Source organism: Thalassospira sp. UBA848 (assembly GCF_002295455.1).
GTDB lineage: Bacteria > Pseudomonadota > Alphaproteobacteria > Rhodospirillales > Thalassospiraceae > Thalassospira.
The window spans coordinates 1-57,671 of record NZ_DBGS01000059.1 but is presented as its reverse complement, the minus strand read 5'-3'; the positions used below and the strand labels follow the sequence as shown (position 1 = coordinate 57,671).

Below are 57,671 nucleotides of genomic sequence, written 5' to 3'. Positions count from 1 at the left end.
CCGAAGGTGTCGATGTCAGCCGCGGTCTTCGATTTAACTCCGGCGACATGGTCATTCAGGCTGCTCTGATGGGGCAAGGGATTGCCATGGCGCGCACAAGCCTGGCCGCGCTTGATCTGGCGGCGGGCAATCTCGTGCGGCCTTTTGCGCAAAGTGTTGCATCAAGCGGGGCATATTATCTGGTTTACCCGGAAGAGCACCTTCGACGTCCGCGCGTAAAGGCATTTGTCAGCTGGTTAAAAAATGAAGTGGCTGAGACCTTGCGCGAAATTGATCCGGATGAGGCGGACGCCCCTGTGGAGGGCTGACCTCAGATTAACCCAAGGTCACGCAATTCATCGGCCATATCATCTGGCAGGGCATCGGTGCCGCCACCCTGTTTTTCATCGGGCGGGCATTTGTCATCGGGGAAATAACGCCATCCCTGAAACGCACGATGCGGGTAGGGGCGCGTGGCAATCAGTTCATCATCCAGCACGATGCGGCAATATTTCGTGCCTTCCTCATTGACGAATTCTTCAAGATCAATCACCCGCTGGCGGCAGCGCACAGCACCCTTGATGACCCAGTAAATTGATCCACCATCAAGAATCTCGGTCTTGCGCTTGGGTGTCATGCGTGTGGTGTGAAAGATCCGTCCATGCATGGCCTGAAAATAGGTCTGCCATTCTTTCAGGCTTTCGCGGCTATCCGTGCCGACACTCAGTTTGATGATGTTCAAAGGCATATCAGGAAGGTTTCTTGTGCTTTGGTGTTCGATGACTGATGAGGTAGAACCCGTACGTCAAACGGTCAATAGCGGATTATTAAAACACTTAATTAAGTGTAGTATATGTTATTTCACAAAAAAACTTGACCAATAAGGGGTAATCAGCCAAATTCTGGTGCAGAAAAGGTCCGTGCCAGGACCAAACCCGAGAGATTTACAGGCTGAGAGAACCGAATGTCCCTGCAAGTTGTCACGGCAAACCGTCTGGAAGACGGGTTGGTGGTGTTCCTGACCAGTGATGGTAGCTGGAGCGAAAACATCAACGATGCCCGCACCGCCGAAGACAAGGAAGCCGCAAATGCGCTTCTGGCCGAGGCAAGTGCGCCCGAACTCGACACAGTGATTGTCGGGCCGTATCTGATTGATGTCGAACAGCAGGGCGCGGATCTCGTGCCGACAAAATACCGCGAAGTTCTGCGCACCAAAGGCCCGAGTGTCCGCGAGGACCTTGGCTATCAGGCGGTATAAGGAGAGACCCCATGTATCGTTATGACGATTTTGACCGCCAGCTTGTTCATGAACGCACTGAACAGTTCCGCGAACAGGTAAAACGCCGTCTTGCCGGTGACATTACCGAGGAACAGTTCCGTCCGCTCCGTCTGATGAACGGTGTGTATCTGCAGCTTCATGCCTATATGCTGCGCGTTGCCGTTCCCTATGGCACGCTGCGCGCCGACCAGCTTCGCCAGCTTGGCATGATTGCGCGCAAATATGACAAGGGCTATGGCCATTTCACCACGCGCCAGAACATCCAGTATAACTGGCCGAAACTTGATGAAATCCCCGACGCGTTGCTGGATCTTGCCAAGGTCGAAATGCACGCCATCCAGACATCGGGCAACTGCATTCGTAATACGACGACTGACCAGTATGCCGGTGCCGCGGCCGATGAAATCGAAGATCCGCGCCCTTATTGCGAACTGATCCGTCAGTGGTCGACCTTCCACCCGGAATTCACTTACCTTCCGCGTAAGTTCAAGATCGCTGTTACCGGATCGCCAAATGACCGTGCGGCCGTGAAAGTGCACGATATCGGTCTTCGCATGCATCAGAATGATGCGGGCGAGACCGGCTTTGAAGTTATCGTCGGTGGTGGCCTTGGTCGTACGCCGTTTGTTGGCAAGACCATTCGCGACTTCATCGGCAAGAATGATCTGTTCTCGTATCTCGAAGCCATCCTGCGCGTTTATAACCGCTTTGGCCGTCGCGATAACAAGTACAAGGCACGTATCAAGATCCTCGTTCACGAGGAAGGCATTGATAAAATCCGCGAGCTTGTCGAAGAGGAATGGACCCAGATCAAGGACGGGTCGCTGCGCGTTGATGATGCGGAAATCGCCCATTACATCGAACAGTTCGCACCGCCGGCGTTTGAAGCCATGTCTGACGACGACACCGACTTCGAACGCCACAAAGCGGAAAACCGTCGTTTCGCCAACTGGGTGCGTTCGAATGTGATCGAACATAAACAGCCGGGCTATGCGATTGCAAACGTCTCGCTGAAACCGATTGGCGGCATTCCCGGGGACGCGACCGATACACAGATGGAACTGGTTGCCGATCTTTCGGAAAAATACAGCTTTGCCGATGTTCGCGTGACCCATGAACAGAACCTTGTTCTGCCGCATGTCAAAAAGGCCGACCTGTTCGCACTTTGGAGCGAACTGGACGCCGCAGAACTTGGCACGGCAAACCTTGGTTATGTGACCGATATCATCTCCTGCCCGGGACTTGATTATTGCGCACTTGCCACTGCGCGTTCTATCCCGCTTTCACAGCGGATTTCCGAACGCTTTGGTGATCTTGATCGCCAACATGATATTGGCGAACTCAAGATCAAGATTTCCGGCTGTATCAATGCTTGCGGACATCACCACGTTGGCCACATTGGTATTCTTGGCCTCGATAAACGCGGCAAGGAATTCTATCAGATCACCCTCGGCGGCGATGCCAGCCAGGATGCCTCGATTGGCAAGATTGCCGGTGCCGGTTTCTCTGAGGCCGAGGTGGTCGATGCCATCGAAAGCCTCGTGACCAAGTATATTGATATCCGCGAAAGCGGTGAGCGCTTCATCGACACCTATCGGCGTGTTGGCATGGATCCGTTCAAGGAGGTTCTTTATGGCGATCGTTAAAAATGACAGCCTGATCGAACAGGAGTGGATCACGGTTGACGCCGAAGGCGATCTGCCATCAAGCGATGAAAACCTGATCGTGCCGCTTGCACGTTTCAAGGAAGAACGTGACAGCCTATTGGGGCGTAACGGAGGTCTTGGTGTTCAGCTGAACCCGGGGGATGCGCCGGAAGATCTGGCAGATGATCTTGATCGTCTGTCGATCATCACGGTCAATTTCCCGGCCTACACGGATGGTCGTGGATATTCCTATGCCCGGGTGCTGCGCGAACGTATGGGCTTCACGGGCGAGCTTCGGGCAGTTGGTGACGTCCTGCGCGACCAAATCCTTTATATGCACCGTTGCGGCTTTGATTCCTATGACCTTAACGTTGAAGGTGACGTCGCCCTGAACAAGGTGCGCGCCGCGCTCAAGGAAATGTCGGTTTATTATCAGCCGACCGGTGATGGTCGGGTAACGGCACAATCCCTGCGCGAACGTCGTCGCGCCGCGTTGCAGTCCTAGGATCGTAATACCATACTTAATACCATGGTCGAACAGGCCGTGGAATTGCGATCAAGGGGCGCCTGCAAAGGTGCCCCTTTTTTTGTGTTGTGGCGAACATATAGCAGTGATCTTGGTTTCGAAAAATATTACAAAACAATTACTTCGAAGTTTTTCTATAGTCACTAAAACCTATATGTCATGGTATGCATATGTGAATTTCCTGCACGTATATGACGCCCCGTAAGGGTAGGATTACAGTCAATAAAGAATAGTGAGATAGTCCCCAGTATATCGCGCGATGATTGTGAAAATATAATATGACTAATGAGGAGAGATAAATTGCTTAGGGGCCTCATTTATGTCGATGTTCAATCGTCTCAAGATTTCCACAAAGGTATATGGCGGCTTTGGCGTCATCCTCGTTTTGCTCGTAATCGCTTCAATCTGGTCGGAGCTTTCTGTGAGCAGCGTCGGAGATGACTTCGTGCGCTATCGTCATATCGCCTTGCAGTCCAATCAGGCTGGACGTGTGCAGGCCAACCTGTTGGAGGCGCGTGTTTCGGTAAAGCAGTTTCTGCTGACCGGCGAAAGTGCGGCAGCGAAAAATGTCGATGACCGGCTTGCAAGCGCGATAACGTTGAATGACGAACTCGTTGAGTTGCTTGATACCGATGAAATGATCGAAGTCGCCCAAGTTGCTGGCGAAAGCCTGAAAGCCTATCGCGCGGCCTTTGCCAAGGTTGCCACAATGTCTGCCGGGGATCCGGCCCGTGATCAGATAGTGACCGATACACTCGACACAATCGGTCCGATGGTGGCTGAGAACCTTGAAGACCTGAAGCTGACCGTCAAGCACGAACAGGATGAAATCGGTCCGCGTGCGGCCAAGGCTGCTTCGCAGGCTGTGATTATTACGGCCATTGTTGCCGGTGTGGCGTTGATCCTTGGCATTTTTGCCGCCTGGAAGATCGGATCGGGTATTTCCCGCCCGATCCAGCAAATTACCGACGCCATGAAGGAACTGGCTGGCGGCAACAAGCAGACCGACATTCCCGGACAGGATCGTTTCGATGAAATCGGTGATATGTCCAAGGCGGTTCTGGTCTTTAAGGAAAATATGATCCGTGCCGAGGAGCTTGCCGCCCAGGAAGCAGAGGCCGTCAAGCGCCGGGAAAGACGTGCAGAGAAAATCAATGAACTGACAGCGGACTTTGATCAGGACATGTCGGTTATCCTCAAGGCACTTGCTTCTGCGGCGACCGAGATGCAGTCAACCGCCACGGGCATGAGCAGCACCGCCGAAGAAACCAGTCGCCAGTCCAGTATCGTCGCAGCCGCTGCCGAACAGGCATCAACCAACGTGCAAACCGTTGCCAGCGCAACGGAACAACTCAGTGCCTCGATCTCCGAGATCACCCAGCAGGTCAGTCAGTCCTCGTCTGTTGCCAATCGCGCGGTCGAGGATGCCGAAAAAACCAACACCCAGATCCGCGGCCTTGCCGAAGCAGCCCAAAAGATCGGTGATGTGGTCGGACTGATCAGCGATATTGCCGAGCAAACCAACCTTTTGGCCCTGAACGCCACCATCGAGGCGGCGCGTGCCGGCGATGCGGGCAAGGGCTTTGCCGTTGTCGCGGCAGAGGTCAAAAATCTTGCAACGGCAACTTCGCGCGCGACCGAAGACATCACCAATCAGATCACCGGCATCCAGAATGAAACCGATGGGGCAGTAACCGCCATTGGCACCATTTCATCGACGATTGCCGAGATCAGCGAGATTTCAGCAACCATCGCAAGTGCGGTCGAGGAACAGGGAGCAGCCACCCTTGAAATCACCCGCAATGTTCAGGAAGCCTCTGTTGGTACAACAGAAGTGACGTCAAACATTGTCAGCGTGAACGAAGCGGCGGGCTCCACCGGGGCTGCTGCCGAGCAGGTGCTGAGTGCGGCATCAGAATTGTCGCGGGAATCTGAAGGCCTGCGTCACAAGGTCGAGGATTTCCTGGCCGCTGTGCGGGCAGTCTGATTGCCGTCATGATGATCTTTTGTCGGGCGGGGAAAGTGTCATCAAAAGGCACGGGCCCTTGGCGGTTTCATATTCCCGCCCGGCAACAAAACCAATCGCCTCATAGCAGCGAATGGCGCGTTCGTTTTCAGGATCGGGGTCAATCCCGATCATGGGCGCTCCACGCTCGAACAGCTGGGCGGTCAGCATTTTCAGAAACATCTGACCATGCCCGCAGCCCATCATATCGGGCACACCGATAAATGCATCCAGACAGCGTGTATTTTCAGGTAACGGATCAAAATGTGCCTGTGGCCATTGGTGGGCGTCGTAATGCTGGGCAAAGGCAAACGGCCGATTGCGGTACGAGACAATCAGTGTCGCCATTTCGGCCAGTTCGACATCTTCGGAAATCAGTTCAATCTGCTCATCCGGATCGCCCCACCAGCGGACAACTTCAGGCACATGCAGCCAGCGGCCAATCATTGGCAGATCGTTTGGGGTGGCCCGTCTGAAGCTGTATTTTGACGGGCCCATTCTTTAGTCCCCGGTCGTTGATCTTTTTGCTGCCAAGGCCAGATTGACCTTCGATGCACTTGATTTTCCTATCAAATCACAAATCCAGCTTCCTGTCGCGGCAAGCTTTTCAGTGGACAGATATTTGCCTTGTGACTTTGATCACAATGCTTCCGACGTGATCGTGTCACCAAACCCATATGACAAAAATAAGAAATATATATGTGGGAGACTTACATGACCGCCTTTTTAAATAACCTCAAAATTTCTACGAAGGTTTTTGGCGGGTTCGGCCTGGTTCTGGTGCTTCTGGCAGCCATGTCTTTGTATGCGGTAATTTCGATTGGTATTGTCGGCGATGACTTTGCCCGGTATCGCGTCATTGCCTCGCAAACCAATCAGGCCGCCCGTGTGCAGGCCAATCTTCTCGAAGCGCGTGTTAACATCAATGAGTTCATTGAAACGAATGCCCCGGCATCGGCGGAAACGGTCAAGGAGCGAATTGCGACGGCAATTGATTACAATACTGGCCTGGTCGACATGCTGGTGAAGCCTGACCGGTTGCAGGTCGCGACCACCGCCGCAGAAGAGCTGGCGGAATTTCAGTCCGTGTTTGACCAGATTGCGGCCATGCAACCATCCGATCCCAATCGGCAAAGTCTTGTAAGCGGACGTTTGGCAGAACTTGGCGGTCTTGTTTCCAAAGACCTTGAAAAACTGAAACTTGAAGTCAAGAAAGAGCAGGAAACTCTCGGACAGCATGCTGAGGAGGCTGTGAGCTCTGCAACGATCATAACAGAGGTCTTTGCAGGCATTGCCATTGTCATCGGGATTGCGGCGGCATGGGTCATTGGTACCGGGATTTCGCGTCCAGTCGGGGCCATTACCGATGCCATGAAATCACTGGCGGGCGGAGACAAACAGTCAGATATCCCGGGACAGGGTCGCAGGGATGAAATTGGCGACATGTCCAACGCGGTTCTGGTGTTCAAGGAAAACATGATCCGTGCCGATGAACTGGCCGCACAGGAAGTTGAGGCGCAAAAACGTCGTGAGTTGCGGGCTCAGAAGATTTCCGATCTGACATCGGGCTTTGACACCGACGTTTCAGTTGTTCTCAAGACCCTGGCATCGGCATCAACCGAAATGCAGGCAACTGCAACTGGCATGACCAGCACGGCCGAGGAAACCAGCCGGCAATCAAGCATCGTTGCCGCTGCAGCCGAGCAGGCTTCAAATAACGTACAGACCGTTGCCAGTGCCACCGAAGAGCTTAGCGCTTCGATCTCTGAAATCACCCAACAGGTGGCGCAATCCTCGCAGGTGGCCAATCGTGCGGTTGCCGATGCAGAGCGTACCAATGAACAGGTGCGCGGTCTTGCCGAGGCTGCCCAGAAGATCGGGGATGTCGTTGGTTTGATCAGTGACATTGCCGAACAAACCAACCTTCTTGCGCTCAATGCCACGATTGAGGCGGCGCGCGCCGGTGACGCTGGCAAGGGCTTTGCTGTGGTTGCCGCAGAGGTCAAAAACCTTGCGACGGCGACCTCAAAGGCGACCGAACAAATCACCAGTCAGATCACTGGTATTCAACAGGAAACCAAGGGGGCGGTCGATGCGATTGCCTCTATCACGACGACCATTTCAGAAATCAGTGAAATTGCCGCGACCATCGCAAGTGCTGTCGAAGAACAAGGGGCTGCGACCGGTGAAATCACGCGCAATGTGCAGGAAGCCTCGACCGGCACGACCGAGGTTTCGGCAAATATTGCTGGTGTGAATGAAGCAGCTGGTTCGACCGGTGCCGCAGCCGAGCAGGTGCTTGCAGCGTCAAGTGAACTGTCCGAGCAATCTGAAATGCTGCGTCAAAAGGTTGGAACGTTCCTTGATGCGGTTCGATCTGCCTGATCTGATGCGTCTGAAGTTGGTGGGCCCAGTGTCATTGAAACGGCACGGGCCCATCCTTTAGTCCCCGGGCGTTGATCTTTTTGCTGCCAAGGCCAGATTGACCTTCGATGCGCTTGATTTTCCTATCTGATCACAAATCCAGCTTCCGGTATCGGCAAGCTTTTCAAGATCGATACCGGTTTTGATGCCAAGGCCGTTCAGCATATAGACAACATCCTCGGTCGCGACATTGCCACTGGCCCCCTTGGCATAGGGGCAGCCACCCAGGCCGGCGACGGAGCTGTCGATTGTGGCGACACCCATCTGAAGCACGGCCAAAAGATTGGCAAGCGCCTGACCATAGGTGTCGTGGAAGTGCGCGGCGAGCTTTTCGGTGGGGACATGCCTGGCAACAGCGGCAATCATCGCCTGTGCCTTTGCCGGCGTCCCGGTACCAATCGTGTCGCCCAGACTGATTTCATAACAGCCCATGTCATATAGCGCCTTGGCGACTTCTGCGACCTTTTCAGGCGCGATGTCGCCTTCATAGGGGCAACCCAGCACGCACGACACATAACCGCGTACCGCAAGGCCGGCCTCGCGTGCGGCATGCGCGACCGGGCGGAAGCGATCAAGGCTTTCAGTGATTGAGCAATTGATGTTCTTCTGCGAGAAACTTTCCGATGCCGCGCCAAAAACCGCAACCTCGGTTGCGCCTGCTGCAATCGCGGCCTCAAGACCCTTCATGTTCGGGGCCAGAACAGGGTATGTCACACCGGGTTTTCGGGTGATCTGGGCCATGACATCGGGTGCATCGGCCATTTGCGGCACCCATTTTGGACTGACAAAGGCGGTGGCTTCGATCACCGATAATCCGGCATCATTCAGACGATGGATCAACTCGACCTTTGTTTGGGTCGGGACCATTGCCTTTTCGTTCTGAAGGCCATCACGCGGACCGACTTCAACGATTTTGACATGGCTTGGCAGATCGGAAATCAGGGCCATTATTCGGCCTCCTCGATCGCAATCAGTTCTGCGCCATCATCAACCTGATCCCCCACACCAAAGAACACTTCCTTGACCGTGCCGGTGACGGGGGCTGAAATGGTGTGTTCCATTTTCATGGCTTCCATCACGACCAGCTTGTCACCCGCCGTGACCGATTGACCGGCCTCTGCCATAACAGCGATGATCTTGCCAGGCATCGGAGCGGTCAGACCACCACCCGTACCCTCATTGCCACCGGCTGCAGCCAGCGGATCAAAGATGTCCAGGCGGTCGGAACGGCCATCGCGGAAAATCATCAGACGATTGCCGTCGCGCAGGACTGACGCGCGTTTGCGCACGTTATCAAGCCGGGCAACGATGGCACCATTATCGTCATATTCGGCACTCGCCATGATAGCGCTACCATCAGGCATATCGATGACGTAGCCCTGATCGCGGTAATGCACCTTTACCAGCATGTCCGATCCATCATGACGCAGGATCAGGTCATGGTGGTTATCGTCATTCAGCCGAAAGCCTGCTGTGCTGTGCCAGGGCGAATAGGGATCTTTGCTTTGCGCGGCATAGCGGGCGGCCTCGGTATCGCGGGTCAACAGGATATCAAGGGCGGCGAAAGCCATGGCTTCGTTATCCGGTGTGCCGGGGGCCGGGATCAGGTCATCCTGATAATTCGGGATAAAGCCGGTTTCGACATCACCACGCTCAAAGGCCGGATGACGGGCGATATTGCCAAGGAAGCCGGTATTTGTGGTGACACCAACAATCTGCACATCATTAAGTGCGGACGCCATGCGACGGAGCGCGGATGGGCGGTCCACATCCCAGGTGATCAATTTGGCGATCATCGGGTCATAATGGATCGATACTTCGCCGCCCTCATAAACGCCGGTATCAACGCGCACATGATCGGTTTCGTGTGGCATACGCATATGAACAAGTTTGCCGGTTGCCGGCAGGAAGTCATTCTGCGGGTCTTCGGCATAGATCCGGACTTCAAAGGCATGACCGTTGATCGACAGGTCTTCCTGCGCCTTTGGCAGTTTTTCGCCATCGGCCACCCGCAATTGCCATTCCACAAGGTCTTCGCCGGTGATTTTTTCCGTCACCGGATGTTCGACCTGAAGGCGGGTGTTCATTTCCATGAAATAGAACGCACCCGACGCGTCCAGCAGAAATTCGACTGTTCCTGCGCCCTGATAGCCAATTGCCTTGGCGGCATCGACAGCGGCCTTGCCCATCTGGGCGCGGAGCTCTTCGCTCATACCGGGTGCCGGGGCCTCTTCAATCACCTTTTGATGGCGGCGCTGCAAGGAGCAGTCACGTTCAAACAGGTAAACCGCATTGCCATGGCTGTCGGCAAAGACCTGAATTTCGACATGGCGCGGTTTGACGATCAGTTTTTCAATCAGGCAATGGTCATCACCAAAGCTGCTTGCGGCTTCGCGTTTGCAGCTGATCAGGGCGTCCTTGAATTCAGATGCCTTTTCAACGGCACGCATGCCTTTGCCGCCACCCCCGGCGGATGCCTTGATCAATACCGGATAGCCGATCTTGTCGGCCTCGGCCGCCAGAAGGTCAGGGTCCTGATCTTCGCCGTGATAGCCCGGCACCAGCGGGACACCGGCCTTGCCCATGATTTTCTTGGCTTCGGATTTCGACCCCATGGCGCGGATCGCACTTGCCGGCGGGCCGACAAAAACACAGCCTGCCTTTTCAAGCGCATCGGCAAAACCGGCATTTTCCGACAGGAACCCATAGCCCGGATGGACGGCATCGGCACCCGATTGTGTGATGACTTCAAGCAACCGGTCGGTCCGCAGATAGCTGTCCTTGGGGGCGGGCGCGCCGATATGGTACGCCTCGTCAGCGTGTTTGACATGCAGGGCATTGGCGTCGGCATCGGAATAAACAGCAACCGTGGCAATTCCCATGCGACGGGCGGTCTTTATCACGCGGCAGGCGATCTCACCGCGGTTGGCGATCAGAAGTTTGCGCGGCATGTTATTTCTTGCTCCAGTTCGCGGGACGTTTTTCCAGAAAGGCACCGACACCTTCGCGGCCCTCGTCGCTTGCGCGTTGATCGGCAATGCGCTGTGCTGTGTCATCAATCACGGCATCTGAAATCGGTTTATTGGCGACGGCATAAATCAGGTTCTTGGCGGCATGCATTGCGTCTGGCCCATTGGCCAGCAGGATATTTGCCATTTCCTGTCCACGGGCAGTCAGTTCATCGGTTGTGGTGAGTTCATGTACCAGCCCAATCTGCTGGGCGGTCTTGGCATCAAATCGCTCGGCGGTCAGGAAATAGCGCCGCGCGTGATTAACTCCGATGGCCTCAACAACATAAGGTGAAATCACCGCCGGGATCAGGCCCAGCTTGACTTCCGACAGACAGAAACTGGCACGATCGGACGCGATCACGATGTCACAGCACGCAGCCAGACCAACCCCGCCGCCAAAGGCAGCCCCGTTGACCAGTGCGATGGTCGGTTTTGATGCAAAATTCAAAACCTTCATCAGTTTCGCCAACGCGCGGGAATCGGCAAGGTTTTCAGCATGGCTATAGCCCGCCATGCGCTTCATCCAGTTAAGATCCGCACCGGCCGAGAAGCTTTTGCCAGCCCCGGTCATGATGATCACACGGACCGCAGGATCGGCTTCAAGCGCCTCAACCTTGGCCGTTAGATCGGCGATCAGGGCATCATCAAAGGCATTGTGAATTTCCGGGCGGTTCAGCGTGATGGTCGCAATTCCGGCATCGGTGATTTCACAGATCGCCGCATCGGATATGTTATCGGTGTTTACATTGCTCATGGCGGCCTCACATTCTAAAGACGCCAAACCGGGTTTCCTCGACCGGTTTGTTAAGCGCAGCTGACAGGCCAAGACCCAGAACCATTCGGGTATCGGCCGGATCAATCACACCATCATCCCAAAGCCGCGCGGAGGCGTAATAGGGATGGCCTTGTTCTTCGTATTGATCGCGGATCGGGCCCTTGAACTCTTCCTGCTCGGCCTCTGGCCAGGTTTCGCCGCGTTTTTCCATGGCATCGGCACGAATTTGTGTCAGCACATTGGCCGCCTGTTCGCCGCCCATGACGGAAATGCGGGCATTTGGCCACATCCACAGGAAGCGTGGATTGTACGCACGGCCACACATGCCATAGTTGCCCGCGCCAAATGAACCACCGATCAGGACGGTGAATTTCGGGACATTGGCGGTGGCAACAGCGGTGACAAGTTTTGCGCCATCCTTGGCGATGCCACCACTTTCATATTTGCGGCCAATCATAAAGCCGGTGATGTTTTGCAGGAAAACCAGCGGAATGCCGCGCTGCGCGCAAAGTTCGATGAAATGCGCACCCTTAAGCGCACTTTCGGAAAACAGGATGCCGTTATTGGCAATGATGCCGACCGGATAGCCAAAGATGCGGGCAAAGCCGGTCACAAGCGTCGTGCCGTATTGTGCCTTGAACTCATCAAACTCCGACCCGTCAACAATGCGCGCAATGATTTCGCGGACGTCATAAGGCTTTTTGGTGTCGGTCGGCACCACGCCATAAATCTCGCGCGGGTCATAGGCCGGTGCGCGCGGTTCGGTCAATGTCAGGCCCGGATTTTTGGTCCAGTTCAGGTTTTTGACAACATCGCGTGCAATCGACAGCGCGTGGCTGTCATCCTGTGCATAGTGATCGGTCACACCGGATGTTTTGCAATGAACATCAGCCCCGCCAAGGTCTTCGGCCGAGACGACTTCGCCTGTCGCGGCCTTTACCAGCGGCGGACCGCCCAGAAAGATCGTGCCCTGTTTGCGGACAATGATGCTTTCATCGGACATCGCCGGAACATAAGCACCACCCGCAGTACAGGACCCCATGACAACCGCGATTTGCGGGATGCCTTTGGACGACATGGTTGCCTGATTAAAGAAGATGCGCCCGAAATGGTCGCGATCCGGAAATACATCGTCCTGACGGGGCAGGTTGGCACCGCCACTATCGACCAGATAGATACAAGGCAGGTTGTTTTCGAGTGCGATTTCCTGTGCGCGAAGATGCTTCTTCACCGTCATCGGATAGTAGGAACCACCCTTGACCGTGGCATCATTGGCAACAATCACGCATTCGACGCCTGAAACGCGGCCGATGCCGGTAATGATGCCCGCCGCCGGAACGTCTTCGTCGCCATACATGCCATGTGCGGCAAGCTGCGAGAGTTCGAGAAACGGGGAGCCGACATCAAGAAGCTGGCGAATACGTTCACGCGGCAGGAGCTTGCCGCGTCCGGTATGACGGTCTCGGGCACGTTCACCGCCCCCCAGTTTTACCGCCGCGATCTGATCGCGCAGATCGGAAACCAGCTGTTCCATATGGTCGGCATTGTTGCGGAATTCTTCTGAACGGGCATTAACCGCAGATTTCAGTACCGTCATCGTCCGTTTTCACCGTTTATTGTTGTGGGCAATTCGGCCCGCTTACAGGGTGTTTATGGCTGTTGTTATGGGTGAAGTTTACGTAAACGTCAATATTAAATCGGTATTTTAGTACCGAAATTATCTATATAGGATTTGACGTTCTTGTAACGGATTGAATTGACGTGTTTGTTGCGTCCGCGAAGGGTGCGCGCACGGCGATGCGCAGGTGCAAAAGGTCTGGTCAGATCCGGTCTTGGTAGTTGTCGGGGGTGCTAGTCGATCAGACTGCCTGCCGCGTTCTTGCGCAGTGAAATCCACTGCGCCAACTGATCAATGCGGTCATTCCCAAAGAAGGGTTCGTCTTCATAGAAGAAGAACGGTGAACCAAAGGCACCCATGGCAATGGCTTCCTCGGTGACAGTGCGCACATGATCTTTCCATTTCTGGGATTCGACAGCTGCGCGCATTTCGCTGGCATTGATAGAATGGCGGGTCGCGGCGGCAAAAACATTTTCCGGGTTGGACATATCAAGTCCGTCGGCGAAATAGCCGCGATAGATATCCTTGGCAAACTTGCGCGCCAGCGTCGGAGATCGTGATTCAAGCCAGTAATAGGCACGGGTCGGAACCAGTGCCGCATAGGGGAAGTTGTCGGGAATTTGGAATGGCACGTTTTGCAGGCGTGCGCAGCGTTCCATGTCGTGTCGGAAATAGGTGCCGCGGATCGGTTGATCAAGAAGCGGGCTTTGGCCTGTTTGTTTAAATGCAGCGCCAATCATGAAAGGGCGCCAGACGACTGTGACGCCATTGCGCTTTTCGAAGTCTTCCATCCGTTCGGCGGCAAGGTAGCCATAAGGTGACGAGAAATCAAAATAGAAGCTGACTTCAGACATGTTCCTGCACCTGTTTTCCGTTCTGTTTTCACCAACAACTTTTCCGACAGATCTGACGCCTGCTTGGGTGGAGACGATTTTGATCTATTAAGTTGTTGCGAATCAACAAAAAAAATATAGGACCAGGCCATGGTCACGGGATCACGATGCCCGGTCGGACTTTTACTTCTTCCATGACGACATATGTATGAGTCTGACCGACACCCTGAACAGAAGACAGGCGTTCAAGGAACTCGCGGTAAGCATACATGTCCTCGACGCGCAGTTTCGCAAGATAGTCAAAGCCACCCGCGACCATGTGGCATTCTTCGATCTCGGGGAGCTTTTTGATCGCTGCGGCAAAGACGTCAAAGACGTCTGGTGTGGTGCGATCAAGGGTGATTTCAACGAAGACCACCAGCGCCTGGTTGAGTTTGCGCGGGTCGAGAGTTGCCATATACCCGGTTATGAAGCCGTTCTGTTCGAGGCGACGAACGCGCTCAAGGCATGGGGTCGGGCTGAGGTGGACCCTGCGCGACAGCTCAACATTGGACATGCGACCATCATTTTGCAGTTCGCGGAGGATCTGTTTGTCAATCTTGTCCAGGCTTTTGTGGTTCTTCTGCATTAAGGACACCCATCCAGTGTATGTGACTGCATTAATGTGAAAACAATGGATGATATATCGTATTTTTTGGAAAATTGGCAGCACATTTTTCGGGTGAAATAATATTGTCGGTAACCATAGAGGTGTAACAGGCCCTGAAGCGCTTGGAATTACGTGCGTTCTTCGGGGGTGGCAAAAGTCAAACATCAGGGAGAGGCTTTAGAAGATGTTCCGTACCGAACTGCCCAAGCCAAACGAAATCCGTCAGAAAATTCGCGATTCCTATCGCGCCGATGAAGAGACCGTTGTTGAAAGCCTGATCGAAACCGCGCGTCTTTCCCCGGAACAAACTGCGCGTGTTCAGGGTCGCGCCTATCAGCTTGTCGCGCGTGTCCGCGACGCTGATAACGGCAAAAGCGGCATTGATGCCCTGCTGCATGAATACGAGCTTTCGAGCAAGGAAGGCGTCATCCTGATGTGTCTGGCCGAAGCTTTGCTGCGCGTGCCTGATGCGGTGACTGCAGACAAACTTATTCAGGACAAGCTGTTTGATGCCGACTGGCAAAGCCATCTGGGCCATTCCGACAGTTTCTTTGTCAATGCCTCTACCTGGGGATTGATGCTGACCGGGCGCGTGATCAAGTTCGGCAAGGCGGAAAAAGCCGATCCGGGCCGCCTGATCAAACGCATGATCGGCCGGTCTGGCGAGCCGGTTATTCGCAAGGCGTTTAACCATGCGATGCGAATCATGGGACGCCAGTTCGTGATGGGCCGCACCATTGATGAGGCATCCGAGCGCGCCAAGGCGAACGAAGAAAAAGGCTATCGCTATTCCTATGACATGCTGGGCGAGGCCGCCCGCACGATGGAAGACGCCGATCGCTATTACAAGGCCTATGAAACTGCGATTCACGATATCGGACGTGTTGCCAATGGCCGCGGCCCGATTGACAGCCCGGGTATATCGGTCAAGCTGTCAGCGATTCATCCGCGCTATGACTTTGCCAACTATGAACGGGTGATGACCGAACTGACCCCGCGGCTTAAGGAACTGGCCTTGTTGGCCAAGAAATACGACATCGGCTTTACCGTCGATGCCGAAGAAGCCAACCGGCTTGACCTGTCGCTTGATGTCATCGGCACTGTCTTTGCCGACCCGGATCTTGATGGTTGGGAAGGCTATGGTCTGGCGGTTCAGGCCTATCAGAAGCGCGCCTATCATGTTCTGGAATGGCTGGCAGATCTGTCGACCAAGGTCGGGCGCAAGATGATGGTCCGCCTTGTCAAAGGCGCCTATTGGGATACCGAAGTCAAATTCAGTCAGGAAAACGGCTTTGACGGCTATCCGGTCTTTACCCGCAAGGCATCGACCGATGTGTCGTATCTGGCGTGCGCGAAATACATGCTGTCGCGCCGCGATGCGTTTTATTGCCAGTTCGCAAGCCACAATGCCCATACCGTGGCATCAGTTCTTGAAATGGCGGGCAATGATCGCACCTTTGAATTCCAGCGCCTGCATGGCATGGGCGAAGCCCTGTATGAGCAGATCGTCGACAAGAACGGCGAAAACGTTCCGTGCCGTGTTTACGCGCCGGTTGGCACCCATGAAGACCTGCTGGCTTATCTGGTGCGTCGTTTGCTGGAAAACGGTGCGAACACCAGCTTTGTGAACCGTATTCAGGACGAACAACTGCCAATCGAGGAAATGATCGCCGATCCGATCGAAAAGATGGCAGCCCTTCCGCGCAAGGGGCATCCGAAGATCCCGGCACCGATTGATCTTTACGGTGCGACGCGTGTGAACTCGCGCGGGATTGATCTGACGGACACGGAAAAGCTTTTGCCGCTCAGTGCCAAGCTTGCCGGGATCAAGGACAAGACCTGGAACGCAGCCCCGCTTATTGACGGCAAACTTGTTTCCGGAACACCGGTGGATGTCATCAACCCGGCAAAACTGAATGAAAAGGTTGGTGACCTTGTTCAGGCGACCGAGGCCGACGTCGACGCCGCCGTGGTGGCGGCCGTCAAGGGCTATGAGACCTGGAACAAGACGCCGGCAAGTGATCGTGCAGCAGCACTGCGCCGTCTGGGTGATCTGCTTGAAGAAAACATGGACGAGTTCATCGCCCTGTGTCAACGCGAAGCAGGTAAGCTTTACCTTGATGGCGTTGCCGAAGTACGTGAAGCGGTCGATTTTTGCCGCTACTACGCCAACCGGGCAGAGGAAACCTTCCGCGAAGGCAGCCCGCTTGAAGGCCGTGGCGTTATTGTTTGCATCAGCCCATGGAACTTCCCGCTGGCGATCTTCCTTGGGCAGGTGACCGCGGCGCTGGCAGCAGGAAATGCTGTTATTGCCAAACCGGCAGAGCAGACTTCACTGGTTGCAGCCCGTGCTGCAGAACTGATCCTTGAATCCGGTGTGCCCGGCTCGGCATTCCATCTGGTGCCGGGGCCTGGGCGTGTGATTGGTAATCAACTGATCAATGATCCGCGCATTGCCGGGGTGGCCTTTACCGGGTCAACCGAAACTGCGCAGCTTATCAACCAGGCGCTGGCAAAGCGTCCGGGTGTGCCGTTGCCGCTGATTGCCGAAACAGGTGGTCAGAATGCGATGATTGTTGATTCGACCGCACTCCCCGAACAGGTCGTGCAAGACGCGATCATTTCCGGCTTCCAGTCGGCTGGTCAGCGTTGCTCGGCCCTTCGTGTCCTGTTTGTACAGGAAGACATTGCTGACAAGCTGTGTGACATGCTGGTCGGTGCGATGAAGGAACTTCGCGTCGGTGATCCGAAGTTCCTTGATATTGATGTCGGTCCGGTGATTGACGAAAAATCGCGCAAGGTTCTTGAAGCCCATGCGGAACGCATGAAGAAGGAAGCCAAGCTTTTGCATGCTTGTGACACGCTTCCGGAGTGCGAGGGCGGCAATTTCTTTGCGCCGCATTGCTTCGAAATTCCATCAATCAATGTGCTGGAACGCGAAGTGTTCGGCCCGGTCGTGCATGTGGTGCGTTACAAGGCACGTGACATTGACAAGATCCTCGATCAGATCAATGCATCGGGCTATGGCCTGACCCTTGGTATCCATTCGCGTATTGACACGACTGTACGGGAAATTTCCCAAAAGCTGCGCGTCGGGAACTGCTACGTAAACCGCAACCAGATCGGTGCGGTGGTCGGTGTGCAGCCGTTTGGCGGGCAGGGTAAATCCGGTACCGGCCCAAAGGCGGGTGGTCCGCACTATGTCGAGCGCTTTGCCAAGCCGATCGCCCATGAAAATACCATCTCCAACGACGAGGCATCAGACGATCGCGCGCCGATCATCGTCAAGGATGTCATTGCAAGCAACGAATATGCCGCGATGTTGGCAGCCCAGGAAGAATGGCAGGCCACCGATGGCAATGCACGGGTGACCATTCTTGAAAAGCTGTCAGCCAAGATGGAGGCATCTGGCAACGATGCCCTGATCGCCGGGGCGGATCATGTTGCGAACTTTGCTGCCCTTTCGGAGAACGGCTTTGTCGCGCCGACCCGCATGCCCGGTCCGACCGGTGAAACCAACGATCTGTATTGTCAGGGGCGTGGTGTTTATCTGGTACAGGCAGACAAGGATGCCGATGCGGCAAAAGTCATCCGTCATTTGGGGGCGGCACTTGCCGCCGGTAATGCGGTGATCCTTGCTGGCGATCAGAAATGGCTTGCTGATATTCCGGCACTGGCACAGCAGGCGGGCCTTCCGGCCAAGCTTGTTAAGGCTGTCGGTGCCAATACCGGCCTTGGTGCGATGTATGATGGCGACATCGCGGGCGTATCGTGCGTGGCGTCGCTTGATCGGGTGACGTCGTTCAAGCAGCTTCTCGCCAAGCGCGATGGCGCAATCCTGTCGCTGATTTCCGATAGCGGGGCAGAGGATGACGGTGCATTGCCTGATGAGGCCTTCCTGCATCGCTTTGCGACGGAAAAGACGATCACGATCAACACCACGGCAGCCGGGGGCAACGCATCCCTGATGTCGATGGAAGAAGATTGATCTGCGAATTGGACCGGGAAGAAATTCCCGGTCCATTTTTCTTTCATTCATGATCTCTGAAATAGGATGCGTTTGCCCGGTTTGATGTTGGGCTTTTTTTTGTCAAAATTGGCTGCGATAGGTATTGGCCGGAACAGTTGACGTCCTGCGGCGTTGGAACTGACGCAAGAAAATCGACCCATGTCGTGCAGGCATGAACAAGGAGAACAGGAATGATCAAGGTGACCCGCGGTTTCGGCCGTGTCCTGAAAACGGTATCGGTATGTGCACTGCTGGCAGTGCCGCTTGCGGCTTGTGGGCCGCTGCAAATGCCGTTGGAAGACCGCACAGGCAATGACCAGTGGCTCGATACCCAGATCAAGTCCGGCATCCTTGGGGAGTTCTCCAAGGTCGATCACACCTATCTGATGGATGTGAATATCGATATCTGGGAACAGAATGTCATGGTCACCGGCATGGTGGATTCCAAGGGCAAATATTACGACGTCATGTCGATGGTCAAGCAGGACAACCGGATCAAAACCGTCCACGACCATCTGGTGATCGCCGATCAGGAAACGATTGATGCCTATCATCAGGCCGAGGACGAATATGGCAAGAATGCCGTTCCGACGGATTCGGCCACCCAGTCGGTGTCCGATGTCTGGATCGAAAGTCAGATCAAGGCATTGTTATTGGCCGAAAAAGGTGTGACGTCAGTCAACTATCGCTGGCAGTCGGTCAAGAATGTTGTCTACATCATGGGCGAAGCGCAAAGCGATGCAGAGCTTGAAAAGGTGCTTTCCATCGTGCGCCGGATCAAGGGTGTGACCAAGGTAGTGAGCCACATCACAACCGCCTGATTCAGGTTAACGTCTTGTGATATATAAATATTATTGAAATTCCCTGCAGGCATTCGGTCTTGCGGGGAATTTTTTTGTTCGGATTGGATGCGAAAGTGTTTGAAAACCATTCGCATTTGTCATAGAGGTGAGAGCACGTAATTAATAACTGATTGCAATCGCACCATGTATGTCTGCATTTGTAATGCGCTCAAGGAAAAAGACGTCCGCCATGCCGCCGAGCAGGGCGGGGCGACACGTCCGGCGGAAGTCTTCCGTTTCCATGGCTGTGCGCCGCAATGTGGCAAATGCGCCTGCCATATGCGCGCAGAACTGCTGCAGGCAAAGACCTGTGGCAATTGCGATTGTGATGATGCAGCCGCTGTAACGGCCAATATCGAACCGATTGCCGCCGAGTAGGGCGCTTCCAGATATTCAAGCGATACGAAAAAGGCGAAGCCATACGGCCTCGCCTTTGTTGTTTGTGCCTAATGCTGATGCTGTTGATCGGCGCTGTTATTTCTTCAGGCCAAAGCGTTCCTCGGCCAGGCGGTCGGCGACAAAGCCGGTCGACAGGTTCTGGTCCTTGGCGCGTTTGAAAATCTCGCGCACGGTTTCACCGATGCCTTCGATGTGCATGTTGGTTTCAGCGACTGATTTACCTTCACGGCAGAAATAGACTTCCACAACCCCGCCCGCGTTGATCACATAATCCGGTGCGTACAGAATACCTGCTTCATGCAGCATTTCACCGTGTCGATCATGTTCCAGCTGGTTATTGGCCGCCCCGGCGATCACGCTGACCTTTAGGCTTTCAATGGTGCGATCAGTGATCACGCTGCCAAGGGCGCAAGGTGCCAGAATATCGGCGTCGACCGCCAGAATTTCATCGACCGAAACAACGGTTGCATCAAATTCGATTTCTGCTGCCTTGGCATTGGCTTCATGAAGGTCAGCGACAATCAGTTTTGCACCGTTGGCATGAAGCATCCGGCACAGATGATATCCGACATGCCCCAGCCCCTGAACAGCAACGCGCATGCCTTTAACGTCTTCTGTACCATGCTTGAAGCGCACCGCTTCCTTGATGCCGATGAAGACGCCATAAGCAGTAAATGGTGATGGATCGCCGGTGCGTTCCGGGTCCTTGCCATCATTGATGCCGCCGACATGCTTTGTCTGGCTTGCTATATGGCCCATGTCCTCGGGGCTGGTGCCGACATCCTCGGCAACGATATAGCGACCGCCAAGTTGTTCGACAGCGCGGCCCATTGCACGGAAAAATTCCGGCGTCTTCTGGCTGCGCGGGTCGCCGATGATGACGGACTTGCCGCCGCCAAGTGGCAGATTGGCAAGGGCCGACTTATAGGTCATGCCCCGTGACAGGCGCAAAACATCATGGATGGCTTCCTGTTCAGTGGCATAGGGCCACATTCGACAGCCGCCAAGTGATGGGCCCAGATTGGTGTTATGAACCGCGATGATGGTTTTCAGGCCGGTGGTTTTGTCACTGGCAAAGACAACCTGTTCGTGGTCATCAAATGCGATATCGGAAAAGACGTTCATCCTCTTGCAGCCTCCTGGCAGCATCATTGTTCTGGTGCAGATTGTTTTCTGCTTATTCCTTTATGTTTGATGCATTGGGTGGATGATCAATTTCTAATTCCACAGATATCGAAAAAAGACCGTTTCGGTTGAGCTGTCGTTGTGGCGTGGAATTATGCTGAGCCTGCCGGAGTGGCTTTGTAATTTTATTGCGCAAGGTGTGCGCTGCAAAATGTCGGGTTAGCAGAAATAGGCGCCAAATTTGGCTTGGTTGGGATTCTATTTTTGCGGATTTCGTCGGTGGTAATTTCGGAGCATTTTCGATTTAAGGCAACATGTTGCAGTGCACTTCCGGTGAAACGCCCTGAATCAGGGATATGATCATGCAGCCATGTCAAATTCGCACTTGAAACCGGAGCAATTAATCTGGAAATATCAATTAACCGGACAATTTACGGCTCGTTAAGGTGCGAAACGTAGACTCATGGTTGGGTATCTTGTGGTTGAGATTCCCGGTTCAGGACAGGTTGGCGTCTGGGCGGCGCCAGCGAACAAAAAGTAAGGAGAGCGGCGGAAATGTCTGCATTCACAGACCATCGCCAAACCGTATTCGAGGTTGAACTGCACAATCAGGCTGTGCGCGAATGCGTCAAAGAGAACCGATCCCACGAACTCTTTGATGATCGCTGGGCTGATGTTCAGACTCATGAAGTTGCGGCAAGCGACGAAAACAAGGCCCTTGCCATGATCGAAAATAGCTATCCGTCCGAAGACGGTTTCGTTGTCGATCACGTCAAACGCCTGGGATAAAGCGCACCAAACATTCTCTAAAAAAAAGCGTGGTCAGCTTTGCTGCCACGCTTTTTTTTGTCGCAAGCGCCAAATGACGCAGGCGCTGAAGGTTGAGCCTACTAAGACGTCAGTTTCCCAAGCATTTCCCGGCCCTTGGCAACGGCGAACTTCTGGGCCTGTGCAAAGGTTGGGTTTGGCGGCATGATCAGGGCATCAGGGTCCACCGGAACCTGAATGACGGTTGGCTTGTTGCTTGCGAATGCTTGCGACAGTGCGCTGGAGAGCTCCTTGGAGTTTTCAGCACGCAAGCCAAGACAGCCACAAGCTTGTGCAATGGCCGCCATATCGGGGTTTTTGAAGCCGATGGCGTGTTCGGGCAGGCCCTTTGCTTCCTGCTCCAGGGCGATAAAGCCAAGCTTGCTGTTGTCAAAGACAATGGCTGTGATCGGCAGGTCGTATTCGGCAGCAGTCAAAAGTTCGCCCATCAGCATGTTGAACGCGCCGTCGCCAGCAATCGCAACTACCTGACGGTCAGGGTAGGCAAGCTTGGCACCATTGGCCCCCGACAGGGCAAAGGCCATGGTGCCAAGCCCGGATGACAGCGTGAAGCGTTGGTTGCGTTTTACCCGCAGATGCCGCGCGGCCCAGGCCGTCGTCGTTCCGGTATCAACCAGGAAAATGGCATCATCGGCTGCGTGTTCCCCGATGGCTGACATGACGCTTGCCGGATGAAGCGGAGTCTTCTCGGAAGTCTCGATCTTTGACCAGTCTTCCTGCTGGTCTTTGACTTTTTCGATCCAGTGTTTGCGCTGCGTTTCAGTGTCCTTGGGCGTAATGCGATCCAGAAGACCCTGTACCGACAACTTGGCGCTTCCGATCAAGGGGGCATCAATATCAAGCCTTCTGCCGATCTGGCTGCGCTTGGTGTCAATCTGGATGGTTTTGGCATCTTTGGGGAAGAATTCCTGATAGGGGAAATCCGCACCGATAATGCAAAGCAAATCACAGTCTGCAACAGCATCCTGTCCCGGTTTGCCACCCAGAAGTCCCAGTCCGCCGATGCAAATGGGATCCTCGTCATCAAGCCAGTCTTTGGCGCGCAAGGTTCTGACGATTGGCGCATCAATCCGGTGCGCCAGATCAAAGATTTCCTGCGCGGCCTCGGTACCGCCAATGCCAGCAAGAATGACCGGCTTCGAGGCCTGATCAATCAGTTTGGCAGCGTGGTCAAGGTTCTCACTTGACGGGGACACTTCACGGGCTGCAAGCAATGTGGCGATATTGACCGCACCATCTGAACAATCGGCACTGGCGATGTTGTTGGGGATGCAGACATGTGCGGGTCCCCGATTTTCGATCGCGCTTTTGCAGGCTTCTTTCAGGATCCGCGCGGCCTGTGCCGGGTCCATGATTGTCTCGGAATAGACGGTTACGTCCTCGAACAGTTTTTTCAGATCCACTTCCTGATGATAGTCGGTCCCGATATACTCTGACTCAACCTGCCCGGTGATTGCCAGAACCGGTGCATGGTCGTGACGTGCATCATAAAGGCCGTTCAAAAGATGGATCGCGCCGCCGCCAGCGGTGCCAACACAACAAGAAAGATTGCCGGTCAATTTTGCTTGTGCCGAAGCAGCAAAGGCACCACCTTCTTCGTGCCGGACAAGGACAAAATCAATGTCATCCCTGTTTTCAAGGGAAAAGGTAATATCATTGATGGCGTCGCCGGGAATGCCAAACACGTGTTTGACACCAAGGTCGCTGAGAAGATTGATCGCGATATCGGCAACTTTCATAAGGAAGCTCCTTGGTTTCAATGGTGAGAAGCCGCAAACGACAATCGCATCAACGGCCAGGATTGATCAGGAAAGCCAAAAGGCATTCATGGTTTCTGCCACGCGTTTGAACGAAGCAAGGTTGGCGCCATCGCGATAATTGACAATTTTTCCATCCGGACTGTTTTCGATACAGTCCTTGTGAATTTTGGCCATGATTTCGCGAAGGCGTTTGTCGACGTTTTCCGTATCCCAGCGCAGGCGCTGCGCATTCTGGCTTTGTTCAAGGCCGCTGACCGCCACACCGCCCGCGTTCGATGCCTTGCCGGGGGCATGCGGAACATTCGCTTCATGCAGGATTTTCTGGGCCTTTGCCGTCAGTGGCATGTTTGCGCCGTCACACACCATCATCACTTTGTTCTCGACAAGGTTCCGGGCGTCGTCCTCGTCAAGTTCGTTCTGGGTTGCGCAGGGCAGGGCGATGTCGCACTCAAGCCCCCACGGTTTTTGGTCTTCCAGGAACGAACCGGCCTTTCCACCGTCAAACTCCGAGAGCGATTTGCGCTGGTTGTTTTTCCAGTCGTCAACCTGATCGAGAAGATCCTGGTTCATGCCATCGGCAAAGTGCATGGTTCCAGAGCTGTCAGACAGGCTAACGACTTTTGCATCAAGCTCTATGGCCTTGCGTGCGGCATGCAGCGCAACATTGCCCGCACCACTGATTGCAACGCGTTTGCCATTCAGTTCCTTGTTTTCCTGATCAAGCATATGACCAAGGAAATAGATGCAGCCAAACCCGGTTGCTTCCGCGCGGCCAGCACTTCCGCCAAAGTGGCATCCCTTGCCGGTTAGCGCGCCGGTCCACTTTTGGGTCAGTTTGATATAGTGACCAAACAGAATGCTGATCTCGTTTCGGCCAACGCCGATATCACCGGCAGGCACATCGGTATCTGGCCCGATATGCCGATATAATTCCTGCATGAAGGCTTGGCAAAACCGGCCGATTTCTTGCGGGGATTTGCCTTTTGGCGAGAAGTCGGCACCGCCTTTGGCCCCGCCCATGGGCAGGCCGGTCAGGCTGTTTTTCAGGGTTTGTTCAAAGCCCAGAAATTTAAGGACACTGGTACTGACCGTGGGGGCAAAACGAAGGCCGCCTTTGTAGGGGCCCATCGATTGGTTGAATTGAACGCGCCAGCCGCGATTGACCTGTATCTGATTGTAATCGTCTTCCCACGCCACGCGAAATTGCAGGACGCGGTCGGGTTCGGTGCATCGTTCAAGGACCGCGTTTTTACGCATTTCACGTTGATCAAGATACCAATCGGCAACGGAGCCGACCACTTCCTCGACAGCTTGGTGAAATTCCGGCTCGTTGGGTGTTTTGTCTTCAAGCCAGTTCAGAAAGTCCTTTTGAAAGTCAGATGCACTTTGTGTCATTGAAATGCGGGCTTTTTACTGTTTCTGCTGCTCTGCTTAACGTGCCAGAGACAGAAAAGTGCCCGCATAAAATTTTATGCGGGCAGATCCCGTGTTGGTTAATGCGCTTTGCTAGATGTTCTGGGCAACCGCTCTTTCAACGAAATCAAGGCGATCCTGGCCCCAGAACATCTCGTTGCCAACGAAATAGGTTGGGACACCGAAAATGTTCCGATCGCGCGCAGACTGGCAGTTGGCATCATAGATATTGGCAATCGCGGGCAGATCAGCATTTTCAAGATATTCTGTCGAAAGACCATTTGAGACCAAAGCCTCACGCACGGTGGCTGGCAGGGAGATATCACGTTCGCGCAACCAGATATCACCCATCAGGGTCTCGGTCAGGTCGCTGACATCCCTGCCATCATCCTGAACTGCGATGATGGTTCGTGCTGCAAGCGTCTCGTCAGCCGGGAAATATTTGGGGTGCAGGTTGATCGGAATGCCCAGATGATCCGACCAGCGTTTCAACTCGACAAGGCGGTATTCCTGACGTGGTAGTGGGCGTTTCGCCAAGGGGACTCCCCCGCCATGTTCCCAGACATCTGCAGCCCGACAAGGTTTGTGGATGATATCCACACCATGCTTTTTCGCGATCTCGACCGCGCGGCGGAATCCGAAAAAGGACCATGGTGACTGGACAAAGAAATAGTGAATAATTGGCTCGGACAATTCGGCCTCCTGTGTCTGCAATGCAGATGCTGTTTTCAGTACGTTCACACTGCCCAAGCAGACATGCTTCGTCAAACACCCGTCTTATCAGGGCCGCTAAAATCAGTTCATATGTTTGTGATGATTGTGCGCGGGGAATGCGTAAGACTCAGTAATCCAGCCACCAGGCATATTCATCAATGCCTGCCATCAGAACCCCGTCAAAGCCAAGCTTCATGATGTTGCCAAGATAGCTGCTTTCGTTGCCAAAGATGATGCTTTGCCATTCACGGGTCCAATAATGGACGTGATGTTCCTGTCCCCAACGCGCCATGAGATTGCCTTCGCTGACATAGTCGGGGCTTCCGGCGCGCCAGCCACTTTTCCAGTAGTAGCGATATGTCTCAGCCGTTGCGATATTGAGATAGGAAATCAGAACCCGCGGTGTTCCGGTCTTCTTGTAGCGAAGCCGCTTCATATCATCATAGGTCAGTGGAATGGTGCCGCGATGGAACGGGTCAATGATCAGCGTATCGTAATTGGTCGCGGCCAGTGCCTCGACATAGGCGTCCTTGGTGCCATAGGGCGAGCTATCAAGCACCATGGCAAAATTGTTGGCTTGGCGGATGTTGTCGATCACATGCGGGTTTGACCCGAACGGCGTACTGGGAACCTTTGCCAGTGATGACAGCTGCATGCCCGGTGGCGGAGCGGCATAATAAAGCGCATCTAGCCCTTTAAGCTGCGCGCGCGCCTTGTTCATATCGGCCCGGTTTTCGGTGTAATCGACGGCAAGGTATTGCAGGCCTTCAAGTTTAAGGCGTTCAAGATAGCCAAGAATATATTTGGTCTCTTCGGCGTTGGTCGGTTCGCCATAGTTTTCGAAACCATAGAAAGGTGCTTCGACGAGAATGGCGTCAAGCGCGCGGAGATAGTTTCTTGCCGGTTCGGCAACCCCGCGTGTGTCAAAAAGGGTTTTCTCGAGGAACTCGGTCAACTCCAGGCCATTCATGGCGATCACCGCGAAATCACTTCGATAGCTTTTCGCCCATCGACTGATCGCGATAACGTAGTCGCGCATTTCCTCGATGAAGTCTTTTTCGGGTTTGCCGGTGTTTATGCCACCGGATCTGCCGTTGCTCAGGCTGTTGGGGGCCGGGATAAAGGGTTCAAGATCCTGCGCGTACGCGCCCAGTGGCGTCGTTGCCAACAGCGCACCTCCAAGCCCGGCAGCGCTGTTGCCAAGAAACTGTCGGCGCGACATTGATTTGGGCGCAACGCCATTGCCGGACGCGACCGGTGTTGATTGGTTCTGCCGTGACTTGCTGTGACGTTGCTTGGCCATGCCTTTGTCCATCGCTGATTATATTGGCGATATTATGATGCCGCCTGCATCTCACCTTGCTGCGTGATAAGGTCAGTCACCCGCTTGCCGATCGCAAGTGATGCAGTAAGGCCAGGTGATTCAATACCATAGAGCATTACAAGACCATTAAGGCCGTGCTGTTTTTCATCAGCAATCATGAAGTCGCGCGCCGCTTCGCCCGGGGCCTGAATTTTCGGGCGCACCCCGGCATAACCGGTTTGCAGGGCAGCTTCATCAAGATCGGGATAGTATTTGCGGATGGCCTCGGCAAAGGCGGTCCGGCGTTCTTCGGGCACGTCGTAGTTCGGCGCATCCACCCAAGTAACATCGGGGCCAAAGCGTGCCTGACCACCCATATCAAGGGTCAGGTGAATTCCAAGCCCCGCCTGTTCTGGGGCGGGATAGATCAGTGTGGAAAACGGCGCCTTGCCTGACAGCGTGAAGTAACACCCGCGCGCATAGTGCTGCGGCGGGACGGTTGCGGGCGGAAGGCCGGTAAAGTTTCTGCCCAGTGTCTGGCTGTGCAGGCCACCGGCAACGATCAGTTCCGCGCAGGTCAGGCTCATTTCTTCGCCGTCTGCATCGGTTGTGCTGACGGTGTAAAGTCCATTCTCGAAGCTGACAGCCGTGACCTTGGTGTTGATTGCCAGTGTTGCACCATGGTTTTCGGCTTCGCCCAGCAATGTGACCATCAGTTGGTGACTGTCGACAATACCGGTCGACGGGCTTTGAAGGACGCCGACGCAGTGCAGGTTGGGTTCGCGTTCCAGTGCCTCATCGCGGGACATCCAGACAAGGTCGGTCACGCCGTTCTCGGATGCCTTGTCCTTGATCCCGGCCAGCGCAGCCATTTGGTCTTCTGCCGTTGCAACGATCAGCTTGCCGGTGCGTTTGTGTTCGATGCCGTTTTCTTCACAATAGCTATACAACATCTTGCGTCCGGCGACACAGAGCTCGGCCTTCAGGCTGCCTTTCGGATAATAGATTCCGGCATGAATGACTTCGCTGTTGCGTGCGCTGGTTTCGGTGCCAATCGCGTCATGCTGTTCAATGATCAGAACTTCGCGGCCCGAAAGTGCAAGAGATCGGGCGCAGGCCAGTCCGACGACGCCGGCCCCGATGACGATGGTTTGAATGTCTGCAGTCATGATCACTAAATGTCTTGGTTGGGATGTGGGAGCATATTGATCAGGGGCTAGTTGGCTTGACGGAAATAGACAGCCTGTCCCTGATTATCTTTGCCATTGCCGGTGACAACGGCTGGTGATTCGCTGGTGTAGTGGCCGCGCGCGAAGCTTGTGTCATTACAATAGACATACCAGCTGCCAAACGGCAGCGTATCACTTTGATACGCACCACCTTCATGACGCCAGACGCCCTCGCAATGCCGCTGATCATCATCAAGGATCATGGTGCCTTCGCCAGATGGCTGATCAAAGCGCAGCTTGCCGGCACCGCGCACCGATTGCCAATTGGTAACGATATCAATTCCGTCAATCGGTGCCGGGGTGGTAGTGCCTTCGGGCTGTAGCGCTGTCGTATCTTCGGTCGGTCCGACCACAGCGGCAGAAATCGCGGAATTTTCAGGCAGTTCAATTGTCAGACGGCCAAAGAACCCGGCGGCAAACTCCTGGGCATCAATCATCGGCAGGCCGTTAAGCGGCGCACTGTTGCCATTTGCGGCTTGCACCTGTGTGGGCGTGCAGTAATAGCCAAGCAGGCGACTGCCGCGTTGCGCCGGTGTTTGCGGATCCCACTGCCCGACAAATGAAACGCATTGCGATCCATCACGGGTGAAAGGGGACAGGGCGATATTGCCGTATCGGGTATCCTGCACAAAGTTCGCACCATTGAGGCTGCTACGCCCTTTAAGTGCATCAAACATGTCCAGTAACTGTTCGGATGCCATGGCTGTGCTGAACCTAAAACCGGGGGCGGAGGTCGTATAAACGGTTTCCAGATAAAGGTCGCTCGCTGTCGCAGGCGATTCCGAGACCGAGCGTGGCGCATACCAGCGTCCGACAAACACTGTGCTGTTGTCGCGATATTGACGCAGGAAGCTGTTCTGGCCCTCGGTATTCGCGGCAAACAGAACCGGGCTCTGGTCTTGCGGGATCTGTTCAAACCCGCCGGTTTGCTGTGCAAGGCTCATCTCTGGGGCTGCTGCCACCAGAAGGCTTGCAAACATGCTGCCGATCAAAGCCGCCCGATACTTCACATTGCGTCCTTTCAGGTTGTTTTCAGGCGCATTTTTGCGTTGCGCTACTCTTATGTTTACCTTTGTGCCTTTAGATTGGCTAGGGGGCAGTAACCTGTACCATGTGAGACAGTTCGCTTTTACCTTGATTTTTGGGTGTAAACGGGCTCATTGGGGAGGTTGGCCTTGGGGACAAAGTCAATAAGCCTGAAGATACGGAGCAAATAACCATGACGGTGCACCAGACCGGCGCGAACGGGGACAGCGCGGGCCAGCAGACGGCAACAGACAAACAGCCGCCGTCCAATCGCGCCCATGTAATCGTGATCGGCAATGAAAAGGGTGGATCAGGCAAATCGACAACGGCGATGCATCTGATCGTTTCCCTGATGAAGATGGGGTTCAAGGTCGGATCACTTGATATCGATGCCCGTCAGGGGACGCTTACCCGCTATGTTGAAAACCGGACTGCCTTTAATGAAAAAAAGGGTCTTTCACTTCCGGTCCCAGAACATCGCCCGATCTATCGCAGTGAATTGTCCGATGGCAATGAAGCCAAGCTGGACGAGCGCGAACGCTTTACGACTGCTCTTGGGGAAATGGTGGTTAGTTGCAATTTCATCGTGATGGATTGCCCCGGCAGTGACAATTACCTTTCGCGGTTGGCGCATGCCTGTGCTGATACGTTGATCACGCCGATCAATGACAGCTTCATCGATCTAGATATGCTGGCCCGGATTGATCCGGATAGTCTTGATATCAAGGGACCCAGCATCTATGCCGAAATGGTCTGGGATGCGCGCAAGCGTCGTGCAGCCATTGATGGCGGCAAGATTGACTGGATTGTCATGCGCAACCGTCTTTCGCATCTTGATGCACGCAACAAGCGCGACATTGCGGAAATCGTTGAAAAGCTGGCTGAGCGTATCCGGTTCCGTCAGGCGCCGGGCTTTGGCGAACGCGTTATTTACCGCGAGTTGTTCCTTAAAGGATTAACCTTGCTTGATCTGCGTGAAAAGGGCGTGGGTATCCCGATGAGTATGTCGCATATGGCTGCGCGTCAGGAAGTCAGATCGCTTCTGGAAGTGATCGGTTTCAAACCGGCAGACGGCGAGGAGTTGCCGATCTAGAGTCATCCGGCCTATATCTTGTGGGACATGAAATTGTCCAACCGGAACAGGAAGCAGGCAGGTCACTTTGACACGCAAAGACATCATTCCAGAGACATCCGGCGCCGAAGAAGTTGCAGACTTCATTGGCAAGGCGCGCGAACTTTCCGTTCGTGCACCGTCATCCGGGCCTGCGCAAGGCCGATTGATCTTTGCAATGGATGCAACCGCCAGCCGCCAGCCCAGTTGGGACCGTGCTGCTGAAATTCAGGCTGAAATGTTTGACTCAGTCGATGGTGTCGGTGCCCTTGATGTGCAGCTTGTGTTTTTTCGCGGGCTGTCGGAATGCAAATCTAGCGGCTGGTGCAGAAACGCCAAATCATTTCGTGATTATATCACCAAGGTTACCTGTCGCGCCGGGCATACGCAGATCGAACGGGTTCTGGCGCATGTTGAACGTGAAGCGGGTGACAAAAAAATCGATGCCTTGATTTATGTGGGCGACTGCATCGAAGAAAATCCTGATCATTTGGCCCCGATCGCAGGGAAATTGGCGCTCAAGGGGGTAAAGGCATTTATGTTTCAGGAAGGCCATGACAGGGACGCTGCGTTTGCCTTTGGTGAAATTGCCCGCATAACTGGCGGGGCGTTTATGCAGTTTGACGCGAGTGCGGCTGGCAAGCTTCGAGATTTGCTGGGGGCGGTGGCAAGTTATGCTGTCGGCGGGCAGTCGGGGCTTTCGATTTATCAGAAAAAGACCAAGTCCGATGACGTCCTAAGACTTGGTCACCAGTTGCGAAAGCCGCGTTGATGCAGTGGTTGTTGATTGGCATCGCAGCGTTTGTCGGGGTTGGCTTTTTCATCCGCTGGATGACTGAGGCCGAGCCCAAAGAAATCCGCAAAATTGTCTTATTTCTGATCATCTTGGTGTTGATCCTGCTTGCCGGTTGGTTGTTGCTCACCGGCAAGATTGCAGCGATGGGGGCTGCCTTGGCCGCCGCGGTTCCATTTTTGGTTCGGGTGATGAAGCTTGGGTTCCTGTGGCCAATTTTGCGCAGGATTTTCGCATCATCGCGCAAGCGCGCCCAGCCGGGAAGTTTTGGCAACAACACGGCCGGGGCGGGATCAAGTTCGGAAATTCGAACAGAGCTTCTGCACATGGTGCTTGATCTTGAAACCGGGCAAATGCGTGGCGGTGTTGTCGGTGGTCCCTATGCGGGGGCCGATCTTGACAGCTTGGGACTTGACGACCTGCAGTTGCTTTATGTTGACTGTTGCAGTGCAACCGACCAAAGCCGGGCGGTTCTGGAAGCTTATCTTGACCGTCGTCCCGATTGTACCGGATGGCAGGGCTGGCGCCAGAAAGATCATGGCGAAAATGGTGCGCATGACGGAGGAAACGACCGCGATAACAATGAGCAAAGCCGAAATGGCGAAAGGAGTTCAAGCGCATCTGGCATGACGGCCGACGAAGCTCGCAAAATTCTTGGCGTGGGGCAGGAAGCAACCCGCGAAGAGATCAACCGGGCTTATAAAAAACAGATCAAGGCAGTTCACCCGGACCACGGTGGATCAGACTATCTGGCGTCAAAGATCAATGCCGCGCGAAGCCTTTTGTTACGGCTATGTAAAGATTAGCGTTAATATTACGTGCGCTTGCTTGATCCGTGTTCTGGAAATGTGGCAGAAGCATATATGCAGGCAATTCTGATACGGAATGGCACGCTGCGGTTGAAAAAGGAAAGTATTGAATGTCAAAAAGAATCAAGAAGGCAGTTTTTCCGGTCGCAGGTATGGGAACCCGCTTTTTGCCGGCCACCAAGGCTATGCCAAAAGAAATGCTGCCGGTCGTTGATAAGCCGCTTATTCAATACGCCGTCGAAGAAGCCATTGCTGCAGGCATTGAGGAATTCATTTTTGTCACCGGTCGCGGCAAAACCGCGATTGAGGACCATTTTGACCGCTCCGCCGAACTTGAAGCCATCCTGACCGAGCGCGGCAAGGAAGACGCGCTGTCCAAGGCACTTGAAATGATCCCGGAACATGGTCGTGTGACCTATACCCGTCAGGGTAACCCGCTGGGCCTTGGTCATGCGGTTCTGTGTGCTAAGTCCCTGGTTGGTGACGAGCCGTTTGTCGTGCTGCTGGCTGATGACCTTATCCAGTCCAAAGTCCCCTGCATGAAGCAGATGGTTGATAGTTACGGGCGCACGGGTGGCAATATGGTCGCAGTGATGGATGTACCGCGTGAGGAAGTTCACCGTTATGGTGTTCTTGAGATCGAAGGCACCAATGGCCGCCTTGTAAGCGCCTGCGGCATGGTTGAAAAACCCAAACCCGAAGAAGCCCCGTCGACCCTCTCTGCCATTGGTCGCTACATCCTTGATCCGGGCATCTTCGAGGTGCTTGAAAACATTCCGCGCGGTGCTGGTAATGAAATCCAGCTGACGGATGCGCTGGCCGCAATGATCGGGCATGTACCGTTCTATGGTTACAATTTCGAAGGACGTCGTTTCGATTGCGGTAACAAGATCGGCTTCCTGAAAGCCACCATGTCATTTGCACTTGCCCGTGAAGATATGCGTGACGATGTCCGCAAGCTTATTCACGAGTTCGCCGAAGGCGAAGCAGCGCAATAACCACTTATGTCAACAATGACCGACCGGAATAGCCAATGATCTGTTGCGGTCGGAATTTACTTACCAGGATTGAACCTCCATGCGCGTAGCTATGATCGGGACCGGATATGTTGGCCTTGTCTCCGGTGCCTGTTTTTCCGAGTTCGGGACGGACGTTGTTTGTGTCGACAAGGACTTAGAAAAAATCGCCCGCCTTGAAGATGGTATCATGCCAATTTACGAGCCCGGTCTGGATGTTCTGGTCGAAAATAATGTCAAGGCAGGTCGTCTGACCTTTACCACCAGCCTCAAGGAGGGTGTTAAGGATGCCGATGCAGTCTTTATCGCCGTTGGCACGCCAACGCGTCGCGGTGATGGCCACGCCGATCTGAGTTACGTTTACGCCGCGGCCGAGGAAATTGCCGAAGCCATGGAAGGCTTCACCGTCATTGTCACCAAATCCACCGTTCCGGTCGGTACGGGGCGGGAAGTAGAGCGCATTATCCGCGAAAAACGCCCGGATGCGGAATTTGCGGTGGTGTCGAACCCGGAATTCCTGCGCGAAGGGTCGGCAATTGGCGACTTCATGCGCCCGGACCGGGTTGTGATCGGTACCAGCGATGAACGTGCCCGCGAAGTGATGTCGGACCTGTATCGTCCGCTCTATCTGATCGAAACGCCGATTGTATTCACCACGCGTGAAACATCGGAAATGATCAAATATGCGGCCAACACTTTCCTTGCCGCCAAAATCACCTTCATCAACGAAATCGCCGATCTGTGTGAGAAGGTCGGGGCGGACGTGCATGACGTTGCGCGCGGCATTGGCCTTGACGGCCGTATCGGAAAGAAATTCCTGCATCCCGGCCCGGGTTATGGTGGGTCCTGCTTCCCGAAAGACACCCTGGCACTTGTGCGCACCGCACAGGAATATGACAGCCCGCTGCGCATTATTGAGACGGTTGTCGATGTTAACGCCAAGCGCAAAAAAGCGATGGCGGATCGCGTGATTTCAGCTTGTGGCGGTTCTGTTGCGGGTAAAACCATCGGTATTCTTGGTCTGGCGTTCAAGCCCAATACCGATGACATGCGCGATGCGCCGAGCCTTGATATCGTCCCCGCCCTGATCGCAGCAGGCGCAACTGTAAAGGGCTATGACCCCGAAGCCATGGGAGAAGCCAAGAAGCTTCTGGATGGCATTTCGTATTGCGAGAACGCCTATGATACGATTGAGGGTGCGGATGCGATGGTAGTCCTGACCGAGTGGAACGAATTCCGCGGTATGGACCTAGATCGCATCAAGGCGGCGCTCAAACACCCGATCGTCGTTGATCTGCGTAACGTTTATGACCCGAGCGAAATGGCTGAACATGGCTTCAGCTACTCCTGTGTCGGTCGTGCATCTATCGGAGGCTCATCCAAATCATGACGAATTCTGCCGGACATCAATTTGATAGCTCTGTGTTGCGCGAATATGACGTGCGCGGTGTTGTTGGTGAAACCCTGCACCCTGCGGATGCCAATGCGCTCGGCAAGGCATTTGGCACCATGGTGCGCAGATCCGGCGGGAAACGGGTCGCGCTGGGCCGTGATGGCCGCCTTAGTTCGCCAGAGCTGGGTGCGGCACTAGCCGAGGGTATCCTTTCGACGGGCTGTGACGTGGTGCGCATTGGTCGCGGGCCGACCCCGATGCTGTATTTCACGGTCTATGATGAAAAGACAGATGCAGGCATCATGGTGACAGGGTCACACAACCCGTCGAACTATAACGGCTTTAAAATGCTCAATGCGGGCAAGTCCGTGTTTGGCGATGCGATCCAGGAACTGGGCAAAATTGCCGCTGCCGGTGATTTTGAAACCGGGCAGGGCACGGCAAGTGATATCGACATCGAAGATCGCTTTGTTGAACGCCTTTTGGCAGAGCTTGATTGCGATGTGCCCAAGCCGATGACGATTGTCTGGGACTGCGGAAACGGGGCGGCCGGCGATGTTGTGCGCAAACTGACGGCAAAACTGCCTGGCACGCATCATTTGCTGTTTGATGACATTGATGGCAACTTCCCGAACCACCACCCTGATCCGACGGTGGAGGCCAACCTTGTCGACCTTAAAGCTGCTGTCGCCAAGCACAACGCCGATTGGGGGGTTGCCTTTGACGGGGACGGCGACAGGATTGGCGTGATTGATGGCAAGGGCAATGTCCTTTGGGGCGATCAGCTGCTTCAGATCTATGCGGCGGACGTTCTGCAACGCAAACCGGGTGCTGCGATCATTGCCGATGTGAAAGCCAGCCAAACCCTGTTTGATGAGGTCAACCGGATTGGCGGCAAGGCCATCATGTGGAAGACCGGTCATTCCCTGATCAAAACCAAAATGATCGAGGAAAAGGCGCCGATAGCCGGTGAAATGAGCGGCCATATCTTCTTTGCCGAACGCTACTACGGCTATGACGATGCAACCTATGCTGCTGTGCGTCTTTATCGTATTCTGGTTCAAAGCGGCAAAAGTCTGGCCGAATGGCGGGACGCCATGCCGGTTGCAGTCAATACGCCAGAAACCCGGATTGACTGCCCGGATGACCGGAAATTCGCGCTGATCGAGGAAGTTCGCGCCCGATTGGCAGAGGCCGGTGCGGAAGTGAGCGGCATTGATGGCGTGCGTGTCAGTACCGCAGACGGCTGGTGGCTTCTTCGCGCATCAAACACCCAACCCGCCATCGTGGCACGCTGTGAGGCCGCCGATGACGCCGGGCTAGAGCGGCTCAAGGGGCAGGTGACCGATCAGCTGGTTAAAAGCGGCCTGTCCTCGGATGATTTCTTTGCGCCAGGCGGTGGGCACTAAGCCACCGGTGAGACAAAGTACCAGAACTTCAAAAGCCCGTCAGATCGCTCTGACGGGCTTTTTTGTGCTTTGTTTTTGGCTGGTCTTAGCCAGCGTCACCGGCATTGACCGGGATGCAGGCCAGGTTCTCGCGCTTGAGGGCAGCGCAGGCGGCGCGCGCCTCGTTCTCGCCGTCAAAGCCAAGCAGACGGGCGCGATATACAATGCCTGTGCCGCTGGATTGCTGTTCGACCGCGGCACGGGTCAGGCGCAAGACATCAGGGGCAGTACGAGCAGCAGCAAGAACGGCTTCTTGTGCGCGGCGCTGGTCACTAAAGGCGCCAACCTGAATGCCCCATCCTGCACCGGTTTCCGGCTTCAGACGGGTTACAACGGTTTGTGTGTCAATGCGGCCCGGCTGTTCTGCTTCGCGAAGCGTGCTGCGCTTGGCAATCAGCAACTGGGCATCCGCGGGCAGGATTTTGTCTTCCGGGCTGATACGTGGGCGCGGGACAACAATTTCACCGTTCTTGGTCAGCTTGATATAGGCTTGATCAAGAAGCTTCTTCATCTGGGCGTCACGGGTGCGCGCCGTGCGACCACCAAATACTACCCCGATCAGGCGTTTTCCGTTGCGATTAACAGATGCAACAAGGTTAAAGCCAGACGCGTTGATATAGCCGGTCTTGATCCCGTCAGTACCGTAATAGGACGCCAGAAGATTGTTGTGGTTGCCATATGTGCGATTGCCAAACCGGAATTTTTGGGTGGCAAAATAATGATAGTAGTTGCCGTAGTTTTTACGCAGCGCCACAGCCAGTTTGATCATATCACGTGCGGTGGTCATCTGGCCGCGGTTTGGCAGGCCTGATGCATTGCGGAACGTCGTGCGCGACATGCCAAGGCGGCGCGCTTCAGAGGTCATCATCTGGGCAAACTTGATTTCCGTACCGCCAAGATGTTCGGCAACGACTACTGCGATGTCGTTGGCGGATTTGGTAACAAGCGCAAGAATTGCGTCCTTGACCGAAATGGTTTCGCCGGGCTGAAGTCCAAGCTTGGACGGGGCCTGCCCCCAGGCGCGTTTGGAAACCTTCAAGCGAGTCGAAAGCGAAACCTTCCCGCGTTCCAGTGCGTCAAACACCATATAGAGGGTCATTATTTTGGTCAGAGACGCTGGATAAACCTTGTGGTCTGGCCGGTACTCGTGGAGCGTTTCACCGGTGTCGCCATCGATGATCATTGCCGTATAGGTCCGCGCCTGTGAAGCAGACGGAGACAAAACGGTAAACGTGATGGCAACGGCCAAACACAAAAGCAAAGGAACAACGCTGCGTACGCAAAGCATGCGTGCCACAGACTGAGCTTTGGCCATTGCATTTGGCCCGGCATGGGTCATTAAACGCATTATATCGGGCTCGGCTTTCAGGTTTCCCCAAGAACTAAATAAGCTCAATGTCGCATCCGAGCCTTAAACAAATGTTTAAGGCGATCAAATTTCGGCAGTTATCAGCAAGGCCTTGAGATGGCCATTTTTGTGCGCCAAACTACTGTTTATATCGCCAGATCAGGAAAAAATCGAGGATCGAATGTCTGAAAGCAGGGTTCCAGTTCACACCGATACACGTAAAACCTATGCCCGATTGGCGCGCGCAGTAGGGTTGGTTGCCCTTGTGGCTGGTCTTGCGGGATGTACCTTTACCCAGACCAGCGACGTTAGCAATCCACTGGTGCGCAAGGCATCATGGTTTTCGTATCTGAATGCAGATGACCTGCGTCAGTCCTGCGCAGCAGGGGATGCGGAAGGTCAGATTCGCATCATCTATAATGCCGAATACTACAAGGAAGTCCGTGTGTTCGAGCTTACCCCGTATCCAGGTTTCGAGGAGTTCAATCTGACATCCCGTGTCTTTGGACCGCTCGAAGTCAAAAACATTAATGTGGAGCTCAATGCGCCGCTCGGGGCTTTTGGTGGTGAAGAGGCGGTTGATCGCATTGACCGGGAGTCTTACCTGGCGATTACCGACGCATTGCAAGCGGAAGGCTTCGGGACGCAGAGCCGGGATGGTCTCCGCCTGTATTCTGATGACTATTACTGGGTTGCGATTGGGTGCTCATCTGGTGGCGTGACACTCGGCGCATGGGCATCGGGCGTCGACGATCTGCGTTCACTTGAATTCCCCGAGGTGCTGGCAAACCTGTCCTCGATCGAGCGGGAGTTGCCAGAACCGCCAGCAGCTGAGAATGCACGATCGCAAGGGGCCGCCAAGTTGCACTATGTGCAGAATGACGACTCCCGTGATTTCTATCGTACCGTTCGCGGAAACATGCTGCGCTAACCAACGCGCTGACCTTTGACAAGGCGACAGCAGTCGGTCTTGATTGCTGTCGCCCACGGAAAATTTTGCTGCAATGCGACAAAGTTGCTTGTTAATGCATTGATCAGATTGTTTTTTGTTTGTCTATCGCGGAAACCTTATGTTTTCTGCGGCCGAAAATGGAGGAATCATACCAGAAGTGTCACTAAACTGTGCTTGACGGGGCCGGGTATTTCCATCTAGGGTTATGTTGCATTGCAACATTGATCCGGGCCTTGTCCCGGCGATCAGGAGGTCGAGTCAATGGCTGTTTCCAAGAAGAAAGTGTCAGGGAAATCGGCAAAGAAACCGGTTTCCAGGTCTTCGTCCAAATCTGCTCCTACACCTTCGGTATCGGAATCAACGCCCGCCAAGCGCAGGGTCATGACGTCTTCGGAAATCGAGGCCGCCGCACAGAAAGCGTCTGCAGAAGAAGTCAAGGCCGAGCTTTCAAAGCCCGCACAGGCTGAAACTGAAAAGTCGGTCACCAAGACTGAGCCTGCCGTGAGTAAAGAAACCATTGCGCCTTCCACGGTTGCTGACGAAGCGCGCACGTCTAAAACGGCATCGACTGAGGCGCCTGTTGCGCAGGCTGAGACCAAAAATGATGCTCAGTCAGACAATCAGACAGGCCAGACGTCGGCCACGAACCCAGAGTCGGTTTCCAAAATACAGGCGTCATCACCGGTACCCAAGCAGACCAGTCTGGCAAATCCGGCCCAAAAGTCTCCTGTTGCAAAATCCGGGGCCGCGCGACCGGCGTTCGCTGCAAAGCCAGCAACGGCCAAATCGACAGCGCCCTCAACCTCCACCAAAAACGAAAAGGCCAATACCGTGAGCACGAAAAGTAAAACCGCGGCAACCAGCAAGTCGGCCGCATCTTCCGCCCCGAAAAAGACCACGGCCGCAAAGGCGCCTGCTAAAAAGGCTGCCCCGAAAAAGGCTGCTGCCGTATCGGCAAGCGCGGCATCGAAATCTGCTGCGGCACCAACAGCTACGGCTACTCCGGCACCGGCAAAACCCGAAGCCAAAACAGCAGCGTCTCAGCCTGCCGCGCCAGAAAAAACTGCTTCTGCGCCCGCCCAGCCGAAACCTGCTACTGCGAAAACGGCCGAGACAAAACCAGCAGCAGAGACCAAGCAATCTGATGTATTCGGTTTTGGCGCACTGTTTATGGATGGAACGGCCATGGAACCATATTTTGAGCTTTGGAAAACCCCGGAGGTCGAAGCAATGGTAACCGCCGGGAATGAGGCGTTTGAAGAAAGCGTCTCCGCTGCCAATGAAGCATTTGGCAAAATCTTTGAGACCATGACTGGTCAGGTAGATGTGTTCTCTGGCGCGGGATCGCGTGTTGCCGCGCAGTATGAGGAACTCCTTGATACCCAGAAGAAAAGCTTCGAGGAAGTCTGGCAGTCGACGATGGCAATGTTTGAGAAGACCGGCGGCATCGGAACCGAGCTCTCAAGCTGGATGCAAAAGGAATTCGAGGCATCACAGGATGATCTTGATGAATTGACCAAGGTCGAAAGTCTTGCTGACTTGCAGGAGCTGCATACCCGGATCATCAATCGTTGCTATGCCAACAGTATGGCCGAAGGCGAAAAAATGCAGGAACTGATGTTCAGTGCTATTTCCGATGGATTGAATGCGATTAGCAAGGCGACAAATGTCACCACAAAATGATGCAGCGGGTGATATGGATCACCCATAGCGTTTGGAATAGCGGGCGGGCATGGCATTCAGTCATGTCCGCTTTTTCGTTTCCTTTTCCGGCCTTTGTCACAAATTTTGTGCGACCGGGTCGAAATCACAACGAAGTTTGCTGGCTGATCTTGCAGTGCGTTATTCGCGGCCTAAATGAATCGAAGATGGACAACAACCGAAACACGGATGCACAATAAATTCGTAGTGATCACCGCCTAGCGGACTTTGAAAGAGTTTGGCAATGACCTATCATGGAGTTCATGCAGGAAATAAGGGTTCCGGTAAGTAGACGATGACTGAACAGGATAATGACGGCACTGATCTGCCGAACACGGGGATCGTAACAAAGACACGGCCCAAGACGAAAAAGCCGTCCATGTACAAGGTGCTGTTGCTGAATGACGACTACACACCCATGGAGTTCGTCGTTCACGTACTGGAACGGTTTTTTGAAAAGGGACGTGAAGAAGCCACCGAAATCATGCTTCAGGTTCACCGCAAGGGTGTTGGGGTATGTGGTGTCTTTACCTACGAAATCGCAGAAACCAAAGTTAATCAGGTCATGGACCTGGCCCGCCAGAACCAGCATCCGCTGCAGTGTACCTTAGAGAAGGAGTGACATATGCTATCGCGCAATCTTGAGGAAAGCCTGCACCGTGCGCTCGCATATGCGTCGGAGCGCAGGCATGAATATGCCACTCTTGAACATCTTCTGTTATCGCTGACCGAGGATCAGGACGCCTTGGCCGTTCTGAAGGCCTGCCGGGTGGATATTGATCGTTTGCGGTCTGATCTTCTGGAGTTCGCCGATAGCGAGCTTTCGGGCCTTATTAGCGCGCGGTTGGTAGATCCGAAGCCGACCGCCGGTTTCCAGCGCGTTATCCAGCGCGCAGCCATCCACGTGCAATCATCAGGACGGGAAGAGGTCACAGGCGCAAATGTTCTGGTTGCCCTGTTCTCTGAGCGGGAATCGCATGCTGTTTACTATCTGCAGCTGCAGGACATGACGCGTCTGGATGCGGTGAATTACATTTCCCATGGAATTGCAAAGGCATCTGAACTTAATGAGCGTCGCATTCCGCGCGGTGCCGACGAAGAGCCCGTAGCGGGTATGTCGACCGAAGGCGAGGAAAGCGGCCCGGCAGAGGGTGAAGCACTCAAGGCTTATTGTGTGAACCTCAATGTCAAGGCGCAGAGCGGCAAGATCGACCCGCTGATTGGCCGTCAAAGTGAAATTGACCGCACCATTCAGGTGTTGTGCCGCCGCACCAAGAACAACCCGCTTTATGTCGGTGACCCGGGTGTTGGTAAAACCGCCATTGCCGAAGGTTTGGCGCGTCGCATCAATGATGGTGATGTGCCAGAGGTTCTTGAAAACGCCACGATCTTTGCGCTCGACATGGGGGCACTTCTGGCAGGTACGCGCTATCGCGGGGATTTCGAGGAACGCCTGAAGGCCGTGGTCAAGGAGCTCGAAGAGTACGAAGGTGCTGTTCTGTTCATTGACGAAATCCACACCGTGATTGGCGCAGGCGCGACGTCGGGTGGGGCAATGGATGCTTCAAACCTGCTCAAGCCGGCTTTGGCGAGCGGATCACTTCGTTGCATCGGTTCGACGACTTACAAGGAATTCCGTGGTCACTTTGAAAAGGACCGCGCCCTTGTTCGCCGTTTCCAAAAAATCGATGTCGAGGAACCATCCGAAGCAGATACCGTCAAAATCCTCAAGGGGCTCAAGCCCTATTATGAGGAGCACCATCAGGTCAAATACACCAACGAAGCACTGCGCTCTGCTGTTGAGTTGGCGTCGCGTTACATCAGTGACCGCAAGCGGCCTGATAGTGCGATTGATGTAATTGATGAAGTCGGTGCATCGCGCATGCTGGTTGCGCCAAGCAAGCGCAAGCGCACAGTCGGCAAACGCGATGTCGAGGAAATCGTCGCCAAGATTGCCCGCATCCCGCCAAAATCGGTTTCGACCGACGACCGCAAGGCATTGGCCAATCTTGAGCGCGACCTCAAGACGGTCGTGTTTGGCCAGGATGGCGCGATCGAGGCACTTTCAAGTGCGATCAAACTTGCCCGCGCAGGTTTGCGTGAACCTGAAAAGCCAATTGGCAGCTATCTGTTCTCTGGTCCGACCGGTGTTGGTAAGACCGAGGTGACAAAACAGCTGGCAACTGTCATGGGCATTGAGTTCATCCGCTTTGATATGTCCGAGTATATGGAGCGCCATAGCGTCTCACGCCTGATCGGTGCGCCTCCCGGCTATGTTGGCTTTGATCAGGGTGGGCTGCTGACCGATGCTGTCGACCAGCATCCGCATGCGGTTGTGCTGCTTGATGAAATTGAAAAGGCCCATCCGGACCTGTTCAATATTCTTCTTCAGGTCATGGATCACGGCAAACTGACCGATAACAACGGCAAGACGGTCGATTTCCGCAATGTCGTGCTGGTCATGACGACCAATGCCGGGGCATCGGATATGGCCAAGCCGCCAGTTGGTTTCAAACGTGAAATGCGCACTGGCGAAGATGAAGAGGCCATCAAGCGCACCTTCTCGCCGGAGTTCCGCAACCGTCTGGATGCAGTCATTCCGTTTGCCAACCTGAAGCCGGAAGTCGTCAAGATGGTTGTCGACAAATTCATCTTGCAGCTTGAAGCTCAGTTGGCGGATCGCAACGTTTCGATCGAGCTGACCGAAGCAGCGCGCAGCTGGATGGCTGAACGCGGCTACGATGCTGCCTTCGGGGCGCGTCCTTTGGGGCGGGTTATCCAGGAGCACGTCAAAAAGCCGCTCGCAGAAGAGTTGCTGTTTGGCAAGCTGTCCAAGGGTGGTGCTGTCCTGGTCGATATCGAAGACGATGCTGTTATCTTCCGTTATCCGGAAGACGAGAACGGCGAGAAACAACAGAAAAAAGATCCGGAGATGGCAGGTTAAGGCTTACCTTTCCCGGTTCTCAGGTTGTTGTTAATGATTGGCAGTATAGATTGGTGCCCGGGAAGACCCTTCCCGGGCACCTTCATTTCAAGAATGCCAGAATATTATGAGCCAAGCTGCACAACGAAAATACAGAAACGAAGTCGAGGAGTTCCTCTCCCGGCTTGAATTGCGTGCGCGCAAACTGATCGCTTTGGCTGATGAATTGGAAAAGCATGCCGGTAAGTCGGATGTTACCGGTTATCGCCCGTTTCGTGAGGAGGTTGATAATTTCAAGGCGCTTTCTCTGGTAATCATGGAGCGGCTCAACAAGCTTGAAAGCCACCCAAAGAAAGAAGAACTCGAAGAGCAGTTCCACAAACTGCAGGTTCTGATGCTTCGGATTGTGATTAAAACCAGCTTGAAGTTCTTCTTTATCATGAGTGCCAAGGAAAACCTGCCTCTTGGGGCGCGCGAGATGTTCCAAAGCGAATTGCGTACGCTTTATGAAGCGGAGCGTATGATTTCTGATCCACGGTATATCAGTCAGCTCGACGCCTCCGCCAAGGAAGACCTGGATACAGCAAAATCGATTCTCGAAGAGATTATCGAAAAAGCGCCAGCTCTTCTCAACTTCAGCGGGCGAAAAAAGAAGAAACGCACAAGGTAAGTGTGCTTTCTCACGAATTGAAATAACGCCATTTTCTAAAGTACTAGCGCGTTTTCGCAAAATGCAAAGATTGCTTTTCGCATTTTGCAATCTTTGCATTTTGAAATGCAAAGATTGTGCGCTATCCTGCTGCCACTGTTTGTAGGTGGGCGTGAATTTCTTAAAAAAGTCTCGGTTTTTCGGGGTTTTATAAAGTTGGCACGCTTCCTGCTTAGTTGTTCGTGGACAGTTGTTCTTTGCAGGGGCGCGTTTCGCGCCTGGAACAACGTAATCTTCTGCAGTTTGCTCGTGTCCCAACCAAACTCAGCGGCGGTGTTATACCGCCGCTTTTTTCTTGCCTGAAGTCCCGACATCCACTTCCCAGCAAATTCACGCCGAAATGTTGTTTCTGCGCGCACAATTCACATATGGAAAATGTGGAAGCTCATCTCTTGCGGCTCCATTTTACCTTGGTTTCTAAAAAAGGTTGTATTTGGAGTGCGCCCTTAGTATAACTTACTATACTAACAGGTAGTTTGCTGTTGCCGATGGCATAGACTGGGGAGTGAAACGAATGATATCCAAGAGTGGTGTGGCTTTGGCCGGGATGCTTGCAGCGATAACGTTCGCGCTGCCGCATGCCGCTTTTGCCAAGGCAGAGTTGCCGGGGGACCCCAATGCGCTCATTACGGATGAATTGATCCAGGACATTCGCGAATGGTTGGCTAATCCGGTTGTGTCACTTTCGATTACGTCGCAAAACAAGCTGCGCAAGGATATGACACAGGACCAGATTGATGCCGCAGACCAACAGTGGCGTGCCGAACGCGAGGCTGAAGACCAGCCTCTGGTTGCGGCGATCCTGACCAATCCGCTTTCCAGCTATTTGACCCAAATACAAGCCCGCTCCGGCGGGTTGTTTGCCGAAATCTTCGTTATGGATTCCGTCGGCCTGAATGTTGGTCAAAGTTCTATTACCTCTGACTTCTGGCAGGGGGACGAGGCAAAGTTCCAGAACACGTTCCCGAATGGTCCCGATGCCGTCTTTATCGACGAGGCGGAATATAACGAGGGCTCTGACTCATGGCGTACGCAGTTGAACATGACGATGAGCAATTCTGATCGCCAGCCCATTGGCGCTGTGACCGTTGAGGTCAATCTGAACGAGCTCGCGCGTCGCCGCGGTCTGTAGGGAGAAATACGATGAGATTTTTCAAGAACCTCTCTATCCCCGCCAAATTGGTCACATGCTTCACTGTTATGATCGCTGTGATCCTGATGGTCGCTGGCGCGGGTGTATTTGCGACCATGAAAGTCAACAGCGCGAATGAGCAGCGCGACTACCTTTCCGAATTTGAACGCGATTACCGCGACCTTGATCGCGCTTATTTGGTTGCGCGTCAGGAACTTATCTATTTTCTGACGACAGGTGATCGTGCCGGTCTTGCTGGCTACGAATCCTCTCTTGAGGAAATCGACAGTCAGACGGATGTTCTGAAGGCCTACGAAGTCATCAACCCGGAAGTTGCGGCCCTGATCGAAGACATGGACGCCGCAATTGACCGTTGGGAAGAAATCGCTGCCGAGCAGTCGGAATTGATGCGGCATTATCTGACGGTTAACCATGCCCGCGCGATCGAGGCATCCGGTGAACCGCGTGAAGTGGCCGACAAGATCACGATCATCGCTGGTGAACTTGCGAAAAGCATTGATCAACTGGTTCTTGATGTTGAGGCCGAAGTCGCACAGGCAATGCGCATCTTCCAGATTACGCTGGGTGTCGGGGTGATCCTTCTGATCGCCATGGCCGTGCTGTTTGGCGGAACTCTTTCACGCATGATTGCAACGCCGATCCGCAAAATGACCGAAGCCATGAGCAGCCTTGCCTCTGGCAACCTTGATATCGAAACGCTTGATATGAAGCGTACCGATGAAGTGGGGGCGATGGCCAAGTCGCTTGAAGTGTTCCGGGAAAATGCCCGCGAACGTGCACGTATGGCTGAGCAGGAAAAAATCGAAGCCCAGCGTCAGGTTGAACGCAGTAAGAAAATGGGAACCCTCACCAAGGGCTTTGATGAAAAGATCCAGGATGTTCTGCAGGCAGTGAATGCAGCACTTGATGATGTTCGTTCGGCATCTGAAACGCTGACCTCGCATGCTCAACGCGCCAACCAGGATGCTCAGGACGTTGCCGAACAGGCTCAGGAGTCCTCATCGAATATTGAAACCGTGGCGTCTGCAACCGCACAGTTGTCAGCCTCGATTTCGGAAATCTCGTCACAGATTGCACGCGTCACCGAGATTACCCAGATTGCCGTTGGCGAGACCGAACGCACAAACGAGCGTGTCGACAAACTCAATGACGCAGCACACAGTGTTGGTGAAGTTGTCAACCTGATCAGTGATATTGCTGATCAAACCAATCTCTTGGCTTTGAATGCGACCATTGAATCGGCCCGTGCCGGTGAAGCGGGTAAAGGCTTTGCCGTTGTGGCCGGTGAAGTTAAAAACCTGGCTTCGCAAACCGTGAAAGCAACTGAGCAGATCACGGCGAAAATTGCCGAGATGCAAAGTGAAACCGGTGCTGCTTCCGAGGCTGTGCGTGGCTTTGCCGATACCATCAATAAAATTGACGAACTGATGGCTGTCGTCGCCAGTGCAGTGGAAGAGCAGGGCGCTGCGACCGAAGAAATATCACGCAGCGTCGAAGGTGCGGCGAACGGTAACGTTGCGATTTCGAATGCTGTCAAAAGTGTTGCAACGGCCACCACAGAAAGTGGTGATCTATCCAACGGCCAGCTTGACAGTGTTGGTCGATTGGCTGCCGCGAACGACGAATTGCGTAGTCACGTCAATGGCTTCCTTGATGACGTCAGGGCCGTTTGACATTCTGCGTATGTCATTGAAGAGGGCGCGGGGATTTCCCCGCGCTTTTTTTATGCGGGTTGTTTGCCTCAGGTCTTTGGCGCCGGGTTGTCTTGCCGGTAGGGGCTGTGTTCGGACAGGATATATGCGCGATCCTGGGCAATATGATCCTTTTCCTGGGTCAAAAATTGTGCAACAGCCCGCTTCAATCCCGGATCGGCAATCAGGTGGGCTGAATGGGTGATCACCGGTTCGTAGCCGCGCTGAATTTTATGTTCGCCCTGCGCGCCGGCTTCGACCGTTTTCAGGCCATGTTCAATTGCGATATCGATTGCTTGATAGTAACAGGTTTCGAAATGCAGAAGCGGGGTACGGTCCACTGTTCCCCAGTTGCGCCCGTAAAGCGTTTCCGAACCGATCATGTTCAGGGCCCCGGCAACCATTTCACCGTCATTGAACGCACAGACCAGCACAGTGCGATCACGCATGCGATCATGAAGCAGGTCAAAGAAATCACGGGTGAGGTAAGCCTGACCCCATTTGCGGTCAGTTGTGTCGTGATAAAAGTGATAAAACCGGTCCCAATGATGGGCTTTCAGGTCATCACCACGCAGCGCCTTAAAGCTGTACCCGGCCTCAAGAACCTGTTTGCGTTCCTTGCGCAGGTTCTTGCGTTTTCGCGAATTAAGGGCACCCAGAAAATCATCGAAATTCTGATAGTCGCGGTTGCGCCAATGATACTGCATGCCGATGCGCCCCAGAAAACCTGCTTGCGCCATTTGCTTGCTTTCATCTTCGCTGCAAAATGTGACATGCAAGGTAGCCATGCCCAGCTTTTCCGGCAAAATCGTCAGGCCGTTGATCAAGGCATTGCGTACAGCACCGGGATCGGGCTGGTCGTTGGCAACAAGCAGCCGTGGACCAGGCACGGGAGAGAATGGAACAGCTGATTGCAGCTTCGGATAGTATCGCCCGCCGGCCCGTTCATAAGCTTCCGCCCACGCCCAGTCGAAAACATATTCGCCATACGAATGGGCCTTCACGTAAAGCGGCACAATGCCGATTACCGCACCTGTGTCGTCCTCGGCGACCAAATGGAAGGGCTGCCAGCCGGTTTCGGCTGAGGTAGAGCCGCTGTCTTCCATTGCCGACAAGAACGCAAAGCTGACAAAAGGGTTGTCGGCCCCGGCGCACTTGTCCCAGTTTGTTTGTCCGATTTGATGAATATCGGTGACGGTTCTGATTTCGACAGGCAAAACATGCTTCCCGAAGCGGGTTCAAATGGATGTCATCGACCCATCCAAGGGGCCTGAATCTTATACGCAATAGCTGGTATATGCGTTCAGAAGATAGGCGCAATGCACATTTACGCAAGGGAAAGCCTTTGACGGAAGCGCCTCTAGGTCCTATTTCATTGTGCCACAGACCGTTTGGAAACGGTTTGAAGACATAAAACGGCTCGGGAATTTTCCCGTGTCGCCCTCGCGAAGAAAAGGATGGTGCGCCGTGAACAGCAAACTTTCGTTGGAGAAGGACAAGATCAAGGTTGTCCTGCTCGAAGGAATCCATGAAAACGCTGTAAAGATGTTCAAAGAGGCCGGCTACTCTAATGTCGACCATTACCCTGCTGCGCTTGATGCCGACGAACTGAAGTCCGTTGTCTCCGAAGCGCACTTTTTGGGCATTCGTTCCCGCACCAAACTGACCGAAGACGTTATTGATGCTGCATCCAAGCTGACTTCGATCGGCTGTTTCTGCATCGGTACCAATCAGGTGGATCTGCAGGCTGCGGCGATGCGCGGCATTCCGGTGTTTAACGCGCCGTATTCCAATACCCGTTCGGTGGCCGAACTGGTGCTGGGACAGATCATCATGCTGCTGCGTGGTATTCCCAAGCGTAACGCTGCCGCCCATGAAGGCGACTGGCTGAAAAATGCCCATGGCTCATACGAGGCGCGCGGCAAGACTTTGGGTATTATCGGCTATGGCCACATCGGTTCGCAGCTTTCGGTGCTTGCGGAATCGCTTGGCATGAACGTGATTTACTTTGACGTGGTCAACAAACTGGCCATGGGGAATGCCAATTCCTGTTCTTCGATGGATGAACTGCTTGAGAAGTCCGATGTGGTTTCCCTGCACGTTCCGGCCAACGATCAGACCAAGAACATGATCACGGCGGCTGAGCTCGCCAAGATGAAAAAAGGTGCGCATTTGATCAATGCCGCACGCGGCAATGTCATCGTGATCGAAGATCTGGCTGCTGCGCTTGAAAGCGGTCATCTGGAAGGTGCAGCGATTGACGTGTTCCCGGTTGAACCCGCAGGCAAGGACGAGCAGTTCGAAAGCCCGCTGCGCGGCATGAGCAACGTCATCCTGACCCCGCATATCGGTGGTTCTACCCAGGAAGCACAGGAAAATATCGGGATCGAGGTAGCCGACAAACTGATCACCTATTCCGATAACGGTTCGACCCTTGGTGCCGTGAACTTCCCGGAAGTGTCGCTGCCGGTCAAGGATCGCACCCATACCCGCTTCATGCACATTCACCGCAACGTGCCGGGTGTGCTGCTGAAAATCAACGATGTGTTTGCCCGTCGTGGCATCAACATCAGCGGCCAGTACCTGCGTTCCGAAGGTGGCGTTGGTTATGTGGTGGTCGAGGTCGACGAGGAAATCAAACCGGGCGAGGGAGTTCGCAAGGAACTCTCTGGGATCGAAGGCACGCTTCGTGTCCGCTTCCTGTTCTGATCCGAACAGACACGGTTTTCAAATGATCAAAGGGCGGGGGCCAGAAGGTTCCCGCCCTTTTTGTTTTTCGGAAATTTTCCAGCCTAGAGCTTGCGATACATTACCAGTGCGTCGGTTTCACCCAGGGTCGGGTGCATGAAGGCACCTGGCAGACGACCGACAATCTCAAAGCCCAGTTGCGGCCACAGGTGAACAGCAGCAGCATTGCTGGCGATCACGAAGTTGAACTGCATCGCACGGTACCCCAAATCCTTGGCACGCAGGAGCGAATCTTCACACATGCGTCGTGCAATGCCGCGCCCACTTGCTGCCGGTGCGGTCATATAGCCGCAATTACAAACATGCGATCCACCGCCGCCCTGGTTCTGGCGGATGTAATAGGTGCCAACGACCGCGCCGTCTTCTTCCGCCACCAGCGTAACCTTGTCCTTGCCCATCCAGTAGGCGATCACGTCGTCATCGGTCATGTCGGTATCAATGGCATAGGTGTCGCCAGCGCGCAGGATCGGGGCGACGATATCAAGAACGGCAGGGATGTCGTCTTGGGTAGCAGGGCGGATTTGCATTGGTGGACTCGTTCTGGTGGGGGGTATCTTCGGGTTTTGAATTCAGGGCGTGGAACCAAGCGAACGATGGTCGCCCGTCAGTGTTTCTTCAAGGATTTCCGGGTCAACTTCAAACGGAAGTTTTGCGCGTCCCGTCAGGGCCTTTGCCAGTTCGTTGCGATAACGTTCGCGCGGGATTTCCTCGACCCCGAACTGCTTGAGGTGATCATTTACAAATTGCGTATCAAGCAGGCTGTAGCCACCTTGGCGCATCAGCGCAACCAGATGGACCAATGCCACCTTTGAGGCGTTGGTTGCACGCGAAAACATGCTTTCACCAAAAAATGCCTTTCCCAGACTAACGCCATACAAACCACCAACCAGTTCCCCGTCTTTCCATGCTTCGATTGAATGGGCGCAGCCCATCTTGTGAAGCGCGCAATAGGCATCAAGGATGTTGCTGTTGATCCATGTGTCGTCGCGGGTATCGGTGGGTTCTGCACAGGCGCGAATTACATCCGGGAAGGCACGGTCGACATGGATTTTATAAGTGCCCTTGCGCACGGCCTTGCGCAGGCTGCGCGGGACATGAAACCCGTCAAGCGGCAGGATGCCGCGCCATTCCGGATCAATCCAGTAAAGCGTTGGATCGTCGTGGCTTTCGGCCATAGGGAACAGGCCGACGGAATAGGCTCGGATCAAAAGATCAGGGGTCAGCTGGTTTGACATGATCGCAGTGATAATTGCTCTGTTCCTGTGTGTCTGGTGTCTGTTTACATATGAGTTACCCGGCCGGTTCCGACAAGGTCGTCACACGGCCCAGTCTGAACCCATCCCGGATTATAGGGAAGTCAGATTAACAGTTTGATGAGCACATCAGACAAAAAAACGGGAACCCGAAGGTTCCCGTTTGAAATCTGCCAAAACACTGATTACAGGGTTTTATTCATGCCCATGAACTTTTCCAGCCAGTGGATGTCGTAATCCCCTTTCTGGATGTCCGGGTTGGCAAGAAGGGTTTGATGCAGCGGAATGGTGGTCTTGATACCACCAATCGCATATTCAGCCAGCGCACGGCGCAGGCGCATCATGCATTCTTCACGATCCCGGCCATGGACAATCAGTTTGGCGATCATGCTGTCATAATAGGGCGGGATCGAATAGCCGGTATAGATACCGCTATCAACACGTACGCCCAGCCCGCCCGGCGCATGGTATTCCTTGATCTTGCCCGGTGACGGAACAAAGGTCTGCGGGTCTTCGGCATTGATGCGGCATTCAATGGCGTGACCATGAATTTCAAGGTCTTCCTGTTTGAAGGACAGTTCAAGACCGGCCGCAACCCGGATCTGTTCACGTACAAGGTCAACACCGGAAATCATTTCGGTGACCGGGTGTTCCACCTGAAGGCGGGTGTTCATTTCAATGAAATAGAACTCGCCATTTTCATAAAGGAACTCGATCGTGCCGGCATTGCGATACCCCATGCCAATCATGGCATTGGCAACCGTGGAGCCGATCCGTTCGCGTTCTTCCGGCGTCAGGGTCGGAGACGGAGCCTCTTCAAGCACTTTCTGGTGACGACGCTGCAAGGAGCAATCGCGTTCAAACAGGTGAACGGCGTTACCATGCATGTCACCAATGACCTGCAGTTCGATGTGGCGCGGTTTGCCAAGATACTTTTCCATGTAAACGGCGGCATTGCCAAAGTTCTGCAATGCTTCCTTACGGGTCATGGAAAATGCCTCGGCAAGATCCTCTTCGCGCTCAACGACTTTCATGCCGCGACCACCGCCGCCGCCTGAAGCCTTGATCAGGACCGGATAGCCGATCTCCTTGGCGCATTTGCGGGCTTCGTCAACGGTGGTGATTTCACCATCAGACCCGGGAACGCATGGAATACCAAGCTTTTCGGCAGTTTGTTTTGCCGTGATCTTGTCACCCATGGTGCGGATATGTTCCGGCGTCGGGCCGATGAAGGCAAAGCCGTGCTCTTCGACCATGGAAGCAAAATCAGCACTTTCCGAAAGGAAGCCATAACCCGGATGGATGGCCTCGGCCCCGGTGATTTCAGCCGCCGAAAGAATGGCCGGAATATTCAGATAGCTGTCTTTGGATGCTGCCGGGCCGATGCAAACCGATTCGTCGGCCAGACGCACATGCATGGCGTCTGCATCAGCAGTGGAATGCACCGCGACAGTTTTGATGCCCATTTCGCGGCAGGCGCGCTGAATACGCAGCGCGATCTCACCACGGTTGGCAATCAGGATTTTGTCGAACATGCGGTTGATACCCCGACTTATTCAATAATGACCAGCGGCTCGTCATATTCGACCGGGTGGCCGTCGGTCGCGATAATCTGGGTGACCTTGCCCGATTTCGGTGCGCGGATCGGGTTGAAGGTTTTCATAGCCTCGATCAGCATCAGGGTCTGGCCTTCGCTTACGCTGGAGCCGACCGAGATGAACGGTGCAGCGCCCGGTTCCGGTGCGAAGTAAACAACGCCGACCATCGGCGACTTGACAGCGCCCGGATGCGCACCTGCATCTGCCGGTGCGGCAGTAGCCGGTGCCGCAGCCGTGTGTGCCGGCGCAGCAGCAACCATGGTGCCCTGACGGGCGACGCGAATACGGTTGTCACCTGCGGCAACTTCAATTTCGGTCAGATTGGTGTCGTCCAGCAGCTCTGCGAGCTGGCGAATGGCGTCATTGTCGATGTTGAACTTGCTCATTTCGATATCTTTATGATGGTGTGTGGATCAATCCGCGCATGGCATCCAGGGCGTCATTGTTGCTCCGGGAGCCAAAGCCATAGATCATGCCGTGTAAAGCTTTCGAGACGTAAGTGTCGTGTCTGAATGCATTCCGCTTTTGAATGTTGGACAGATGAATCCCGAGTTTCGCCGTGGTCGATTTGGCGAAAGCATCAAGGATCGCAACCGATGTGTGCGTATATGCCTTAGCATTACCAAGAATGCCAGAGTCTTCTTGTCGGTTTTGTCTAAAACCAGTCAACTCGTTCACTTCCATTCTTGCTTCGGACCATCTGTCGCATATCTGCCCGCAACCTGTTTCGACTGTCAAATCAGCGTCTGAACTGCGAAGCGACAGCGACCAGCATGCCCAACATTTGGAGTTGCGTTTATAACATGACTAAAGTCTGACGCAACTTTGCAGTCGCCATTGCGGTGTGGCCTCAATGCTTTATTCCGGTCGCATATGCCCGGAAAAGACCGGTGGCCTGACACTCAATGGCGAAAAGCCATGCAAGACAGCTTGCCTAAGGCGGACGTGCTGCGCATACTGCGCGGCAATTGTGAAGATTTTGATACCAAAGGGATGAAGCGAAAAGATGCGTCTGACGATTAACGGCGAAGACCGCACCATCGACAATGCCGAAAACGTTGCCGAACTTCTTGGCGAACTGGGAATCGCCCAGACAAAGGTCGCGGTTGAGCGCAATCTGGAAATCGTTCCCAAGACTGCCTATGGCGAAACCCCGCTTGCCGACGGTGACAAGTTTGAGATCGTCCACTTCATCGGTGGCGGTTCACATGAGGCCGGACTGGCGGCTGCCGACGATGACGGCTTTGTCGTTGCAGGCAAGAAATTCTCTTCGCGTTTGCTGGTCGGAACGGGCAAATACAAGGATTTCGAAGAAACCAAAATTGCGATTGAAGCATCAGGTGCTGAAATCGTGACGGTTGCCGTCCGCCGCGTAAACCTGACGGATCCAAATCAGCCGATGCTTGTCGATTATGTCGATCCGAAGAAATACACCTATCTGCCCAACACTGCTGGCTGCTTTACCGCGGACGATGCGGTGCGCACCCTGCGCCTTGCACGTGAAGCTGGCGGCTGGAATCTGGTGAAGCTTGAGGTGCTTGGCGATCAGGCCACACTTTATCCCAATATGCCCGAAACGCTCAAAGCTGCCGACGCCCTGATCAAGGACGGCTTTGATGTCATGGTTTACTGCAGCGACGATCCCATTCAGGCCAAGATGCTCGAAGACATGGGATGTTGTGCGATCATGCCGCTGGGCTCGCTGATCGGGTCGGGCATGGGGATCCTCAATCCGGTCAATATTGCGTTGATCAAGGAAAACGCCAATGTGCCGGTGCTGGTTGATGCCGGGGTCGGGACTGCTTCGGATGCGGCGGTTGCCATGGAGCTTGGCTGCGATGGTGTTTTGATGAATACCGCCATCGCCGGGGCAAAAGACCCGATCCGCATGGCGCGCGCAATGAAGCATGCCATCATTGCCGGGCGTGAGTCCTTCCTTGCCGGACGCATGCCCAAAAAGAAATATGCCGATCCGTCCTCGCCACTGGCCGGAATTATCTAGCCGGGATTATCAGGCGACTTGATCGCTGCAACACTTAATGCAAAAGGGCCGTTTCGATATTGAAACGGCCCTTTGTGTTTTTGGTAAAACTTCGAAACGACCAAACTGCAAAAGTAGGCAGTTTGTATTTCAGTAGCGATCCCTGATCAGGATGCTTCCTTCAATCCGGCATCGACCAGTGCGTTGACGCGATCCATGTCAGCACCGGAAACCATCGTGCCATTGATCAGGAAGGCAGGTGTTCCTGAAATGCCGACGGCTCGGGCCATGGCCGCGTATTGCGCGATCATGCCGGTGATTTCGGGGGCTTTCATATCTTCAAGCATCTGGTCAACATCAACACCGACGCTAGCCGCCAGTTCATTGATGCGGGCCTGATCAAGAAGGCCGCGGCTGGTCATGAAGGCTTCGTGTGTTTCCATGTATTTGCCCTGCTTGGCAGCAGCCAGTGCTGCACGTGCCGCAAGACCGCTTTCTTCGCGCAGGATCGGGAATTCGACAAAGATGGTGCGGACCTTGCCATCACTGTTTTCGGCAATTTCCTTCACACCATCAAAGGCGCGTTTGCAATAGCCACAATGGTAATCAAAGAATTCGATCACGGTTACCGGGGCATCGACCGGACCGACAGAGGGAACGGAACTGTCCGCAACCAGTGCATCCCAGACCGGCGTGATGGCTTCTGCTTGCTGGCGGGCCTGTTCGCTGGCCTGCCATGTCTGCACGTTTTGAATAGCGCGCAAAAGAACGTCCGGGTTCTCAAGCAGATACTGTTCGATAACGCCTTCGATCTCGATCTTCTGTTCGGTGCTAAGCGCATCTTGCGCCAGTGCCGCGTGGGAACCAAACAGCATGCCGAAACCCAGTGCGGTGCCTGCAATAAAACGCTTTGTGAAATGGGAACTCATAGGGCGTCCTTTTGTTTTGGTCAGTCGGTGACTTTATGGTCCTGACCCGAATTGCAATTGATGGTTGTTGATACGTGATCTGGTCGCTAACGGGAAAGTAAAATATGCGTTAGATGTGTGACACTGTTCTCGCTTGCGACATGCTCCTGACCTGAGACAAGCCCGATCCAGACAAGGCGAACTTCATCGGCAGCCGTATCTGGCCAATAACGGCGATACAATGTCGACAGATCAAAATACTCGCGGTGCCATTCGCCGTAGCGCACGGAATATTGTCCAACTGCAATTCGGACTTCCTGATCCATCGTCGGTTTGCCCGATCCAAGGTCGCTTTCAGTCCAGCTTCCTTGCGTCTGACGTCTGAAGCCAAGGACAAGCTCAACATCGCCCACCTGGGCTGCACTGTTGAATTGCCAGTCAAATGACAAAAACGGGGAGGCCAAAACGATGACATTGGTCCGACGGCCGATCTCGAATGCGCCAAGTCCCGGTCGGGCAGCAAGGGCGATGCGACCGTCCTTGTCTTCCCATTCAAGGGGTGCCGGGTTGCTGTCCTGAGGCTGTTGAACCTGCCAGTATCGTGGTGGATTGCTTAGCGAAAATGGCGCATAGAGCAGTTTCAGGTCGCCACTGACATCCACACCCGCACCCGGAAGGGTACAGCCAGCCAGCCCCACAGATCCCAGCAGCCCCAGCACCATCATCAAAGATTTAAGGCGTCGCGCACCGGGAAATGTTTGGGTGTTGCGCAAACTGGCGGGCAGGGTGTCAGGCGTCCTCAATTGGCTTTTTCCTTGCCCGGGATGCCCTCAGGGTTGGTGGCCTGCAGAATATCTTGCGCACGTAACCAGGCAGCGGTGCCCTTATCAAGTTTCCGGTCTGCCTGAACAGCGTGATAGCTTGCTGCTTGTCTGTCACCGGTCAGAAGGCTGTATTCTGCTTGCGAAAGTGATGCTTCACCTTCATTGCCCAAACGGTTTTCGACGATTGCCCGGAACCGCCAAGCAGAAGCGTTGCCGCGCTCACGCGACAAGGCGCCGATCAGGTTTTCCTTGGCAGGGGCAAGATATGCCTCATCGCCGGTTTCAATCATCGCATGGGCCAGCAGGAGCCGGATCAACGGCGCGCCGTTCGATAGCTCTACTGATTTTTGCAGCGGGGGAATGGCCTCGCGGGCGCGGCCGAATTCCAGAAGAATCTGGCCTTTCAGCTCTTCAAAATAGGCATTGGACGGTTCCTCGGCAATCAGGCCGTCAATCAGTTCCAGTGCCGGATCAAGTTGCGAATCCCGGTAATAGGCAATCGCGCGGGCATAGCGCGCAGAAATGCTGTTGTCACTTTCGGGATAGGTGCGCATGGTATTTTGAATGTGACTGGTAAAGGCAAACAGCTTGGCACGCATGCGGGCATGGCGTTCATAGAGTTCCGGGCTGACCTTGGCTTCCTTGAGCGACGAGTTCGATACATAGTTTTCAAGGAAATCAATACGCTCAATCGTAAGCGGGTGGCTTCGCAGATAAGGGTCCTGGCTGGATGTGCTCAGCAATTCCTGACCTTCAAGGGTCTGCATGAATTCAAGCATCCCGCGCGATGAAATACCGGCTTCGGTCAAGTATTTCACGCCGGCTTGGTCTGCACTGCTTTCCTGCGTTCGCGAATAGGCAAGAAAGTTACGGGTTGCCACATTCTGACCGCCAAGAATTGCGGCCGTTCCAACGTCGGAACGACCCGCCGCGACACCGGCTGCAACACCAGCGATTGTCGACAGGATCGAAATTGCCGACGCATTGCGCAGCTGGTCATGGACGCGCGAAAGATGGCCACCGGATATGTGGCCCGTCTCGTGGGCGATAACGCCGATAACCTGTTCGGGAGTCTCTGCTTTTAACAACAGCCCAGTATTGATAAAAAGCTTTTGGCCCCCGGCAACAAATGCGTTCAAGCTGTTGTCGGAAACGATATAAATGGATACGCCATTCGGATCGAGGCCAGCTGCCCTGAAAATGGGCGTGGCATACATCCGGAGGGTTTCTTCGATCTCTGTATCGCGGATAAAAGAACGACCCTGTGCGAAAACCGTGCTAGGCAGGGCAACAAGGAAAATGGCAGTGAGAGTAATAATGCGTCTGAGCAAAATGTGCGTTCCATATTTTCGTTCGACTGAAGTCGGTGCCGTGCCGACGCGCAAGCCATCATGGCGGATCGCGGTCGCAATCGCAATGGCTGCCGGTCTTGCCGCATGTAGTGCTAATGAAACAGAAAATATTGGTCAAATAGGGGCAGTCTCTGGCTATTTCGGCGGCGTTGTTGCCGATGAACCACGGGCAGTTCGCAATGCGCGTGATGTTTTGTCTGCCGGTGGAACGGCGGCTGATGCTGCTGTTGCGCTTTACGCGACGATGACCGTGACCAAACCCTCGGTTGCCGGAATCGGTGGCGGCGGTGTTTGCGTTGTGCATGATCGTGCGACGCAAAAAGTCGAAGTTCTTGATTTCTGGCCGCGCCCGGGGACACGCACTGGCTCCGACCAGACGCCCACGACCATTCCAGCGGTCCCGCGCGGCCTGTATGCGCTAAGCGCACGCTATGGCCGTTTGCAGTGGGGATCCCTGATCAGTGCGGCAGAACAATATGCCCGCCTTGGTGTGCCGGTCTCGCGCTCGCTGGTCAAGGATATCGAAGCCAACCGGGCACGCATCGAAGCAAGCCCCGCACTGCGCGC

52 protein-coding genes and 1 pseudogene (1 of these 53 running past the window's edge) are annotated in these 57,671 nt (G+C 54.3%); 27 read left to right on the top strand and 26 right to left on the bottom strand.

Features of this window, described 5'->3' with window-relative positions:
- On the top strand, positions 1-308 hold the end of the coding sequence (gcvA, locus tag B2R48_RS07985; protein ID WP_296999303.1) for a transcriptional regulator GcvA. It extends 640 nt beyond the left edge of the window; 308 of the gene's 948 nt are visible here — the last part of the coding sequence; its start codon lies off the left edge, out of view; its stop codon occupies positions 306-308.
- A gap of 2 nt (positions 309-310) precedes the next feature.
- Here gcvA and B2R48_RS07980 read toward each other — a convergent pair whose 3' ends face one another.
- On the bottom strand, positions 311-727 hold the full coding sequence (locus B2R48_RS07980; RefSeq protein WP_296999302.1) for a DUF1489 family protein: 417 nt from the start codon (positions 725-727) through the stop codon (positions 311-313).
- Between the two features lie 216 nt (positions 728-943).
- Here B2R48_RS07980 and B2R48_RS07975 point away from each other — a divergent pair, with 216 nt between their 5' ends.
- The 4 genes from B2R48_RS07975 (at position 944) to B2R48_RS07960 (ending at position 5,417) form a co-directional block, all read left to right on the top strand.
- Positions 944-1,237 (top strand): DUF2849 domain-containing protein, encoded by a 294-nt coding sequence (locus B2R48_RS07975; protein WP_062957462.1) that lies wholly within the window; start codon positions 944-946, stop codon positions 1,235-1,237.
- 11 nt (positions 1,238-1,248) lie between these two features.
- The gene (locus B2R48_RS07970) at positions 1,249-2,904 is read left to right on the top strand and encodes a nitrite/sulfite reductase (protein WP_062957461.1); all 1,656 of its coding nucleotides are present in this window, start codon (positions 1,249-1,251) and stop codon (positions 2,902-2,904) included.
- Positions 2,891-3,409, top strand: coding sequence for a DUF934 domain-containing protein (locus B2R48_RS07965; RefSeq protein WP_213474446.1), 519 nt, complete (start codon positions 2,891-2,893; stop codon positions 3,407-3,409). Before B2R48_RS07970 ends, B2R48_RS07965 begins: the two co-directional genes overlap by 14 nt.
- Before the next feature lie 340 nt (positions 3,410-3,749).
- Positions 3,750-5,417 carry a methyl-accepting chemotaxis protein gene (locus B2R48_RS07960; protein WP_062957459.1) on the top strand — a complete coding sequence of 556 codons (1,668 nt, stop codon included), beginning with the start codon at positions 3,750-3,752 and terminating at the stop codon, positions 5,415-5,417.
- A 6-nt stretch (positions 5,418-5,423) separates the two neighbouring features.
- On the opposite strand, the gene B2R48_RS07955 is transcribed toward B2R48_RS07960, so the two are convergent.
- Positions 5,424-5,933, bottom strand: coding sequence for a GNAT family N-acetyltransferase (locus B2R48_RS07955; RefSeq protein ID WP_213474448.1), 510 nt, complete (start codon positions 5,931-5,933; stop codon positions 5,424-5,426).
- 216 nt (positions 5,934-6,149) lie between these two features.
- Here B2R48_RS07955 and B2R48_RS07950 point away from each other — a divergent pair, with 216 nt between their 5' ends.
- On the top strand, positions 6,150-7,820 hold the full coding sequence (locus B2R48_RS07950) for a methyl-accepting chemotaxis protein (RefSeq protein WP_296999301.1): 1,671 nt from the start codon (positions 6,150-6,152) through the stop codon (positions 7,818-7,820).
- A gap of 57 nt (positions 7,821-7,877) precedes the next feature.
- Here the strand turns inward: B2R48_RS07950 and B2R48_RS07945 are convergent, their stop codons facing one another.
- The 6 genes from B2R48_RS07945 to B2R48_RS07920 form a co-directional block, all read right to left on the bottom strand.
- Positions 7,878-8,807: a hydroxymethylglutaryl-CoA lyase gene (locus tag B2R48_RS07945; RefSeq protein ID WP_296999300.1), complete on the bottom strand. Its 930-nt coding sequence runs from the start codon at positions 8,805-8,807 to the stop codon at positions 7,878-7,880.
- A complete protein-coding gene (locus B2R48_RS07940; RefSeq protein ID WP_296999299.1) occupies positions 8,807-10,810 on the bottom strand; it encodes an acetyl/propionyl/methylcrotonyl-CoA carboxylase subunit alpha in 2,004 nt (667 codons plus the stop codon). The genes B2R48_RS07945 and B2R48_RS07940 overlap by 1 nt, the downstream gene beginning before the upstream one ends.
- A gap of 1 nt (position 10,811) precedes the next feature.
- Positions 10,812-11,624 (bottom strand): enoyl-CoA hydratase/isomerase family protein, encoded by an 813-nt coding sequence (locus B2R48_RS07935; RefSeq protein WP_296999298.1) that lies wholly within the window; start codon positions 11,622-11,624, stop codon positions 10,812-10,814.
- A gap of 7 nt (positions 11,625-11,631) precedes the next feature.
- A complete protein-coding gene (locus B2R48_RS07930; RefSeq protein ID WP_296999297.1) occupies positions 11,632-13,242 on the bottom strand; it encodes a carboxyl transferase domain-containing protein in 1,611 nt (536 codons plus the stop codon).
- Positions 13,243-13,496: 254 nt separating this feature from the next.
- Positions 13,497-14,117: a 2-hydroxychromene-2-carboxylate isomerase gene (locus B2R48_RS07925; RefSeq protein WP_296999296.1), complete on the bottom strand. Its 621-nt coding sequence runs from the start codon at positions 14,115-14,117 to the stop codon at positions 13,497-13,499.
- A gap of 133 nt (positions 14,118-14,250) precedes the next feature.
- Entirely contained in the window at positions 14,251-14,724 is a 474-nt protein-coding gene (locus B2R48_RS07920) for an Lrp/AsnC ligand binding domain-containing protein (RefSeq protein ID WP_062957452.1), read from the bottom strand.
- A gap of 205 nt (positions 14,725-14,929) precedes the next feature.
- Here B2R48_RS07920 and putA point away from each other — a divergent pair, with 205 nt between their 5' ends.
- The 3 genes from putA (at position 14,930) to B2R48_RS07905 (ending at position 19,974) form a co-directional block, all read left to right on the top strand.
- Entirely contained in the window at positions 14,930-18,733 is a 3,804-nt protein-coding gene (gene putA / locus B2R48_RS07915; protein ID WP_296999295.1) for a bifunctional proline dehydrogenase/L-glutamate gamma-semialdehyde dehydrogenase PutA, read from the top strand.
- Between the two features lie 212 nt (positions 18,734-18,945).
- Complete coding sequence (locus B2R48_RS07910) at positions 18,946-19,575, top strand: BON domain-containing protein (protein WP_062957450.1); 630 nt, start codon at positions 18,946-18,948, stop codon at positions 19,573-19,575.
- A 165-nt stretch (positions 19,576-19,740) separates the two neighbouring features.
- Positions 19,741-19,974 carry a (2Fe-2S)-binding protein gene (locus tag B2R48_RS07905; RefSeq protein WP_062957449.1) on the top strand — a complete coding sequence of 78 codons (234 nt, stop codon included), beginning with the start codon at positions 19,741-19,743 and terminating at the stop codon, positions 19,972-19,974.
- A 96-nt stretch (positions 19,975-20,070) separates the two neighbouring features.
- Here B2R48_RS07905 and B2R48_RS07900 read toward each other — a convergent pair whose 3' ends face one another.
- Positions 20,071-21,120, bottom strand: coding sequence for a Glu/Leu/Phe/Val dehydrogenase dimerization domain-containing protein (locus B2R48_RS07900; RefSeq protein WP_296999294.1), 1,050 nt, complete (start codon positions 21,118-21,120; stop codon positions 20,071-20,073).
- Positions 21,121-21,675: 555 nt separating this feature from the next.
- Between B2R48_RS07900 and B2R48_RS07895 the strand changes: the two genes are divergently transcribed.
- On the top strand, positions 21,676-21,909 hold the full coding sequence (locus B2R48_RS07895) for a hypothetical protein (protein ID WP_062957447.1): 234 nt from the start codon (positions 21,676-21,678) through the stop codon (positions 21,907-21,909).
- 101 nt (positions 21,910-22,010) lie between these two features.
- On the opposite strand, the gene B2R48_RS07890 is transcribed toward B2R48_RS07895, so the two are convergent.
- The 6 genes from B2R48_RS07890 to B2R48_RS07865 all read right to left on the bottom strand — a co-directional run bounded on the left by B2R48_RS07890 (position 22,011) and on the right by B2R48_RS07865 (position 29,347).
- Positions 22,011-23,687, bottom strand: a complete 1,677-nt coding sequence (locus tag B2R48_RS07890) for a thiamine pyrophosphate-dependent enzyme (RefSeq protein ID WP_296999293.1) — start codon at positions 23,685-23,687, stop codon at positions 22,011-22,013.
- Positions 23,688-23,753: 66 nt separating this feature from the next.
- Positions 23,754-25,103, bottom strand: coding sequence for an NADP-specific glutamate dehydrogenase (gene gdhA, locus B2R48_RS07885; protein ID WP_296999292.1), 1,350 nt, complete (start codon positions 25,101-25,103; stop codon positions 23,754-23,756).
- 111 nt (positions 25,104-25,214) lie between these two features.
- Positions 25,215-25,814, bottom strand: coding sequence for a 2-hydroxychromene-2-carboxylate isomerase (locus B2R48_RS07880; RefSeq protein ID WP_296999291.1), 600 nt, complete (start codon positions 25,812-25,814; stop codon positions 25,215-25,217).
- Positions 25,815-25,962: 148 nt separating this feature from the next.
- Positions 25,963-27,138, bottom strand: coding sequence for an endo alpha-1,4 polygalactosaminidase (locus B2R48_RS07875; protein WP_296999290.1), 1,176 nt, complete (start codon positions 27,136-27,138; stop codon positions 25,963-25,965).
- Between the two features lie 32 nt (positions 27,139-27,170).
- Positions 27,171-28,307, bottom strand: coding sequence for an NAD(P)/FAD-dependent oxidoreductase (locus B2R48_RS07870; RefSeq protein WP_296999289.1), 1,137 nt, complete (start codon positions 28,305-28,307; stop codon positions 27,171-27,173).
- Between the two features lie 47 nt (positions 28,308-28,354).
- Positions 28,355-29,347 (bottom strand): hypothetical protein, encoded by a 993-nt coding sequence (locus B2R48_RS07865; protein WP_296999288.1) that lies wholly within the window; start codon positions 29,345-29,347, stop codon positions 28,355-28,357.
- Between the two features lie 239 nt (positions 29,348-29,586).
- Here B2R48_RS07865 and B2R48_RS07860 point away from each other — a divergent pair, with 239 nt between their 5' ends.
- The 6 genes from B2R48_RS07860 (at position 29,587) to pgmG (ending at position 35,924) form a co-directional block, all read left to right on the top strand.
- Positions 29,587-30,486, top strand: a complete 900-nt coding sequence (locus B2R48_RS07860) for a division plane positioning ATPase MipZ (protein ID WP_296999287.1) — start codon at positions 29,587-29,589, stop codon at positions 30,484-30,486.
- A 67-nt stretch (positions 30,487-30,553) separates the two neighbouring features.
- Positions 30,554-31,276, top strand: a complete 723-nt coding sequence (locus B2R48_RS07855; protein ID WP_296999286.1) for a VWA domain-containing protein — start codon at positions 30,554-30,556, stop codon at positions 31,274-31,276.
- Positions 31,276-32,103 carry a DnaJ domain-containing protein gene (locus B2R48_RS07850; protein ID WP_296999285.1) on the top strand — a complete coding sequence of 276 codons (828 nt, stop codon included), beginning with the start codon at positions 31,276-31,278 and terminating at the stop codon, positions 32,101-32,103. The genes B2R48_RS07855 and B2R48_RS07850 overlap by 1 nt, the downstream gene beginning before the upstream one ends.
- 113 nt (positions 32,104-32,216) lie before the next feature.
- Positions 32,217-33,104 (top strand): UTP--glucose-1-phosphate uridylyltransferase GalU, encoded by an 888-nt coding sequence (gene galU / locus B2R48_RS07845; protein WP_062957440.1) that lies wholly within the window; start codon positions 32,217-32,219, stop codon positions 33,102-33,104.
- Between the two features lie 79 nt (positions 33,105-33,183).
- Positions 33,184-34,512: a UDP-glucose dehydrogenase family protein gene (locus tag B2R48_RS07840; RefSeq protein WP_296999284.1), complete on the top strand. Its 1,329-nt coding sequence runs from the start codon at positions 33,184-33,186 to the stop codon at positions 34,510-34,512.
- Positions 34,509-35,924 (top strand): phosphoglucomutase/phosphomannomutase PgmG, encoded by a 1,416-nt coding sequence (gene pgmG / locus B2R48_RS07835; protein ID WP_296999283.1) that lies wholly within the window; start codon positions 34,509-34,511, stop codon positions 35,922-35,924. Before B2R48_RS07840 ends, pgmG begins: the two co-directional genes overlap by 4 nt.
- 85 nt (positions 35,925-36,009) lie before the next feature.
- On the opposite strand, the gene B2R48_RS07830 is transcribed toward pgmG, so the two are convergent.
- Entirely contained in the window at positions 36,010-37,278 is a 1,269-nt protein-coding gene (locus B2R48_RS07830; protein ID WP_296999282.1) for a D-alanyl-D-alanine carboxypeptidase, read from the bottom strand.
- A gap of 214 nt (positions 37,279-37,492) precedes the next feature.
- On the opposite strand from B2R48_RS07830, the gene B2R48_RS07825 reads away from it, so the two are divergent.
- Positions 37,493-38,242 carry a hypothetical protein gene (locus tag B2R48_RS07825; RefSeq protein ID WP_296999281.1) on the top strand — a complete coding sequence of 250 codons (750 nt, stop codon included), beginning with the start codon at positions 37,493-37,495 and terminating at the stop codon, positions 38,240-38,242.
- 266 nt (positions 38,243-38,508) lie between these two features.
- Here the strand turns inward: B2R48_RS07825 and B2R48_RS07820 are convergent, their stop codons facing one another.
- On the bottom strand, positions 38,509-38,748 hold the full coding sequence (locus tag B2R48_RS07820; protein WP_296999280.1) for a hypothetical protein: 240 nt from the start codon (positions 38,746-38,748) through the stop codon (positions 38,509-38,511).
- A gap of 346 nt (positions 38,749-39,094) precedes the next feature.
- On the opposite strand from B2R48_RS07820, the gene B2R48_RS07815 reads away from it, so the two are divergent.
- From B2R48_RS07815 to B2R48_RS07790, 6 genes are all read left to right on the top strand, one after another.
- Positions 39,095-39,946 carry a phasin family protein gene (locus B2R48_RS07815; protein ID WP_296999279.1) on the top strand — a complete coding sequence of 284 codons (852 nt, stop codon included), beginning with the start codon at positions 39,095-39,097 and terminating at the stop codon, positions 39,944-39,946.
- A gap of 313 nt (positions 39,947-40,259) precedes the next feature.
- On the top strand, positions 40,260-40,586 hold the full coding sequence (gene clpS / locus B2R48_RS07810) for an ATP-dependent Clp protease adapter ClpS (RefSeq protein WP_008890601.1): 327 nt from the start codon (positions 40,260-40,262) through the stop codon (positions 40,584-40,586).
- 3 nt (positions 40,587-40,589) lie between these two features.
- Complete coding sequence (clpA, locus tag B2R48_RS07805; RefSeq protein WP_062957433.1) at positions 40,590-42,908, top strand: ATP-dependent Clp protease ATP-binding subunit ClpA; 2,319 nt, start codon at positions 40,590-40,592, stop codon at positions 42,906-42,908.
- A gap of 106 nt (positions 42,909-43,014) precedes the next feature.
- Entirely contained in the window at positions 43,015-43,557 is a 543-nt protein-coding gene (locus B2R48_RS07800; protein WP_213474470.1) for a hypothetical protein, read from the top strand.
- A gap of 553 nt (positions 43,558-44,110) precedes the next feature.
- Positions 44,111-44,728, top strand: coding sequence for a hypothetical protein (locus tag B2R48_RS07795; RefSeq protein WP_062957431.1), 618 nt, complete (start codon positions 44,111-44,113; stop codon positions 44,726-44,728).
- Between the two features lie 11 nt (positions 44,729-44,739).
- Positions 44,740-46,422 carry a methyl-accepting chemotaxis protein gene (locus B2R48_RS07790; protein ID WP_296999278.1) on the top strand — a complete coding sequence of 561 codons (1,683 nt, stop codon included), beginning with the start codon at positions 44,740-44,742 and terminating at the stop codon, positions 46,420-46,422.
- A gap of 68 nt (positions 46,423-46,490) precedes the next feature.
- On the opposite strand, the gene B2R48_RS07785 is transcribed toward B2R48_RS07790, so the two are convergent.
- Positions 46,491-47,657, bottom strand: coding sequence for a GNAT family N-acetyltransferase (locus B2R48_RS07785; protein ID WP_296999277.1), 1,167 nt, complete (start codon positions 47,655-47,657; stop codon positions 46,491-46,493).
- Between the two features lie 250 nt (positions 47,658-47,907).
- On the opposite strand from B2R48_RS07785, the gene serA reads away from it, so the two are divergent.
- On the top strand, positions 47,908-49,149 hold the full coding sequence (serA, locus tag B2R48_RS07780; protein WP_296999276.1) for a phosphoglycerate dehydrogenase: 1,242 nt from the start codon (positions 47,908-47,910) through the stop codon (positions 49,147-49,149).
- Between the two features lie 83 nt (positions 49,150-49,232).
- On the opposite strand, the gene B2R48_RS07775 is transcribed toward serA, so the two are convergent.
- The 5 genes from B2R48_RS07775 to B2R48_RS07755 form a co-directional block, all read right to left on the bottom strand.
- A complete protein-coding gene (locus B2R48_RS07775) occupies positions 49,233-49,715 on the bottom strand; it encodes a GNAT family N-acetyltransferase (RefSeq protein WP_062957427.1) in 483 nt (160 codons plus the stop codon).
- Between the two features lie 42 nt (positions 49,716-49,757).
- Positions 49,758-50,423: a leucyl/phenylalanyl-tRNA--protein transferase gene (gene aat / locus B2R48_RS07770; RefSeq protein ID WP_213474474.1), complete on the bottom strand. Its 666-nt coding sequence runs from the start codon at positions 50,421-50,423 to the stop codon at positions 49,758-49,760.
- A gap of 203 nt (positions 50,424-50,626) precedes the next feature.
- On the bottom strand, positions 50,627-51,976 hold the full coding sequence (gene accC, locus B2R48_RS07765) for an acetyl-CoA carboxylase biotin carboxylase subunit (RefSeq protein ID WP_062957425.1): 1,350 nt from the start codon (positions 51,974-51,976) through the stop codon (positions 50,627-50,629).
- A 17-nt stretch (positions 51,977-51,993) separates the two neighbouring features.
- Complete coding sequence (locus tag B2R48_RS07760) at positions 51,994-52,425, bottom strand: acetyl-CoA carboxylase biotin carboxyl carrier protein (RefSeq protein ID WP_296999275.1); 432 nt, start codon at positions 52,423-52,425, stop codon at positions 51,994-51,996.
- A 10-nt stretch (positions 52,426-52,435) separates the two neighbouring features.
- Positions 52,436-52,723: a type II 3-dehydroquinate dehydratase gene (locus B2R48_RS07755; protein ID WP_062957423.1), complete on the bottom strand. Its 288-nt coding sequence runs from the start codon at positions 52,721-52,723 to the stop codon at positions 52,436-52,438.
- Positions 52,724-53,045: 322 nt separating this feature from the next.
- On the opposite strand from B2R48_RS07755, the pseudogene thiS reads away from it, so the two are divergent.
- A pseudogene (gene thiS, locus B2R48_RS20355) lies at positions 53,046-53,231 on the top strand (sulfur carrier protein ThiS); the annotation flags it as partial.
- A gap of 27 nt (positions 53,232-53,258) precedes the next feature.
- Positions 53,259-54,041, top strand: a complete 783-nt coding sequence (locus B2R48_RS07750) for a thiazole synthase (protein WP_232310731.1) — start codon at positions 53,259-53,261, stop codon at positions 54,039-54,041.
- A gap of 146 nt (positions 54,042-54,187) precedes the next feature.
- On the opposite strand, the gene B2R48_RS07745 is transcribed toward B2R48_RS07750, so the two are convergent.
- From B2R48_RS07745 to B2R48_RS07735, 3 genes are all read right to left on the bottom strand, one after another.
- Positions 54,188-54,949: a DsbA family protein gene (locus tag B2R48_RS07745; RefSeq protein WP_296999273.1), complete on the bottom strand. Its 762-nt coding sequence runs from the start codon at positions 54,947-54,949 to the stop codon at positions 54,188-54,190.
- Between the two features lie 86 nt (positions 54,950-55,035).
- Entirely contained in the window at positions 55,036-55,731 is a 696-nt protein-coding gene (locus tag B2R48_RS07740; RefSeq protein ID WP_296999272.1) for a hypothetical protein, read from the bottom strand.
- Positions 55,728-57,083, bottom strand: coding sequence for a M48 family metalloprotease (locus B2R48_RS07735; protein WP_296999271.1), 1,356 nt, complete (start codon positions 57,081-57,083; stop codon positions 55,728-55,730). Before B2R48_RS07735 ends, B2R48_RS07740 begins: the two co-directional genes overlap by 4 nt.
- Here B2R48_RS07735 and B2R48_RS07730 point away from each other — a divergent pair.
- The coding region (locus B2R48_RS07730; RefSeq protein ID WP_296999270.1) for a gamma-glutamyltransferase at positions 57,070-57,671 on the top strand (602 nt) is incomplete at its 3' end. The two genes, B2R48_RS07735 and B2R48_RS07730, sit on opposite strands and share 14 nt — an antisense overlap.

What these genes read in the sequence shown, in the direction of transcription:
- B2R48_RS07800 (WP_213474470.1), top strand. Translation starts at nt 43,015, where the DNA reads ATGAGCCAAGCTGCACAACGAAAATACAGAAACGAAGTCGAGGAGTTC.
- B2R48_RS07865 (WP_296999288.1), bottom strand. Translation starts at nt 29,347, where the DNA reads ATGTTTGCAAGCCTTCTGGTGGCAGCAGCCCCAGAGATGAGCCTTGCA.
- B2R48_RS07875 (WP_296999290.1), bottom strand. Translation starts at nt 27,138, where the DNA reads ATGGCCAAGCAACGTCACAGCAAGTCACGGCAGAACCAATCAACACCG.
- B2R48_RS07940 (WP_296999299.1), bottom strand. Translation starts at nt 10,810, where the DNA reads ATGCCGCGCAAACTTCTGATCGCCAACCGCGGTGAGATCGCCTGCCGC.
- clpS (WP_008890601.1), top strand. Translation starts at nt 40,260, where the DNA reads ATGACTGAACAGGATAATGACGGCACTGATCTGCCGAACACGGGGATC.
- B2R48_RS07790 (WP_296999278.1), top strand. Translation starts at nt 44,740, where the DNA reads ATGAGATTTTTCAAGAACCTCTCTATCCCCGCCAAATTGGTCACATGC.
- B2R48_RS07950 (WP_296999301.1), top strand. Translation starts at nt 6,150, where the DNA reads ATGACCGCCTTTTTAAATAACCTCAAAATTTCTACGAAGGTTTTTGGC.
- B2R48_RS07795 (WP_062957431.1), top strand. Translation starts at nt 44,111, where the DNA reads ATGATATCCAAGAGTGGTGTGGCTTTGGCCGGGATGCTTGCAGCGATA.
- B2R48_RS07965 (WP_213474446.1), top strand. Translation starts at nt 2,891, where the DNA reads ATGGCGATCGTTAAAAATGACAGCCTGATCGAACAGGAGTGGATCACG.
- B2R48_RS07755 (WP_062957423.1), bottom strand. Translation starts at nt 52,723, where the DNA reads ATGGAAGTGAACGAGTTGACTGGTTTTAGACAAAACCGACAAGAAGAC.
- clpA (WP_062957433.1), top strand. Translation starts at nt 40,590, where the DNA reads ATGCTATCGCGCAATCTTGAGGAAAGCCTGCACCGTGCGCTCGCATAT.
- B2R48_RS07945 (WP_296999300.1), bottom strand. Translation starts at nt 8,807, where the DNA reads ATGGCCCTGATTTCCGATCTGCCAAGCCATGTCAAAATCGTTGAAGTC.
- B2R48_RS07775 (WP_062957427.1), bottom strand. Translation starts at nt 49,715, where the DNA reads ATGCAAATCCGCCCTGCTACCCAAGACGACATCCCTGCCGTTCTTGAT.
- B2R48_RS07970 (WP_062957461.1), top strand. Translation starts at nt 1,249, where the DNA reads ATGTATCGTTATGACGATTTTGACCGCCAGCTTGTTCATGAACGCACT.
- aat (WP_213474474.1), bottom strand. Translation starts at nt 50,423, where the DNA reads ATGTCAAACCAGCTGACCCCTGATCTTTTGATCCGAGCCTATTCCGTC.
- pgmG (WP_296999283.1), top strand. Translation starts at nt 34,509, where the DNA reads ATGACGAATTCTGCCGGACATCAATTTGATAGCTCTGTGTTGCGCGAA.
- B2R48_RS07955 (WP_213474448.1), bottom strand. Translation starts at nt 5,933, where the DNA reads ATGGGCCCGTCAAAATACAGCTTCAGACGGGCCACCCCAAACGATCTG.
- B2R48_RS07745 (WP_296999273.1), bottom strand. Translation starts at nt 54,949, where the DNA reads ATGAGTTCCCATTTCACAAAGCGTTTTATTGCAGGCACCGCACTGGGT.
- galU (WP_062957440.1), top strand. Translation starts at nt 32,217, where the DNA reads ATGTCAAAAAGAATCAAGAAGGCAGTTTTTCCGGTCGCAGGTATGGGA.
- B2R48_RS07890 (WP_296999293.1), bottom strand. Translation starts at nt 23,687, where the DNA reads ATGAAAGTTGCCGATATCGCGATCAATCTTCTCAGCGACCTTGGTGTC.
- B2R48_RS07850 (WP_296999285.1), top strand. Translation starts at nt 31,276, where the DNA reads ATGCAGTGGTTGTTGATTGGCATCGCAGCGTTTGTCGGGGTTGGCTTT.
- B2R48_RS07980 (WP_296999302.1), bottom strand. Translation starts at nt 727, where the DNA reads ATGCCTTTGAACATCATCAAACTGAGTGTCGGCACGGATAGCCGCGAA.
- B2R48_RS07930 (WP_296999297.1), bottom strand. Translation starts at nt 13,242, where the DNA reads ATGACGGTACTGAAATCTGCGGTTAATGCCCGTTCAGAAGAATTCCGC.
- B2R48_RS07825 (WP_296999281.1), top strand. Translation starts at nt 37,493, where the DNA reads ATGTCTGAAAGCAGGGTTCCAGTTCACACCGATACACGTAAAACCTAT.
- B2R48_RS07905 (WP_062957449.1), top strand. Translation starts at nt 19,741, where the DNA reads ATGTATGTCTGCATTTGTAATGCGCTCAAGGAAAAAGACGTCCGCCAT.
- B2R48_RS07895 (WP_062957447.1), top strand. Translation starts at nt 21,676, where the DNA reads ATGTCTGCATTCACAGACCATCGCCAAACCGTATTCGAGGTTGAACTG.
- B2R48_RS07910 (WP_062957450.1), top strand. Translation starts at nt 18,946, where the DNA reads ATGATCAAGGTGACCCGCGGTTTCGGCCGTGTCCTGAAAACGGTATCG.
- putA (WP_296999295.1), top strand. Translation starts at nt 14,930, where the DNA reads ATGTTCCGTACCGAACTGCCCAAGCCAAACGAAATCCGTCAGAAAATT.
- B2R48_RS07960 (WP_062957459.1), top strand. Translation starts at nt 3,750, where the DNA reads ATGTCGATGTTCAATCGTCTCAAGATTTCCACAAAGGTATATGGCGGC.
- B2R48_RS07925 (WP_296999296.1), bottom strand. Translation starts at nt 14,117, where the DNA reads ATGTCTGAAGTCAGCTTCTATTTTGATTTCTCGTCACCTTATGGCTAC.
- B2R48_RS07830 (WP_296999282.1), bottom strand. Translation starts at nt 37,278, where the DNA reads ATGGCCAAAGCTCAGTCTGTGGCACGCATGCTTTGCGTACGCAGCGTT.
- B2R48_RS07870 (WP_296999289.1), bottom strand. Translation starts at nt 28,307, where the DNA reads ATGACTGCAGACATTCAAACCATCGTCATCGGGGCCGGCGTCGTCGGA.
- B2R48_RS07920 (WP_062957452.1), bottom strand. Translation starts at nt 14,724, where the DNA reads ATGCAGAAGAACCACAAAAGCCTGGACAAGATTGACAAACAGATCCTC.
- B2R48_RS07935 (WP_296999298.1), bottom strand. Translation starts at nt 11,624, where the DNA reads ATGAGCAATGTAAACACCGATAACATATCCGATGCGGCGATCTGTGAA.
- B2R48_RS07975 (WP_062957462.1), top strand. Translation starts at nt 944, where the DNA reads ATGTCCCTGCAAGTTGTCACGGCAAACCGTCTGGAAGACGGGTTGGTG.
- B2R48_RS07840 (WP_296999284.1), top strand. Translation starts at nt 33,184, where the DNA reads ATGCGCGTAGCTATGATCGGGACCGGATATGTTGGCCTTGTCTCCGGT.
- B2R48_RS07900 (WP_296999294.1), bottom strand. Translation starts at nt 21,120, where the DNA reads ATGAACGTCTTTTCCGATATCGCATTTGATGACCACGAACAGGTTGTC.
- gdhA (WP_296999292.1), bottom strand. Translation starts at nt 25,103, where the DNA reads ATGACACAAAGTGCATCTGACTTTCAAAAGGACTTTCTGAACTGGCTT.
- B2R48_RS07760 (WP_296999275.1), bottom strand. Translation starts at nt 52,425, where the DNA reads ATGAGCAAGTTCAACATCGACAATGACGCCATTCGCCAGCTCGCAGAG.
- accC (WP_062957425.1), bottom strand. Translation starts at nt 51,976, where the DNA reads ATGTTCGACAAAATCCTGATTGCCAACCGTGGTGAGATCGCGCTGCGT.
- B2R48_RS07860 (WP_296999287.1), top strand. Translation starts at nt 29,587, where the DNA reads ATGACGGTGCACCAGACCGGCGCGAACGGGGACAGCGCGGGCCAGCAG.